The organism is Thioalkalivibrio versutus (genome assembly GCF_001999325.1).
Classification (GTDB): Bacteria; Pseudomonadota; Gammaproteobacteria; order Ectothiorhodospirales; family Ectothiorhodospiraceae; genus Thioalkalivibrio; species Thioalkalivibrio versutus.
This window is the reverse complement of record NZ_MVAR01000015.1, coordinates 77,466-134,201: the sequence shown is the minus strand read 5'-3', so window position 1 is coordinate 134,201 and position 56,736 is coordinate 77,466. Positions and strand designations below refer to the sequence as shown.

Annotated in this window: 56 protein-coding genes and 1 riboswitch (1 of these 57 cut by a window edge); of the genes, 20 read left to right on the top strand and 36 right to left on the bottom strand. The window is 66.9% G+C overall.

Annotated features, from left to right (window positions below; genetic code table 11):
* The 12 genes from B0684_RS05910 to B0684_RS05855 all read right to left on the bottom strand — a co-directional run.
* A protein-coding gene (locus B0684_RS05910) for an ABC transporter ATP-binding protein (protein ID WP_018169476.1) crosses the window boundary here: on the bottom strand, positions 1-327 show its start. It extends 618 nt beyond the left edge of the window; the window shows 327 of its 945 coding nt (coding positions 1-327); it begins with the start codon at positions 325-327; its stop codon lies beyond the left edge, outside the window.
* On the bottom strand, positions 324-1,433 hold the full coding sequence (locus B0684_RS05905) for a cobalt-precorrin-5B (C(1))-methyltransferase (RefSeq protein ID WP_018169475.1): 1,110 nt from the start codon (positions 1,431-1,433) through the stop codon (positions 324-326). The genes B0684_RS05910 and B0684_RS05905 overlap by 4 nt, the downstream gene beginning before the upstream one ends.
* A gap of 22 nt (positions 1,434-1,455) precedes the next feature.
* Complete coding sequence (cobA, locus tag B0684_RS05900) at positions 1,456-2,310, bottom strand: uroporphyrinogen-III C-methyltransferase (RefSeq protein ID WP_018169474.1); 855 nt, start codon at positions 2,308-2,310, stop codon at positions 1,456-1,458.
* A complete protein-coding gene (locus B0684_RS05895; RefSeq protein WP_018169473.1) occupies positions 2,307-3,599 on the bottom strand; it encodes a cobyrinate a,c-diamide synthase in 1,293 nt (430 codons plus the stop codon). The genes cobA and B0684_RS05895 overlap by 4 nt, the downstream gene beginning before the upstream one ends.
* Positions 3,596-4,210, bottom strand: coding sequence for a cob(I)yrinic acid a,c-diamide adenosyltransferase (gene cobO, locus B0684_RS05890; protein ID WP_018169472.1), 615 nt, complete (start codon positions 4,208-4,210; stop codon positions 3,596-3,598). The genes B0684_RS05895 and cobO overlap by 4 nt, the downstream gene beginning before the upstream one ends.
* 59 nt (positions 4,211-4,269) lie before the next feature.
* A complete protein-coding gene (locus B0684_RS05885; protein WP_018169471.1) occupies positions 4,270-4,560 on the bottom strand; it encodes a DUF2149 domain-containing protein in 291 nt (96 codons plus the stop codon).
* The gene (locus B0684_RS05880) at positions 4,557-5,000 is read right to left on the bottom strand and encodes a MotA/TolQ/ExbB proton channel family protein (RefSeq protein ID WP_018169470.1); all 444 of its coding nucleotides are present in this window, start codon (positions 4,998-5,000) and stop codon (positions 4,557-4,559) included. Before B0684_RS05880 ends, B0684_RS05885 begins: the two co-directional genes overlap by 4 nt.
* A gap of 150 nt (positions 5,001-5,150) precedes the next feature.
* Positions 5,151-9,704 (bottom strand): cobaltochelatase subunit CobN, encoded by a 4,554-nt coding sequence (locus B0684_RS05875; RefSeq protein ID WP_026305949.1) that lies wholly within the window; start codon positions 9,702-9,704, stop codon positions 5,151-5,153.
* Between the two features lie 113 nt (positions 9,705-9,817).
* Positions 9,818-10,372 carry a cob(I)yrinic acid a,c-diamide adenosyltransferase gene (locus tag B0684_RS05870; protein WP_026287978.1) on the bottom strand — a complete coding sequence of 185 codons (555 nt, stop codon included), beginning with the start codon at positions 10,370-10,372 and terminating at the stop codon, positions 9,818-9,820.
* Positions 10,373-10,375: 3 nt separating this feature from the next.
* Positions 10,376-12,166, bottom strand: a complete 1,791-nt coding sequence (locus tag B0684_RS05865) for a TonB-dependent receptor domain-containing protein (RefSeq protein WP_018169467.1) — start codon at positions 12,164-12,166, stop codon at positions 10,376-10,378.
* A 141-nt stretch (positions 12,167-12,307) separates the two neighbouring features.
* A riboswitch (cobalamin riboswitch) is annotated at positions 12,308-12,554 on the bottom strand.
* An 88-nt stretch (positions 12,555-12,642) separates the two neighbouring features.
* The gene (locus B0684_RS05860) at positions 12,643-14,541 is read right to left on the bottom strand and encodes a hypothetical protein (protein ID WP_018169466.1); all 1,899 of its coding nucleotides are present in this window, start codon (positions 14,539-14,541) and stop codon (positions 12,643-12,645) included.
* 137 nt (positions 14,542-14,678) lie between these two features.
* Positions 14,679-15,917 carry an SAM-dependent methyltransferase gene (locus B0684_RS05855; RefSeq protein WP_018169465.1) on the bottom strand — a complete coding sequence of 413 codons (1,239 nt, stop codon included), beginning with the start codon at positions 15,915-15,917 and terminating at the stop codon, positions 14,679-14,681.
* A gap of 291 nt (positions 15,918-16,208) precedes the next feature.
* Here B0684_RS05855 and fnr point away from each other — a divergent pair, with 291 nt between their 5' ends.
* The 3 genes from fnr (at position 16,209) to B0684_RS05840 (ending at position 18,072) form a co-directional block, all read left to right on the top strand.
* Complete coding sequence (gene fnr, locus B0684_RS05850; protein WP_026313073.1) at positions 16,209-16,940, top strand: fumarate/nitrate reduction transcriptional regulator Fnr; 732 nt, start codon at positions 16,209-16,211, stop codon at positions 16,938-16,940.
* Positions 16,933-17,430 carry a DUF2390 domain-containing protein gene (locus tag B0684_RS05845; RefSeq protein WP_018169463.1) on the top strand — a complete coding sequence of 166 codons (498 nt, stop codon included), beginning with the start codon at positions 16,933-16,935 and terminating at the stop codon, positions 17,428-17,430. Before fnr ends, B0684_RS05845 begins: the two co-directional genes overlap by 8 nt.
* A 72-nt stretch (positions 17,431-17,502) precedes the next feature.
* The gene (locus tag B0684_RS05840; protein ID WP_018169462.1) at positions 17,503-18,072 is read left to right on the top strand and encodes a DUF2058 domain-containing protein; all 570 of its coding nucleotides are present in this window, start codon (positions 17,503-17,505) and stop codon (positions 18,070-18,072) included.
* Between the two features lie 32 nt (positions 18,073-18,104).
* Here B0684_RS05840 and B0684_RS05835 read toward each other — a convergent pair whose 3' ends face one another.
* From B0684_RS05835 to apbC, 4 genes are all read right to left on the bottom strand, one after another.
* Positions 18,105-18,323, bottom strand: coding sequence for a hypothetical protein (locus tag B0684_RS05835; protein WP_026287977.1), 219 nt, complete (start codon positions 18,321-18,323; stop codon positions 18,105-18,107).
* 95 nt (positions 18,324-18,418) lie between these two features.
* Positions 18,419-19,324 carry a carbamate kinase gene (locus tag B0684_RS05830; RefSeq protein WP_018176352.1) on the bottom strand — a complete coding sequence of 302 codons (906 nt, stop codon included), beginning with the start codon at positions 19,322-19,324 and terminating at the stop codon, positions 18,419-18,421.
* A 31-nt stretch (positions 19,325-19,355) separates the two neighbouring features.
* A complete protein-coding gene (gene dcd / locus B0684_RS05825) occupies positions 19,356-19,922 on the bottom strand; it encodes a dCTP deaminase (RefSeq protein ID WP_018169459.1) in 567 nt (188 codons plus the stop codon).
* A 27-nt stretch (positions 19,923-19,949) separates the two neighbouring features.
* Positions 19,950-21,041, bottom strand: coding sequence for an iron-sulfur cluster carrier protein ApbC (gene apbC / locus B0684_RS05820; RefSeq protein WP_018146032.1), 1,092 nt, complete (start codon positions 21,039-21,041; stop codon positions 19,950-19,952).
* A 454-nt stretch (positions 21,042-21,495) separates the two neighbouring features.
* Here apbC and metG point away from each other — a divergent pair, with 454 nt between their 5' ends.
* The 12 genes from metG to B0684_RS05760 all read left to right on the top strand — a co-directional run bounded on the left by metG (position 21,496) and on the right by B0684_RS05760 (position 32,154).
* Complete coding sequence (gene metG, locus B0684_RS05815) at positions 21,496-23,535, top strand: methionine--tRNA ligase (protein WP_018169458.1); 2,040 nt, start codon at positions 21,496-21,498, stop codon at positions 23,533-23,535.
* 101 nt (positions 23,536-23,636) lie between these two features.
* Positions 23,637-24,257: a methylthioribulose 1-phosphate dehydratase gene (mtnB, locus tag B0684_RS05810; RefSeq protein WP_018169457.1), complete on the top strand. Its 621-nt coding sequence runs from the start codon at positions 23,637-23,639 to the stop codon at positions 24,255-24,257.
* A complete protein-coding gene (locus tag B0684_RS05805; protein ID WP_018169456.1) occupies positions 24,257-24,964 on the top strand; it encodes an HAD family hydrolase in 708 nt (235 codons plus the stop codon). Before mtnB ends, B0684_RS05805 begins: the two co-directional genes overlap by 1 nt.
* A gap of 165 nt (positions 24,965-25,129) precedes the next feature.
* A complete protein-coding gene (gene rsxA, locus B0684_RS05800; protein ID WP_018146036.1) occupies positions 25,130-25,708 on the top strand; it encodes an electron transport complex subunit RsxA in 579 nt (192 codons plus the stop codon).
* A complete protein-coding gene (gene rsxB / locus B0684_RS05795) occupies positions 25,705-26,289 on the top strand; it encodes an electron transport complex subunit RsxB (protein WP_018169455.1) in 585 nt (194 codons plus the stop codon). Before rsxA ends, rsxB begins: the two co-directional genes overlap by 4 nt.
* A 32-nt stretch (positions 26,290-26,321) precedes the next feature.
* Positions 26,322-27,992 (top strand): electron transport complex subunit RsxC, encoded by a 1,671-nt coding sequence (rsxC, locus tag B0684_RS05790; RefSeq protein WP_018650334.1) that lies wholly within the window; start codon positions 26,322-26,324, stop codon positions 27,990-27,992.
* The gene (gene rsxD, locus B0684_RS05785; RefSeq protein WP_018169453.1) at positions 27,992-29,053 is read left to right on the top strand and encodes an electron transport complex subunit RsxD; all 1,062 of its coding nucleotides are present in this window, start codon (positions 27,992-27,994) and stop codon (positions 29,051-29,053) included. Before rsxC ends, rsxD begins: the two co-directional genes overlap by 1 nt.
* On the top strand, positions 29,046-29,741 hold the full coding sequence (gene rsxG / locus B0684_RS05780; protein ID WP_018169452.1) for an electron transport complex subunit RsxG: 696 nt from the start codon (positions 29,046-29,048) through the stop codon (positions 29,739-29,741). The genes rsxD and rsxG overlap by 8 nt, the downstream gene beginning before the upstream one ends.
* Entirely contained in the window at positions 29,738-30,439 is a 702-nt protein-coding gene (locus B0684_RS05775) for an electron transport complex subunit E (protein ID WP_018146041.1), read from the top strand. The genes rsxG and B0684_RS05775 overlap by 4 nt, the downstream gene beginning before the upstream one ends.
* 107 nt (positions 30,440-30,546) lie before the next feature.
* Entirely contained in the window at positions 30,547-30,984 is a 438-nt protein-coding gene (locus B0684_RS05770) for a hypothetical protein (RefSeq protein ID WP_018169451.1), read from the top strand.
* Positions 30,985-31,050: 66 nt separating this feature from the next.
* Positions 31,051-31,701: an endonuclease III gene (gene nth / locus B0684_RS05765; protein ID WP_018169450.1), complete on the top strand. Its 651-nt coding sequence runs from the start codon at positions 31,051-31,053 to the stop codon at positions 31,699-31,701.
* A gap of 27 nt (positions 31,702-31,728) precedes the next feature.
* Positions 31,729-32,154, top strand: a complete 426-nt coding sequence (locus tag B0684_RS05760) for a DUF1841 family protein (protein ID WP_018169449.1) — start codon at positions 31,729-31,731, stop codon at positions 32,152-32,154.
* Here B0684_RS05760 and B0684_RS05755 read toward each other — a convergent pair.
* Genes B0684_RS05755 through B0684_RS05745 form a run of 3 tightly spaced genes read right to left on the bottom strand, consistent with a single transcriptional unit; the run spans position 32,132 to position 36,936 of the window.
* Entirely contained in the window at positions 32,132-35,299 is a 3,168-nt protein-coding gene (locus B0684_RS05755) for an efflux RND transporter permease subunit (protein WP_018169448.1), read from the bottom strand. The two genes, B0684_RS05760 and B0684_RS05755, sit on opposite strands and share 23 nt — an antisense overlap.
* Positions 35,296-36,423, bottom strand: a complete 1,128-nt coding sequence (locus B0684_RS05750) for an efflux RND transporter periplasmic adaptor subunit (RefSeq protein WP_018169447.1) — start codon at positions 36,421-36,423, stop codon at positions 35,296-35,298. Before B0684_RS05750 ends, B0684_RS05755 begins: the two co-directional genes overlap by 4 nt.
* Positions 36,424-36,477: 54 nt before the next feature.
* Positions 36,478-36,936, bottom strand: coding sequence for a hypothetical protein (locus B0684_RS05745; protein WP_018146047.1), 459 nt, complete (start codon positions 36,934-36,936; stop codon positions 36,478-36,480).
* A 157-nt stretch (positions 36,937-37,093) separates the two neighbouring features.
* Between B0684_RS05745 and B0684_RS05740 the strand changes: the two genes are divergently transcribed.
* On the top strand, positions 37,094-37,525 hold the full coding sequence (locus tag B0684_RS05740; protein ID WP_018169445.1) for an SRPBCC family protein: 432 nt from the start codon (positions 37,094-37,096) through the stop codon (positions 37,523-37,525).
* Between the two features lie 19 nt (positions 37,526-37,544).
* On the opposite strand, the gene B0684_RS05735 is transcribed toward B0684_RS05740, so the two are convergent.
* The 5 genes from B0684_RS05735 to B0684_RS05715 form a co-directional block, all read right to left on the bottom strand.
* Positions 37,545-38,912 (bottom strand): YihY/virulence factor BrkB family protein, encoded by a 1,368-nt coding sequence (locus B0684_RS05735; RefSeq protein ID WP_018650335.1) that lies wholly within the window; start codon positions 38,910-38,912, stop codon positions 37,545-37,547.
* A gap of 38 nt (positions 38,913-38,950) precedes the next feature.
* On the bottom strand, positions 38,951-39,580 hold the full coding sequence (locus tag B0684_RS05730; protein ID WP_026313074.1) for a YdbL family probable chaperone protein: 630 nt from the start codon (positions 39,578-39,580) through the stop codon (positions 38,951-38,953).
* A gap of 88 nt (positions 39,581-39,668) precedes the next feature.
* Entirely contained in the window at positions 39,669-41,747 is a 2,079-nt protein-coding gene (locus tag B0684_RS05725) for a hypothetical protein (protein WP_018650337.1), read from the bottom strand.
* On the bottom strand, positions 41,747-42,538 hold the full coding sequence (locus B0684_RS05720; protein WP_018650338.1) for a YdcF family protein: 792 nt from the start codon (positions 42,536-42,538) through the stop codon (positions 41,747-41,749). The genes B0684_RS05725 and B0684_RS05720 overlap by 1 nt, the downstream gene beginning before the upstream one ends.
* Before the next feature lie 24 nt (positions 42,539-42,562).
* Positions 42,563-43,045, bottom strand: coding sequence for a Crp/Fnr family transcriptional regulator (locus B0684_RS05715; RefSeq protein WP_018146053.1), 483 nt, complete (start codon positions 43,043-43,045; stop codon positions 42,563-42,565).
* Between the two features lie 105 nt (positions 43,046-43,150).
* On the opposite strand from B0684_RS05715, the gene B0684_RS05710 reads away from it, so the two are divergent.
* The gene (locus B0684_RS05710) at positions 43,151-43,609 is read left to right on the top strand and encodes a DUF6231 family protein (RefSeq protein ID WP_018650339.1); all 459 of its coding nucleotides are present in this window, start codon (positions 43,151-43,153) and stop codon (positions 43,607-43,609) included.
* 29 nt (positions 43,610-43,638) lie between these two features.
* Here the strand turns inward: B0684_RS05710 and B0684_RS05705 are convergent, their stop codons facing one another.
* From B0684_RS05705 to B0684_RS05695, 3 genes are read right to left on the bottom strand one after another with little or no spacing between them, the layout of a single operon-like run.
* A complete protein-coding gene (locus B0684_RS05705; protein WP_018169439.1) occupies positions 43,639-44,958 on the bottom strand; it encodes an MFS transporter in 1,320 nt (439 codons plus the stop codon).
* A 22-nt stretch (positions 44,959-44,980) separates the two neighbouring features.
* On the bottom strand, positions 44,981-45,715 hold the full coding sequence (locus B0684_RS05700; protein ID WP_018650340.1) for an MBL fold metallo-hydrolase: 735 nt from the start codon (positions 45,713-45,715) through the stop codon (positions 44,981-44,983).
* A 38-nt stretch (positions 45,716-45,753) separates the two neighbouring features.
* A complete protein-coding gene (locus tag B0684_RS05695) occupies positions 45,754-46,437 on the bottom strand; it encodes an ArsR/SmtB family transcription factor (RefSeq protein WP_018650341.1) in 684 nt (227 codons plus the stop codon).
* 252 nt (positions 46,438-46,689) lie between these two features.
* Between B0684_RS05695 and B0684_RS05690 the strand changes: the two genes are divergently transcribed.
* Positions 46,690-47,139 (top strand): hypothetical protein, encoded by a 450-nt coding sequence (locus B0684_RS05690; RefSeq protein WP_018146058.1) that lies wholly within the window; start codon positions 46,690-46,692, stop codon positions 47,137-47,139.
* A 139-nt stretch (positions 47,140-47,278) separates the two neighbouring features.
* On the opposite strand, the gene mnhG is transcribed toward B0684_RS05690, so the two are convergent.
* The 9 genes from mnhG to B0684_RS05645 form a co-directional block, all read right to left on the bottom strand.
* A complete protein-coding gene (gene mnhG, locus B0684_RS05685; protein WP_018146059.1) occupies positions 47,279-47,677 on the bottom strand; it encodes a monovalent cation/H(+) antiporter subunit G in 399 nt (132 codons plus the stop codon).
* Complete coding sequence (locus B0684_RS05680) at positions 47,670-47,945, bottom strand: cation:proton antiporter (protein ID WP_018146060.1); 276 nt, start codon at positions 47,943-47,945, stop codon at positions 47,670-47,672. The genes mnhG and B0684_RS05680 overlap by 8 nt, the downstream gene beginning before the upstream one ends.
* 15 nt (positions 47,946-47,960) lie before the next feature.
* On the bottom strand, positions 47,961-48,434 hold the full coding sequence (locus B0684_RS05675) for a Na+/H+ antiporter subunit E (RefSeq protein WP_018650342.1): 474 nt from the start codon (positions 48,432-48,434) through the stop codon (positions 47,961-47,963).
* Complete coding sequence (locus tag B0684_RS05670; protein WP_018146062.1) at positions 48,431-49,936, bottom strand: Na+/H+ antiporter subunit D; 1,506 nt, start codon at positions 49,934-49,936, stop codon at positions 48,431-48,433. The genes B0684_RS05675 and B0684_RS05670 overlap by 4 nt, the downstream gene beginning before the upstream one ends.
* A complete protein-coding gene (locus tag B0684_RS05665; protein WP_018146063.1) occupies positions 49,933-50,280 on the bottom strand; it encodes a Na+/H+ antiporter subunit C in 348 nt (115 codons plus the stop codon). The genes B0684_RS05670 and B0684_RS05665 overlap by 4 nt, the downstream gene beginning before the upstream one ends.
* Positions 50,280-50,705, bottom strand: coding sequence for a Na+/H+ antiporter subunit B (locus B0684_RS05660; protein ID WP_018146064.1), 426 nt, complete (start codon positions 50,703-50,705; stop codon positions 50,280-50,282). Before B0684_RS05660 ends, B0684_RS05665 begins: the two co-directional genes overlap by 1 nt.
* The gene (locus B0684_RS05655; protein WP_018650343.1) at positions 50,702-53,002 is read right to left on the bottom strand and encodes a putative monovalent cation/H+ antiporter subunit A; all 2,301 of its coding nucleotides are present in this window, start codon (positions 53,000-53,002) and stop codon (positions 50,702-50,704) included. The genes B0684_RS05660 and B0684_RS05655 overlap by 4 nt, the downstream gene beginning before the upstream one ends.
* Positions 53,003-53,257: 255 nt before the next feature.
* Positions 53,258-53,959 carry a TIGR04211 family SH3 domain-containing protein gene (locus B0684_RS05650; protein ID WP_018650344.1) on the bottom strand — a complete coding sequence of 234 codons (702 nt, stop codon included), beginning with the start codon at positions 53,957-53,959 and terminating at the stop codon, positions 53,258-53,260.
* Positions 53,960-54,069: 110 nt separating this feature from the next.
* On the bottom strand, positions 54,070-55,404 hold the full coding sequence (locus tag B0684_RS05645) for a hypothetical protein (protein WP_018169433.1): 1,335 nt from the start codon (positions 55,402-55,404) through the stop codon (positions 54,070-54,072).
* Between the two features lie 200 nt (positions 55,405-55,604).
* Between B0684_RS05645 and B0684_RS05640 the strand changes: the two genes are divergently transcribed.
* Positions 55,605-55,919 (top strand): hypothetical protein, encoded by a 315-nt coding sequence (locus B0684_RS05640; protein ID WP_018650345.1) that lies wholly within the window; start codon positions 55,605-55,607, stop codon positions 55,917-55,919.
* 92 nt (positions 55,920-56,011) lie between these two features.
* Positions 56,012-56,524 carry a 3-hydroxyacyl-[acyl-carrier-protein] dehydratase FabA gene (gene fabA, locus B0684_RS05635; RefSeq protein WP_018146069.1) on the top strand — a complete coding sequence of 171 codons (513 nt, stop codon included), beginning with the start codon at positions 56,012-56,014 and terminating at the stop codon, positions 56,522-56,524.
* Positions 56,525-56,736: the final 212 nt, after the last annotated feature.

Sequence of the window (56,736 nt, the reverse complement as noted above, 5' to 3'; positions counted from 1 at the left end):
CAGCCCGTAGTAGGCCGCCTGGGCCTCGACGATCTCGCCCACCGGCTCGAAGCTGTTGAAATTCACCTCCTGCGGCACCACGCCCATGCACGCCTTCGCCGCCACCGCCTGCGTGGCCACATCGTGCCCGCAGACCCGGATCGAACCGCGATCCGCCCGCACCAGCGTGGTCAACAGCCCCACCAGGGTGGTCTTGCCGGCCCCGTTCGGACCCAGCAGGCCGAAAAAGCTGCCCGCCGGCACCTCCAGATCCACGTTCGCCAGCCCGACCCGGCCACCGGCGTAGCGCTTGGCTACCGACTGCAGGGCGATCGCCGCGGCCGTCATGGCGCAAGGCCCCTGGCGCCATCGGCAAACCCGACGATGCGCCCCGCCCGATCCACCGCGCAGACCTCCAGCGCCGTGGTCTCCGGCAACATCCCGCGGGCTCGCTGCCAGGCGCGTGCACTAATCCGGTCGGCCAGGGCCACGCCCTGTTCCAGGCAATCCGCAAGGGCCTGGGCACTGGTGTTGGCCGCGCGGATGCGCGCCACCAGGTCCGGGCTGGCGCCCAGATCCGCGGCTTCCTCCGCCAGGGCGTCGAGATCGATGCGCGACTTGCGGCTATGCGCATCCAGGTGCCCGGCCGCGAACTTGCTGAGCTTGCCGAAGCCCGCGGCCAGCACCACCGCGGGCAGGGGGTGGCGCCGCAGGTACTTCAGCGCCGCCCCGAACAGATCCCCCATCTCGATCAGCGCCAGGTCGTCCAGACCGTAGCGTTCACGCACCGCCGCCTCGCTGGTGCCGCCGGTACAGCAGGCCACACGCGGACAATCGTTGGCGCGGGCCACGTCGATGGCCTGATGGATGGATGCGATATAGGCGGCGCAGGAAAACGGGCGCACGATCCCCGTGGTGCCCAGGATCGAGAGGCCGCCGAGGATGCCCAGGCGGGCATTCATGGTCCGCTCGGCAATCCGTTCGCCCCCGTCCACCCCGACCGTGACCCGGAAGCCCCCGCTGTAACCGGTCGCCTCGGCAAGCGCCTCCAGATGCCCCTGCATCATGCGTCGCGGGACCGGGTTGATCGCCGGCTCGCCCGGCGCCAACACCAGGCCCGGACGCGTGACCGTCCCGACCCCGGCACCCGCCATGAACACAACGCCAGGTGCACCACACAGGGTCACCTCGACCCAGACCCGAGCCCCGTGGGTGGCATCCGGGTCATCGCCGGCATCCTTGATGACCCCGGCGACCGCGCCACCCGGGGTGGGCTCCAGATCGTTCAACGCCAGGCGCACGACCTGCCCCCTCGGCAGGGTGACCTCGACCGTCTCGAGCCGCCGCCCCTCCAGCAGCCAGCGTGCGCCGGCCACGGCGGCCACGGTCGCGCAGACGCCGGTGGTCAGGCCGGTGCGCAGGCGCCCGGTTGTCTCGCACGTCTCCGGGCGCATGCCGCCCTCCGCACTGTAGCGATCAGCCGACTTCATGCGTCCCCGGCCCGGGCTCGAAGCCCGGCGTGGCAATCGTCTCGCGCAGGCGCACCACCTCGCCCACGATCAGCAACGCGGGCGACTGGATGGCCAGATCCGCAACCCGCGCGGGAAGGTCCGCCAGCGTGCCCTCAATGACGCGCTGCGTCGGGCGCGTGCCCTGCTCCACCAACGCGGCCGGCATCGCGCCATCCGCGCCCGCCGCCATCATCTCGCCGCAGACCTCGGCCAGGGTGTGCAGCCCCATGTAGACGACCAGGGTCTGCTGCGGATGGACCAGCGAGGCCCAGTCCAGATCGGTCTCGCCGGCGCGGCGATGGGCGGTCACGAACTGGCAGCGATAGGCATGATCGCGATGGGTCAACGGGATCCCGGCATACGCCGCGCAGCCACCCGCCGCGGTGATCCCCGGCACGATGCGGACCGGGATCCCGGCCGCGGCGATCGCCGCCGCCTCCTCGCCGCCGCGACCATAGACGAACGGGTCCCCACCCTTCAGGCGCACCACGTAGTGCCCCTCCCGCGCCAACGCGATCATGCGCTCGTTCAGGTCCCCCTGATCGCAGCTGTGCCGTGAGCGTGCCTTGCCCACGTACAGCCGCTGCGCCTCCGGGTTCGCCAGTTCCAGGATCGCATCCGGGATCAGGCGGTCGTGCAGCAGGATGTCGGCGTGCTGCATCGCGGCTACCGCGTCCAGTGTCAGCAGCCCCGGATCGCCCGGACCCGCGCCGACCAGATCCACGCAGCCGGCCCGCCGCTCGCCGCCCAGCCGGATGCTGGCCCCGGCGCGTGCCCCCGGTCCGATCCGCGTCACATTATCCCGCTGCGCATCACTCATGGCCGAAACAGCTGCGCCGTGGCCTCGGGGTTGGACGGGAACCAGGCGTGCAGATAGGTCGCGCTCAGGCGACCATCGCGATAGATCGCCTCCCCCTGCGACCCCGTCCCGCGGGCCCGCCAGCAATGGTCGTAAGGTTCCAGGCCGACCTCGGAGCGGGTGTGGTGGAAGGTGTGTCCACGCAACTCGCCCTCCGGCAGCGGGGCCGCCTGGAGACCCAGGCCCTGCAAGCGGTCCGCCAGCTGGGCCTTGCCCGGCACCAGTCCGGCCATGGCCGCGGTGTGGCCCTCGCGGTCGGCCAGTTCATCCAGCAGATAGAGGAAGCCCCCGCACTCCGCCAGGATAGGGCGACCGGCCGCATGGTGGGCCTCCAGGTCCGACTTCAGAGCGGTATTGGCGGCCAGTTGATCCAGATACAACTCGGGGTAGCCGCCCGGGAGCCAGACGGCATCGGCCTCCGGCAGCCCATCCCCGGCAAGCGGGGAAAAGAACCGCAGTTCGGCGCCCATCTTCTCCAGCAGACGCAGATTGGCCGGATACATGAACGCGAAGGCCGCATCCCGTGCAATCGCGACGCGTACGCCGGACAGGGTCGCCGTGATCGGCGCGATCGCTTCCGGATGAAAGGTCACGGGCTCCGGGAGGCCCGTCACGCCGGCCTCTTCGATCGCAGCCGCCGCGGCCTCCAGCCGCGCATCCAGGTCGGCGATCTCGCCCGCCTGAACCAGGCCCAGGTGACGATCCGGGACACTCAGCGTCTCGTTGCGCTGCACGGCCCCGAAGAAGCGGATCGCGTCCGGGGTGCAGTCCTCCAGCATCCGGGCATGCCCCGGGCTGCCCACCCGATTGGCGATCACGCCGGCGAATGACAAGCCCGGGCGATAGGTCGACAAGCCGTGCACCAGCGCCCCGAAGGTCTGGCCCATACCGCTGGCATCCAGGATCGCCAGGATCGGCAACCCGAAGGCCTGGGCCAGATCCGCGCCGGAGGGATCCCCGTCGAACAGCCCCATCGATCCCTCCACCAGGATCAGGTCGGACGTCTGTGCCGCCTCGTACAACATCGCCCGGCAGGCGGCCTCGCCCACCATCCACAGATGCAGCGCATCCACCGGGTGGCCGGAGGCCTGCTCCAGGATCATCGGGTCGAGGAAGTCGGGGCCGGTCTTGAACACGCGCACGCGTCGGCCCTGGTTGCGGTGGTAGCGAGCGATGGCGGCGGTGATCGTGGTCTTGCCCTGGCCCGAGGCCGGGGCCGCCACGAACGCGGCCGGGCAGCTCACGCTCACAGCTCGATCCCCTTTTGCGCCTTGATGCCGGCCTGGAAGGCGTGCTTGACCACACCGATCTCGCTGACGGTATCGGCCGCCTCGATCATCGCCTTGGGCGCGGCGCGGCCGGTGGTGATCACGTGCTGCATCGGCGGGCGGTTGGCCAGTTCTTCGAGGACCTCGGCCACGTCGAGGTACTGGTATTTCAGCGCGATGTGCAGCTCGTCGAGCAGCACCAGATCGACGTTCGGGTCGCGCAGCATGTCGCGGGCATGCGCCCAGGCATCGCGGGCGGCCTCGACATCCTTCTCGCGGTCCTGGGTCTCCCAAGTGTAGCCCTCGCCCATCACGTGGTACTGCACGTTGTCCTGACCGCGGAAGAAGGCCTCCTCGCCGGTGGCGAACTGCCCCTTGATGAACTGGACGATGCCCACCTGCATGCCGTGCCCCAGGGCACGGGCGACCATGCCGAAGCCGGAGGAGCTCTTGCCCTTGCCGTTGCCGGTCAGGATCAGGAACACCCCCTTCTCCTCCTGGGCTTCGGCGATCTTGCGGTCCACGACCTCCTTCTTGCGCGCCATGCGCTGGGCGTGGCGTTCGGCGCGAGCCGCTTCGGTGTCTTCGCTCATCGTTTTGTTACTCCTTGATTCGTTGCGTCATACGGGCATTCGGACGGCGCCTAGAGTGGCTATTCGCCGATCAGGATCATCCGTCCGGTCTCCGGATCGCGGTAGACCTGCCCCATGGATTCGAAACCCGAGCCGGCCTCGCCGGCCCCTTCGGGCGGGTCCGGGATCTCGCGCCCGGGCTCGATCTCGGCGCCGCCACTGGCCGGCTCCAACCCGCCGCCCGATGCGGCCATCACCACCATCAGGCCGACGGCAAACACCAGCATGATGTCGGCCAGATTGGCCAGCGGGCCCATCGGCTCCTCGTCGGGCGCGTCGAAGCGCGAGGCTCGGTAGTGCGGGACCCTCATGCCACCGCCTCCATACGCTCCATCGCCGCGTCGTACCAGCGCCGGCGCAGCCGCCCGAGCAGGAAGCCGAGAATACCGATCAGCAGCCCCAGCACCGTGGTGTTGAACGCCACCGTAACGGCCTGGGCGAGGATTTCCAGTTCGCCCCGGCCCATCGCGGCCAGCCCCGGACCCAGCGGGATCAACGTCCCCATCAGCCCGAGCATCGGGCCGATGCGCGCCAGCAGATCGGCGCGGTCGATGCGCCGCCGGGCACGGTAAGCGAGGCGTTCGGCATCGCCGCTCAATTCCAGACGGCGTACCCCACCGGAGCGTTCACCCAGTGCCAGCCCGAGCTCCCAGACGGCGACCGCGACCAGCACCAGCAGGCCAACGATCACTGGCTCCAGCAGCCAGCGCACCACGGTGTCCATCAGTTCCATCGTGATCGAGAACGACATTCGCGTTACCTCATTAACCTTTGTTCAGCCATTCGTACGGCCTTCTGTAGGAGGCCAGCCTCTGGCCGATGGGGCGTAACCAACGCCGCAATCGCCGAGAGGGCTCGGCTCCTACACGTACAGGGCCCGGGGATTTCCCGCCCCCAGCCGTTAACGCCGCCGGCCCGTGGCGATGCCGCCGAGCAGCAGCAGGAACAGCGCAGCGGCAACCAGCCAGGGGAGCCAGGGCATGCCCGCCGCCTCGTCGCCGGTCTCCTGGCCGCCGTCGGCCTCGGCCGGCTCGGGGATCTCCTGCGCCTCCTGCGCGGTAGGGTCTTCCAGCGGCTGGATCTCGGTGACGCGACTGGGGTCGGCCTCGGGCTCCGCCCGGTCGATCTGCGCGGCCGCCCGCACCGCCTCGAAGGCCGCGCGCAGCTCGGCGTCGTCCAGGCGCTCGGCCACCTCGTCCAGCATGGGGTGATCCGGGCGCGTGTGACCGCTGCCGGGCAGGCCGTGCTCGGCGACCAGTTCCGCGAAGCGCTCGGACAATGCATCCAGCACCTCGGGATCGGCGTCCCAGAATCCGTGGCTGGCCGCGACCAGGTGAACGGCCTGCAGGTGAGTTTTCACGTGCACGTTGTGGCCGTCGGCCAGGAACTCCTGCATCCCCAACCCGTGGCGGTCCTGGAGGTACACGTCGTGCACCTCGTCCCAGACCCAGGAGCGGATGATCTCCGGGTTGGTCACCTGCCAGCCCCACAGGTTGTCGACGAAGTCCCGGGCCATGGTGCGGGCCCCGGCATAGCCGTGATCCATCAGCGGCTCGATCCACTGCGGGTTCAGGTTCTGCCCCTGCAATTCGCGCATCAGCGCGCGGCCCAGGGTCTCCACCCGCGGGTCGTCCGGATCGGCGTGCTGCAGCACGCGGTTGTCCGGCACCTCGCCGCGGATGCTCTCGACCGCGGTGGACAGACCGCCCTGGAAGTCGAACCCATCGTCGTTGTCCAGCAGGCCGTAGAGATGCGAGGCCCGCCCGAGGTAGGTCCGTCCGACCTGGCCCAGACGGGCCTCGAAGGCCTCGTGCGCAGAGCCACCGGACTCATCCGCCCCGTAGGCATGGCCCATGCGCCGCAGGTAGGCCGCACCCAGTTCGGCACGGTCCTCCCAGGCGCCGGAGCGATCCGCCAGCCGGTTGACCCCCGCGCCGTAGGCCCCGGGCGCGGAGCCAAACACGCGCAGGGCCGCCTGCTGCCCGGCCCCGGCGCCATCGAGCCCGGCCGCACGCAGGGCCTGGGTGTCCTCCACCCACTGCGCGGCCACATCGTTACGCGCCAGCGGCTCGTCGCCCGGATCGCGCAGGTCCTGCCCCAGCGGGGCCAGGGCCGCCTCCAGTGCCTCTTCCAGTTCGGGGTATTCCGCAAGAATGATCTCGGACGAGCCATCCAGCGCGAGGCGGGCGGCACGATCCAGCCACACCAGCTGGTCCTCGTACAGGTCGCGGAACAAACCGGAGGTGGTGAACAGGGCATCGCGACGGCGGTCACGCTCCGCCTCGTCGAGGTCCATGCGCTCCAGTCCCTGGACAATCCCGCGACTGTTCCAGGCCGGGCGAATGCCCAGCATATCCATGCCGAAGGCGATCATCACGCCCTCGTCGCGCACGGTATCCGACGCCCAGAGGATGATCGCCTCGCTGCCGTCGGCCTCGGGATCGCCGTGCTCACGGGCATCCGCGGCCAGTTCCTGGCCAATGCCCCAGGCAATGCGCGTGGGCACCAGATCCGCCGCCAGGGCATGGAAGTTGCGCCCGGTCGGCAACACCTCCGGCGTCCGGATCGGATCGTTGCCCTGCCCCGGCGGCACGAAACGCCCCTCCAGGGCCGCCAGCAGATGCGCACGCTCGCTGGCCGGCGATCCGCGCAGCTTCGCGTCCCAGTCGTCGCCGATCGCGTCGTCACCGGCCATCGACTCAAGCATCGTGTCCACGGCCTCGTCGCTCCAGTCGCGCCCGAACACGTGCAGCCCCAGGGGCATCTGGTCTTCCTGCATGTCGGTCAGGTAGTGGCCGATCTCGTGGACCAGCAACTCCTCGTCCATCTCGGACAGCCGGGTCGTGGCGTGTTCGTCATGCCCCTCATCCGCATGCTCGTTCTCATGATCATGCTCATGGGCGTGCTCGTGCTCTTCATCCCCATGTTCCCGGTGATGGTCCGCGTCACGCTGCTCGTCGCCATGTTCGTCCGCATGACCTTCGCCATGCCCGGTGGTGTCGGGCTCTTCGTCATGACCCACGTGGTGATCGCCGTGGTCGTCATGGTGGTGCCCGTGGTCGTGATGATGCCCCCGGGCCATTTCCCGCTCGATGGTCTCGGTCAGGCCGAGATCCTCGATACGTTCGCGCAGGGTCTGTACCGCCCGCGAACGGGTGGCGGCATCCGGCTGAGCCGCGGCCTCGTAGGTCTCCACCAGCTGGCGCAGTTCCAGCAGGCTGTCGTACAGCTCGGTCGCCGCCAATGGCGGGGTCAGGTGGCTGATCATCACGCCCATGGCCCGGCGCTTGGCCTGGATGCCCTCGCCCACCCCATCGACGATGTAGGGGTAGATGATCGGCAGGGCGCCCCCGAGGATCTCGGGGTAGTCATCTGCCGCCAGACCCGCCCGCCGACGCGGCAGGAATTCGCGGGTCGAGTGGCGGCCGACATAGACCAGCGCATCCGCCTCGAAGTGATCGCGGATCCAGTGGTAGAAACCAACATACTGGTGGGTCGGCGGGAAGGTGGTATTCGCGTGCAGCAGGCGCTCGCTGACCTCCCAGCCGCGCGGCGGCTGCGGGCCGATGAACACGTTGCCGAACTCGATCCCCGGGAACAGCATCTCGCCGTCGCGGGTCATCGCCTCGCCCGGCGGCTCGCCCCAGCCGGTCAGGCCGGGGATGCCCGTGCGCACCAGCGCCTTGCGCAATTGCTCGGTCGTCGCATGCGCGTCCTCACCCGCCAGCGTGGCCTCCCAGGCCGCCTCGAACTGTGCCAGCAGGTCCAGCGCCCGATCCTGGGCCGCGTGCGGATAGCTCTCGAGCATGTGGCGCAGATCACCGACACCGCTTTCCAGCGCGGCTTGTGCCAAATCGATCTCGTCGGCGGCTTTGGCCGCCTCCAGCCTCGCCTGCAGGTAGCCGATCGGGCCATCCACCAACTCGGCCCGGATCGACTCCGGCAGGCCGTCGAAATAGGCCTGGTACTGCTCGCGATCGAGCGCGGCCACCCGGCCGGCGATCGCGTCCAGCGCATCTGCCTGCTCCGGGAGATTCACCGCCCGGTCCTGGATCATGTCCAGCAGGGCTTCGGCATCCTCCGGCACGTTGTCGCCCAGGTCATAGCCGGCCGCCTCCAGCCGCTGCAACATCTCCAGCAGGGACTCGGGCACATCCAGCTTGTCCGCGCCGATGTTCTGGCGACCCGGCGGATGGTTGTAGTAGACGACCGCGACCCGCTTGTGCGCGTTGTCGAGGGCACGCAGCCGCTGCCAACTTGCCACCCGGTCGGCCAAAGCCTCCACGCGCTCGCCCACCGGCTCGGTCAGTGTCAGGCGCACACCCGTGCGTTCATCCTGTTCCGGGGCGCCCGCGGCCGCCAGCACCATCGGCTGGCTCATACCCTGCAACTCCGGCATGGCCACGTGGTAGTGCACCTTGTCCCAGGGAATGCCTTCGTGCGACAGCCGCCACTGGGTCGCGCTCACGTCCGCCAGGCGGATGCCCTTGATCACCGGGACATCCAGCTCGCCGAAGGCCTCGGCCACCGCCTCGCGGTTGCCGCCCCCGCCGACCACGAAGTCCTGCAGACTCACGATCCCGACGAGATCCGCCGGCCCGATCGTATCGGCGAGTGTCTCGACCGCCTCGCGGCTCGCCCCGCCCCAGCGCGCGAGCACCACAAAACACTGGATCTCGCGGTTCTCCAGGACCTCGCAGGCCGCATCCAGCAGGGCGCGGTCGCCCGGCCGGTCACCGGTATCCAGATCCAGCAGCGCCACGGCCGGACCCGCCTCCAGATCGAGAGCGTCCGGATCGGGACTGGAGCTGCCATGACGGTAATAACGGATGGTCTCGCGCGGGTCCGGATCGGGCACGTCGATCGCGTGGCCGCCGTGCGCGGCCAGCCAGCGCATCAGGCCCTCCATGTTCTCCGGCGTGCGCCCCTGGTAGAACGCGCGCCCGGTCAGCCAGTCCGCCTGTTCGGGGAAGCGCTCCTGCTGTCGGGCCAGGTGCGCGCGCGGGTCCTCGCCCGGTTCGGGGTTGGCCGCCAGTTCGGTGCGCACCTCGTCATCGAGCCCCGCGAGTACGGCCTCACCGTCGATCCGCGACAACGCCGTCAGGTGGCGAACGCTGTTGATGGCCAGGATCGGGGCTCCCTCGGGCGGCGGGGCCTCCCGCAACAGGCGATCGAGGCGCGCGGCCTGATCCCCGAAGACGGCCGCCACGAGCACCGCGTCCGCCTCGCGCCACAGCGCCGCCACCGCCTCGTCCGACTTCTCCGTGAGCTGCTCCGGGGTGCGCAGAACGACCTCGGCCTCCGGATGGGCCTCGAGGAAGCGATGCGCCCCGGCGGCGACCTCCGCCGCCGAGCGATCGGAGACAACCCCCACCACGAGCGGCCCGGCCCCGGCCGTCCCGACCCCGAACAGAAAAAACGCCAAAGCAATCAGACTCGTGCAACGAACACGCATGGAGATTTCCCGAAAAACAGGCGCAAGGGGCCGCGAGGCGTGTACCCGACACGCCAGCGACCACTGCAATGGGATTGGGGCGCCGCCGCAGCGGCGCCCCTCAGAAGAGCGCTTCAGCCACGCCGGCTGGCCGGCTGCCAGAGGACCTCTTCGCCGTTCTCGTGGCGCGCGAGGACGCGACAGAGCACAAACAGGAGATCCGACAGCCGGTTGATGTAGGCCAGCGAACCCGGGCGCAACGCCTCGTGGTGATTGAGCGCAACGAGACGCCGTTCCGCCCGGCGGCAGACCGTACGGGCGATATGACAATCGGCCGCGGCCGGCCCGCCGCCCGGGAGGATGAACTCCTCCAGGGCCGGCAGATCATCGTTGAAGGACTCAAGCTCCACGTCCACACGCTCCACGGAGGCATCCGGCAACGCCTGATGGCCCGGCACGGCCAGTTCCGCCCCCAGGTCGAACAGCTCGTGCTGCACCAGCGCCAGCGAGCGCCGGACCTCTTCGGGCAGGTCATGGATCAGCAACCGGCCGATCACGCTGTTCAGCTCATCCACATCACCGAAGGCCTCGACGCGATGCGAGTCCTTGTCCACTCGCGAGCCGTCACCAAGGCCGGTTCGGCCTTCATCACCCGTGCGGGTCGCAATCTTCGACAGTCGATTACCCATGGATCACCTCTGCTGATAGCGCAGTTTCACGAACGCGGCACGCCCCGGCTGGTTGTAGCCGCCCGCCGTCTCGTAGTCCTTGTCGAACACGTTCTGGACCGAAGCCTGAAGCTGCCATTCCGGATGGATCTGATAGCTCGCGCGCAGGTTCAGAAGGCCATAGCCAGACAGCTGTTCATCGTTGTTGGCATCGTTGTACGAGCGACTCTTCGCGATCACAGACCCCCCGACCGAGAAACTTTGGAACTGCCGATCCAGATCGAAGCGGGCAGTTACCGGGGACCGGCGAGGAAGTTCATTGCCTGTTTCACGATCCTCTGCATTCAGAAGGGTCAACGAAGCGCGCGAAATCCAATCATAACGTTCGTATCCACCCTCCAACTCAAGCCCGGAAATCCTCGCTTCGTCGACGTTTTCAGGTGGCCAAACTGGAATCATTTTTTCCACTCTCGATTGGAAAATCGAGGCATCCAGATACCCTTGATCAAAGCTAGCGCGAAGGCCTATTTCAGCCGTTTCGGACTCTTCTGCTTGAAGTTCTGGATCACCCGCCCCCGGCCAATACAGTTGGTTAAACGTAGGCGCATTGAAGGCCGTTCCATAAGACGCGCGCAGCCGTAGGATGTTGGTAGCCTGCATACCCCAGGCTACCTGCCCTGTCACCTTGTCGCCAAACTGTTCATTGTCGTCGTAACGCAAACTTCCCTCGAAATCATGGCGGCCCAAGCCAACCTGAATCACCGAGTATGCTCCAACGTTGTACCGAGAATCTTCAGCATAATCGGTGGTGCTATCCACCCGGTCTTCATACGCATCGATGCCGGCAATCAAATAAACACGATCCGTTATCTCGAGATCGTTTCGCCAATCCACACCGTTGCGTTTGGTATCGAAGCGAGAAGAAAAAGCGCCTTCGTTGAAATTATCGTTCTCATCGCGACTGTGACTAACACTGAATTCGGTATCCCAAAAAGGGGTTACAGGCACTCGCAAGCCACCACGAAGGGCGGCATGCCGAAAATCAGTTTCATCTTCAGTGCCGTCTATTTCGGTTCTACCCTCTGAATACAGCACATTACCGAAAACCTCGACTCCATTATCGAGCCGGTGCGAGACCTTGGTGGCAAGCGAGGTGTTGTCATAGCCATCGCGGTCTTCATCGCCCACACCGTCTTGGACGTTGATGCCGTCGGTATCGAAGTGGCTGACCGAGAAGCTGTAGTTCGTGTTATCGGTACCACCCGCTACGCCAACGCCGACCTCCCACGTATTGAAACTACCGCCACCGAAAAATGCACTAACCTTCGGCGGCCCCTTGCGGCCTTCACGGGTGAAGACTTGCACAACCCCTCCGATCGCGTCGGAACCGTAGATACTGGTGCGCGGTCCGCGCACGATCTCCACGCGCTCGATCTCCTCCGGCGGCAGGAACTGCCAACTTGCCCCGCCACCCGTCGCAGAACCCATTCGAACTCCGTCGACCAGCAACAGGGTGTGCCCAGAGCTCGACCCCCGGGTGAAGACGGAAGTGGTCTTCCCGAAGGCGCTGTTTTGGGAGGTCTCGATGCCGGCTCGCCCTTCCAGAAGATCGGTGAACTGCTGGGGCTGCAGGCGCTCGATCTCTTCACGGTCGATGATGGTCACCGCCGCGAGAGTCTGGTCTACCGTCTGTGCGATGCGCGAAGCGGTGACCTGGACGGTCTCCAGGGTCTGCGCTTCGTTGGTATCCGGCGTGTCCGCCAGAACGGGAGTAGTGGCCAGAAGGATGGCCGCGGAAAGTGCTGTGCGTTTCATTTTTTGTTGTCTCCCGGCGAGCCGCCCGCACGCCGTTGATTCGTCGGGATCGCACAGACAGGGGGAGACAGACACGAGGGGGATCGGCCACGACCGGCGAACGGCCAGGCCCGATCATCCGCCTCGCATGCCCGCCGCATGCCGCGCGATCATTCCCTGGCCGGTCTCCGGACTGACGAGCGTTCCGGCGCGGCGCCTTCCCGAACCCAGGGTTCAGTGGCACTGGCCGCGACCATCAGAAACCGACGGACGGTCTCTCGCTCGATCACCGTTGCGGGGGCAGCGTCGGATTCATCCCAGGGCCTTGCGGCCCGTCGGAGACTCACCGATCTTCCCGTTTAACCCGCCAAGCCGTGCTTGGTCGGGCACCGAGGAACGTAGCGAACCCTACACAGTTGGGCGCAAAATTACCAGCCGCTAACCTACCCGCCGCGCGATGCCGAAAGGAGCTGCCCAGGTTCGCATGTCTGAACCAATCATCGGCGGCGCCGTTCCTCGGCATACAGATAGCGGGTACCGCGTTTGAGCAGCAGCCCCCAAGTCTTGTCCTGCAGCATGGCGTCGAACTCGGGCGAGCGCTCGGCGCGTAACGCCACCGGGTGCGACTCGTCCCCGGGATGGGTCGCCAGCATGTCCAGGCGCTCGCGGTTGGCCCCATAGTGGCTGACCAGGAAGTCCCGCATGGAATCGCTCAATGGCAGGTGATAAATGCGCGTGAGGCGCATCGCCAGCCACTCGGCCATGCGCCCGAGATCCTGGCGGACCTTGCGCACCATCGCCGAGCCCAGGCCTGCCTTGGCATCCGCGCTCATGCCCACGTAGAGCCCGCCCAGATAGGCCGCGGGGTTGGCATAGATCGCGCGCTGGATACTGGGATTCGTAAGATCCACCAGCGGCTCCATGATCAAGGCGAGCTGGATCCCGATCCGCTTGGCGGTCTCCGCATCCAGTGCCGAGCCGCCAAAGTAAAACAGGTCACCCTCGCGCTCGATCTTGAGTTCCTTGAGGAAAGAGCAGAAGTGGCTGGCCAGCTTCAGCTTCTGGTCGTCGGTCAGCTCGATCAGCTCCTCGCTCACCCGGATGCCGCGCACGCTGCGTTTGAACCAGCGCTTCTCGCCCCGCTTCTCCACCTGCGCCCGACGCAGGGCCTCCCAGCGTTCTACCGCGTTGGTGTACCGGCTTTGCGACTGCATCAGGTGGTCGCGCGCCTCGCGCAGGTCCTCGACTCGGCGCAGCGCAAGACCGATGAGCTGCCCATCCGCGGAATTTTCCGGAGGTTCGAGATCCTCCAGTCGCTGCAGCGCCTCCAGCACCTGACGACCCAGACTGACGATCGGCTCGCGCAGGGCCTGTGGATCCAGGCCCGACGCCTCGTGCTGGGATAGCAGGATGCCGAGCGAGCGCAGGCGGCTGACCACCCCGGCCTGAGCCACACGGAAGCGGTTGCCCTGGGATTCGAGGCGGTCCAAGGCAGCCCCGAGCTGCCAGCCCCCCGACCATTCGAAGCTCAGCCGCTTGATCTGGCGTCCGTTCACCAACTCGAAGGCGAGGACAAAGATCGCTTGTACGTCATCGAGGGTGCAGCGCGCCAGGTCATCGGCGTCCGCGGCGGAGAACAGTCGATCCAGGAACTGATCCACCCGGCGCACACCGTCCTCCTGGGTTGGCGCCACGCCCCGCAAGCGGTCGCGCAGGAGATCCGCAACCTCCGGCGCCTCGTGATGCAGCTTCTCCAGGGCCGCGAGCCGGGAGTCCTCGGTCGCATCCACCAGATCCGCGACGCGCGAGCGCAGACCCAGGCGACGATAAATCTCGATCTGCTCCGCGGCGGCCGCCAAGCTGGCATCGCCGGTCATCTCGCGCACCGCGACCGCCACGGCCTCGGGGGCGATATCCACTTCGTGCAGCAGGACTTGGGCTGCCTTGCGCCGGCGCATGTCCGGGGTCATCTCTCCCATCGCCAGGTCGCGGGTGACGAACAGCAGATCCGGCAGCAAGTCGATGGTGTTGCGCAGCTGATCGCGCGAGCGCTCCTGGCGCTTGCCCCGTGTGGCGTCCGCCACGAAGCGCGCGACCAGGCCGATGACCCCGAACAGCAGGGTGTAAACGGCAAAGAAGATGAAGTTCTGTGCCGGGGCGGCGTGGCCGAAACCGAGAAAGTAGCCGCCCTGCATTGCCAGGAACGTGACTGGCCCGGCGGCCCACAGCAACTGCAGGAAGTTCAGCGACCAGGGAACACGCCGCGCGGTGGCGGCCACCTCGGTAATGCGGCTGCGCCCGGCCGCCTCGATCAGGACGTGTTCCTGTGACGGTCCGCCGGCCTGCGGGCTTTCCTGGCCCTGTGCCTCCCTGCGTTTACGAAAGCGACCGAACACGCGCCCCTGCTCCGGAATGGGTGGTTACCGCCGGCATGGCCGCAACGTGACCACTAGTGTAGGGAATGCGCGTTCGGTTCGCCCGAGTTTTGCAGTACTTTCGGGATCGGCCCCGGATCGCTCCCCTCGCCTCGCCTTCAGGCGGCGTCGCTGGGCTGTGCCCGGGCCTTCCCGGGCGGTGTGGAGATCACTTCGGGGGCATCGTCACGATAGAGGTAATCGCGGGTCAACGGCACCGCATCCTGCTGCTTGGCCATCTGCACGTGGAAGACCACCTGATCCCACCAGCGGAAGGTGGCCTCACAGCTGGCCAGGTAGAACTCCCACATGCGGCAGAAACGCTCATCGAAGCGTTCGACGGCCTCGGGCCGCACCTTCTGGAAGCGGCGATACCACTCGGCCAGCGTCTCGGCGTAATGCAGGCGCCAGAACTCGATATCGGTGGTGTACAGCGGCGTGGGCTCCAGCGCGCCCATCACCTCGGACAGGGCCGGCGTATACCCGCCCGGAAAGATGTACTTGCTCAGCCAGGGGTTGGAGGTACTCGGTGGTTCCTGACGCCCGATGGTGTGCAGCACCGCAATGCCTTCCGGCTTCAGCAGATCATGCACGCGCTGGAAGAACGTCTCGTAGTTGGGCGTGCCCACATGCTCGAACATGCCGACGCTGACGATGCGGTCGTACTGATCGTCGTGTTCGCGGTAGTCCTGATAGAGGAACCGCACCCGATCCTCGAGCCCCCGACGCTTGGCCTCGTCACGGGCAACCCGCAACTGCTCCTTCGACAGCGTCACGCCATCGACATGGACACCGGCATGCTCGGCGAGATGGAAGGCCAGACCGCCCCAGCCGCAACCGATGTCGAGCACCCGCATGCCCGGCTCCAGCATCAACTTCTTCCGCAGCATCGCGCACTTGGCCTGCTGCGCCTCTTCCAGCGTCATATCCGGGCGCTCGAAATAGGCGCAGCTGTAGAACATGCCCTCGTCCAGGAACTGACGATAAAGCCACTCATCGACGTCGTAGTGATGGGCGATGTTCTGGTAACAGCGCGCCACCTTGTTGCCCTGCTCGATCAGGGCCCGCAGCATGCGCACTGCAGGGTTGACCCGCTGCTTGAACATCGGCGCGAAGTTGCGCATGGCCACGTCGAGGAACACCTGCAGGCCCTCGGGGCCGGGCGACCACAGGCCGTCCATGTAGGTCTCGCCCAGCTGGAAGCCCGGGTCGCGCCCAATCTTGCGTAACGCCGCCTTGTCATGCACCTGCATGGTGATTTCCGGCGCGCCGTTCCCGAAACGCTGCTCACGGCCATCCGGATGCCGCAGCACGAAGGCCCCGTAGCGTATGTACTGCTCCAGTAACCGCTCGATCATCTCTACCCCTGTCCTTGTTCTAGCGGTCGGGTCTCTCAGCCCCCACGCGTAACGCCGAACGTGACCGTGCCGCAGACTCTAGACTCAGTCTAATAACCGATGTCTCGCATTGTCCACGCAGCCGCCGGAGGGAGAAGACATCGAGCCATCTCGATGTGCGGCCCGGCTGACCGACAGCAAACCCTTCTGTAATCGCCTACAACTCATGGGGACAGTACCGCATTCCCATCCCCGATGGCATACCCCGAAGATCGCTTTCCCCAACGTCGAAAAAACGGCTACCCTGCACCCATGACGCTACGACCCACCCAAGCCTGCCAGCACTGCACCCTGCGCCAGCTCTGCCTGCCCATGGGCCTGCCCCAGGATGAACTCTGGCAACTCGACCAAATCGTCCAGCAACGCCGGCCGATCGCCAAGGGTGCGCCCCTGTTCACCATGGGGACCAAGTTCGAAGCGCTGTACGCGGTCCGCACCGGGGCACTGAAAACGGTGCTGATCTCCGATGACGGGACCGAACAGATCACCGGCTTCGCGCTGGCCGGCGACCTCCTGGGGCTGGACGCGATCCACTCCGGCAAGCACCCGGTCAGTGCCATTGCGCTGGAGTCCACCAGCGTCTGCGCCGTGCCCTACGGCCATGTCGACGACCTCGCCGGCCGCCTGCCGACCTTCCGCCAGCACATGATGAGCGTGATGAGTCAGGAACTGGCCCAGGACGAAAGCCTGCACGCCCTGCTCGGCCAACGTACCGCGGAGCAGCGTCTGGCGACCTTCCTGATCGTCCTGTCGGAACGCCATCGCGCCCGCGGCCTGTCCCCCGAGCGGTTCTACCTGCCCATGTCACGGGCAGACATCGCCAACCACCTGGGCCTGACCCAGGAGACCATCAGCCGCCTGTTTACTCAGCTGCGCAACCAGGGTGTGATCAACCTGCACACCCGGGATCTGGAGATCCTCCAGCCCGACGGCCTGCGCAACACGGCCGGGGTCACCTTCACCTCCGCCGCGAGCAGTGCCTGAACCCGGACCCAAGCCGGAGCCAGGGGAAGACCCACTGGCCACAGACTTCGCCCCGTTCTGGGCATTCGCCGCCAGCCTCTGGGCCGACCCCGTCGCGCGTGAGCGCCTGATGCGCTGGCAGGACGATTTTGGCGTGGACGTGATGCTGGCGTTGTTTGCCCTGTGGTACCCGCAGCCCCTGAGCACCCCGCAATGGCGGGCACTACGGGAAACGGCCCGGCGCTGGCAGGCATCCTCCACCGAACGCCTCCGCGTACTGCGTCGGCAACTCCACACCCCCGAACGCGACACGCTCTACCGCGCCGTACTGGCGCTGGAGCTGCAAAGCGAGCGCCTCGGCGGCCTGCAACTGCTCGCAGAGGCCCGACGCCAGGCCGAACAGAGCACCGGGGCCAACGCCATCGATCCCCAGCGCCGACTGCGCACCCTGTTCCCCGATCTGCCGGATGCCGAGATCCGCGACGGAGTGCGCGCGTTTGCCGCGGCCTGACCGGCGCCGTGCTGCACGCGAGGGCAGATTCCGGCTATGCTCCCCGCACATTGACCGAACACGGCAGGATTCATGTCGGAAGATCTGCGCAGTCAGCTCCTGAAGAAGGGGCTGGTGGACGAAAAACAGGTTCGCCAGGCCAAGTCGCAAAAGCACAAGGCCCAGAAAGGCAACGCGAAAAAGAAAAAGGACCGCAATACCGGTCCGGAGCCAGGCGTTGCCGAGGCGCGCAAGGCCGAGCAGGCCGAGCGTTCGCGACAGAAGAACCGCGAACAGCAGGAGCGTGCCGAACGCCGGGCGCGCCACGCGCAGATCCGCGAACTAGTGAGCACCCACCTGGCGCCAATCCCCACCGGCGATGCCGCGCTGGATTATCACTTCCAGCAGGGCGGGCAGATCCGCCACCTCCCGGTGACCGCCGACCTGCAAAAGCGCCTGGCCGATGGCCGCGCCGCGCTTGCCGGCCTGGATGTGCGCCCGGAAAAGGGGTTCCGGGTCATCCCGCGAGAGACCGCCGACCGCATCCGCGAGCGCGATCCGGAATGGCCACTGGTCATCCCCGCCGAGGACGAAACCGGATCGGAACCCGCCCCGGACGACCCGTACAAGGACTACGTCGTACCCGACGACCTCATGTGGTGACTGCAGGGGAATCCCCGCAGTCACCGATCCAATCAGTCGGTTGCGCGCTTCACGTCCGCGGCGGGCATGCCGCTTTGCTGCGGGCGCCGCGCCTCGTCACTGGACATGTCCTGCGGCGTGATGCCGCCCTGCTCCAGGCCCTGGGCGGGGCCGGCCGACTCCTCCGGCTCGCCGCTGCCGCAGCCTAGCGCCAGCAGACCCACGGCCGTCAGACCGATCACCAGGGGGGCGGCTCGCTGAATCTCTCGCATCATCTTCACTCTTGATCCATGTGTACTCGAAGCCTGCAAACTCTGCGGCGGGCGTGCAACATCGAGTGTAACAGGCGGGGGTTCCGGCAAGGGCTTCAGGCGGCGCCCACCGGCAGGATCCGGGTCCCCGCCTGCCCGGCCAGGATAGCCGCGGCGTCCTCCAGCGAACCGATCCCGACCCGAATGCCGCCCTGGGCAGCGCGCCGTGCAGCCTCCATCTTCGGCCCCATGGAACCGCCCGGGTACGCCGCCGGCTCCACGGCCGTAACCAGAAGCGCCTTCAGGCGCCGGGCGTCCGGTGTGCCCCAGTCCATGTAGACGCCGTCGACATCGGTCAGCATCAACAACCAGTCCGCCCCGACATGCGCGGCCAGGCGCGCGGCCGTCAGGTCCTTGTCCACCACGGCCTCGATTCCGTATAGACGCCCGTCGCCGTCACGCGCGACCGGTACGCCGCCGCCCCCGGCACAGATCGCCACCGACCCGCCATCCACGAGACTGCGGACGGCCTCCATACCCAGCAGGCGTTGCGGCTCCGGCGACGCCACCACCCGCCGCCAGCCCTCGCCGTCTGGTGCCACGTCCCAGCCGCGCTCGTCGGCCAGCGCGCGGGCGCGGGCCGCGTCCCAGGTCGGGCCAATGAACTTTTCCGGGTGGTCGAAGGCGGGGTCGTTCGGGTCGACCTCGGTCTGGGTGAGCAGACTCGCCACCCGGTCATGGCCCAGCGCGTTATGCAGCTCCCGCGCCAGGATGTAGCCGATCATGCCGTGGCTCTCGGCCCCGACCACATCCAGCGGCCAGGCGATGCGATCGCATTCCGCCTGATTGGCGAGCAACCCCACCTGCGGCCCGTTGCCGTGGGTGACGACCACCTCGTGCTCGCGCGCCACGGCCGCGATGGCTGCCGCCGCACGCTGGGCGTTGTGCTGCTGGGCCTCGGCCGAGGGGGTCTCGCCGCGTTGCAGCAGGGCGTTACCGCCCAGCGCGATCACGATACGCATGGCGGGCCTACTCCGTACTTGAAGGGTTGGGTCAGGTGCGCGGGAGCGTGACGCCGCGCTGGCCCTGGTATTTGCCACCGCGGTCCTTGTAGGAGGTCTCGCAGACCTCGTCGGACTGCAGGAACAGCATCTGCGCCACGCCCTCGTTGGCGTAGATCTTGGCGGGCAGCGGCGTGGTGTTGGAGAACTCCAGCGTCACGTGGCCCTCCCACTCGGGCTCCAGTGGGGTCACGTTCACGATGATGCCGCAGCGCGCGTAGGTCGACTTGCCCAGACAGATGGTCAGCACATCGCGCGGGATGCGGAAGTACTCGACCGTATGCGCCAGGGCAAAGGAGTTCGGCGGGATAATGCAGCAGTCCGACTGCACGTCCACGAAACTGCCCTCGTCGAAGCCCTTGGGGTCGACAACGCTGGAGTTGATGTTGGTGAAGATCTTGAAGTGATCGGAGCAGCGCACGTCATAGCCGTAGCTCGAGGTCCCGTAGGACACGATCCGCTGCTCGTCGCGGTAGCGGATCTGGCCGGGCTCGAAGGGCTCGATCATGCCCTTCGTCTCGGCCATCTCCCGAATCCAGCGGTCCGCCTTGATGCTCATTGGGCCTGTCCCTGGTGGCGCACCGGATCAGTTGTCCTGGATCACGATGTTGGGGAATTTGCTGCTGTAGTCCTTGGACTGCTCAGCCAGCTTGGCACCCGTGCGCCGTGCGATCTCGCGGTAGATCTCCGTGATGCGGCCCTCCGGGTCGGCGACCACGGTGGGTTCGCCACCGTCCGCCTGCTCGCGGATGCGGATGTCCAGCGGCAGTGCGCCCAGCAGATCCACGCCGTATTCCTCCGCCATGCCCTCGGCGCCGCCCTGGCCGAAGATGTATTCCTCGTGGCCGCACTTCGAGCAGATGTGGATGCTCATGTTCTCGATGATGCCGAGCACCGGCACCTCGACCTTCTCGAACATGCGCAGGCCCTTGCGCGCATCCAGCAACGCGATGTCCTGCGGCGTGGTCACGATCACCGAACCGGAGACCGGGATCTTCTGCGACAGGGTTAGCTGGATGTCACCGGTGCCCGGCGGCAGGTCGATGATCAGGTAGTCCAGCTCCTTCCAGTTGGTCTCGTTCAGGAGCTGCTCCAGCGCCTGGGTAACCATCGGGCCACGCCAGATCATTGGCGTGTCCTCGTCGATCAGGAAACCAATGGACATCGCCTGCACGCCGTGGCGCTCCAGCGGCTCCATGCTCTTGCCGTCCTTGGATTCCGGCTTGTCCTTGATCCCCAGCATGCGCGGCTGGCTGGGGCCATAGATGTCGGCATCCAGGATACCGACCTGCGCGCCCTCGGCGACCAGGGCCAGCGCCAGGTTGACCGCGGTCGTGGACTTGCCCACCCCGCCCTTGCCGGAAGCCACGGCGATGATGTTCTTGATCCCCGCCATTGGCTTCAGGCTCTTCTGCACCGCGTGGGTCGTGACCTTCGTGCTGATGGTGACCTCGGAGGACTCGAGCCCGGCCACACCCGCCAGGGCACCCTGGATGGCGGCGCGCAGCTCGTCGTGGTACCCAGCAGCGGAATACCCCATCTGGATATCGATCGCGGCACGGGCACCGTCCACGCGGATGTCCCGGACCTCGCCGGCGGCGACCAGGTCCTGCTCGAGGTACTTGTCCTGAACGGTCTTCAGGGCGTTTTCGATCTGCTCTCGCGCGAGTTCGGCCATGGGTACGTGGCATCCGATGTTGGGAGTGATCGCGCGATTCTACTGGCCTCGGTGCACGACGCCAATGGCACCACGAGCCACCCGTCCTTTCCGAAGCCCCCCAGGCGCGAATCAAGGCAGGTGTCAAGGCCCTTGCGACGGTTTTATGCACAAAGGACCTGAAGATAGGGAACATCGGCCAAGATAGGCGCACAAGCATCTAAGTCGCTGCACCATTGTTCTTCAAGATACTGTTTTACCTACATTCCTACGCGTTGGTCGTTTTTTAACCAATTTGTCATGCGGCCTTGTGTGGCAAGGCCTGGCGACCGATTCCACCGGGTTGCCCACAGAGTTATCCACAACTTCTGTGGACAACATGCCGGAGCCCTTGGCACGCCTCGACAACCCGCGAGCCAAACCCGACAATAGCGCCCCTGCACCCGCGCCCGGTGCCACCCAAACGAGCCAAGCAATGACCGATACCCCGCGCAAGATCCTCGTCACCAGCGCCCTGCCCTACGCCAACGGCCCGATCCACCTGGGCCACCTGGTGGAATACATCCAGACCGATATCTGGGTGCGCTTCCAGCGTTCGCGCGGCCACGAGGTCATCTATGTCTGCGCGGACGACGCCCACGGCACGCCGATCATGCTCAAGGCGCGCGCCGAGGGCATCGAGCCGGAAGAACTGATCGCCCGCGTGCGCCAGGAGCACGAGGCCGACTTCGCCGACTTCCGCATCGGGTTCGACCACTACCACTCCACCCATTCGGACGAGAACCGCGAGCTGGCCGGGCAGATCTACACCGCGCTGCGCGATGCCGGACATATCGAGACCCGCACCATCGACCAGGCCTATGACCCCGAGGCCGGGATGTTCCTGCCCGATCGCTTCATCAAGGGCACCTGCCCCAAATGCGGCGCCGCGGAACAGTACGGCGATTCCTGCGAGGCCTGCGGCGCGACCTACAGCCCGCTGGACCTGAAGGACCCGGTCTCCGCGATCAGCGGTGCGCGCCCGGAGTCGCGCGCCTCCGAACACTACTTCTTCAAGCTCGGCGACTTCGAGGCCTTCCTGCGCGAATGGACCCGCTCCGGACGCCTGCAGGACGCGATCCGCAACAAGCTGGACGAGTGGTTCGACACCGGTCTCAGCGACTGGGACATCTCCCGCGACAAACCCTACTTCGGCTTCGAGATCCCCGATGCGCCGGGCAAGTACTTCTACGTCTGGCTGGACGCACCGATCGGCTACATGGCGAGCTTTCGCGCCTACGCCGCGCAGCAGGGGCTGGACTTCGACGCCTGGTGGGGGGCGGACTCCGACGCCGAGCTGTATCACTTCATCGGCAAGGACATCGCCTACTTCCACACCCTGTTCTGGCCGGCCATGCTGCACGGTGCGGGCTATCGCACCCCCTCGGCGGTGTTCTGCCACGGCTTCCTGACCGTCAACGGGCAGAAGATGTCCAAGTCGCGCGGCACCTTCATCCGCGCCCGCGACTACCTGGAGCACCTGAACCCGGAATCCCTGCGCTACTACCTGGCCGCCAAGCTGGGCGACAGCGTCGACGACCTGGACCTGAATTTCGAAGACTTCGTGCAGCGCGTGAACTCGGACCTGGTCGGCAAGGTGGTCAACATCGCCAGCCGTTGCGCCGGCTTCATCAACAAGCGCTCCAACGGCGAACTGGCCGCGGAACTCCCGCGCCCGGACCTGCACGAGGCCTTCGTTGCCGAGGGCGAGGCGATTGCCGAGGCGTTCGAGAAGCGCGAATTCGCCCAGGCGATGCGCCGCATCATGGCCCTGGCCGACCAGGCCAACCAGTACATCGACGAGGCCCAACCCTGGGTCCTGGCGAAGCAGGAGGGCCGCGAGGCCGAGGTCCAGGCGATCAACACCCAGGGGCTGGACCTGTTCCGGATCCTGATCGTCTATCTCGCCCCGGTGCTGCCAAAGCTCGCCGCCGACGCCGCCGAGTTCCTGAACCTGGAAGACACCCGCTGGGCCAGCCGCGAGCCGCTGGTCGGACGCAGCATCCAGAAGTTCAAGCCGCTGATGACCCGCATCGAAGCGGAGACCATCGACAAGCTGCTGGAGGCGTCGAAGGCCACCCTGGCCGCGACCGAGGCATCCAGCGCCACCGACAACGCCGCCCCGGAGGCGACCGTGGATCCGATCGCCGCGACCATCGACTTCGACACCTTCGCCCAGGTGGATCTGCGCATCGCGCGCATCGCCAACGCCGAACACGTCGAGGGCGCGGACAAGCTGCTGAAGCTGACCCTGGACATCGGCGACGAGACGCGCCAGGTATTCGCCGGCATCAAGTCCGCCTACGCGCCGGAGGACTTGATCGGTCGGCATACCGTGATGGTCGCCAACCTGGCCCCGCGCAAGATGCGCTTCGGCGTCTCCGAGGGCATGGTGCTGGCCGCCGGCCCGGGCGGCTCGGAGCTGTACATCCTGAATCCGGATGACGGCGCCCGGCCCGGCATGCGCGTCAAGTAGTGCCCGCCCCCGGCGGCGCGATTTACGCAGAACACCCGCGGCCCATGGATTTGCGCCCGTTGCTCGCGTAAGCTGCCGCTCTTTTCTCGGTCCCCGGACGCATGGAACAAAGCCCCGAATTCAAAGCACAGATCCGCCTGCTGGCCGACGCCGGACGCGAGCTCGCGGAACGCGGCTGGCTCCCCGCGCGCACCGGGCACTTCTCCGCGCGCCTGGATGACCAGCACATTGTCATTACCGCTCCCGGGCGCGGCAAGGATCTGCTGGATGCGCACGACTTCATGGTCGTCGATCTGGAAGGCCACCTGATCTCCGGCAGCGGAGACCCCGGCCCCGAGACCTTCCTGCACATCATCATGTACCGCCACGACCCCAAGCTGGGGGCCGTGCTGCACACGCACAGCGTCCACGGCACGGTGCTTTCGCGCCAGGTCGCCGGGACGCTGCTGCTGCGCGACTACGAGGCCCTGCGCGAACTCCCGGGTTGCGAACACCCCTCGCGCGGCCTCCAGATCCCGGTGTTTGCCAATCACCCGGACATGCAGCAGCTGGCCGCCCAGGTCGACGCCGCCATGACGCGCAATCCGGAGCTCGCCGGGTATCTGATCAACGGGCACGGCCTCTACACCTGGGGTCAGACCGTAGAACTGGCGATGCAGCGAACCGAAGCCTTCGAGTTCATGTTCGAATGCGAGACGCTGGCCCGCCAGCTCGTCGTGTAATGGCCACCTCTGCCGCGCATTCGGCGCCTCAGGCCATCATCCTGGCCTTCGAAGGGATCCTTGCCCCATCCGGCGTGCTGCGCGAGACGCTGGAGCCACATGCCCAAGAGGCGCTGCCCGGCTTCCTCGAGCGTCACGCGGAGTCCACCGCGGTACAGCGCACCCTGGCGGATATCCTCGCCTACTCCGGGCGCGAGCTGGACGCGGATGGCCTGCTCGCCCAGATCCGCGCCTGGATTCGCGGCGGCCAGGACATTACCCCGGTGCGCCAACTGCAGGGCATGGTCTGGGCGGACGCGCTGGAGGCCGGCGCGCTGCAGCCGCAACTGGACGCGGCCACAGCCGAAGCCCTGGTGCACCTGCACGCGGCCGGCGTCGCCCTCTACAGTTTCGGCGCAACCCCGGCCCCGGTGCAGCGCGACTGGCTGCGCCACAGCCCGCACCCGGAAGTGGAAGAGTGCCTGGACGGGCTGTTCGATACCCGGATCGGGGGCCGGCGGGATGCCGGCAGTTACCGCCGTCTGGCGGAAGAGATCGGCCGCACGCCCGAGACGGTGCTGGTCCTGTCCGCGCGTGGCGACGAGCTCGATTGCGCGCACCAGGCCTGGCTAATGACCGCCCGGCCCGAGGCCGACCCGAATGCGCAGGACGCGCATCCGGTACGGTCCTTGACCTCGCTCATGCCCGCGGGCGCGCAGGGCAACTAGTCTCTTACTCAGGACCGCTGACAAGAAGGTTGTCCGCCGCACACCTGGAAGCCGCCCAAAGACGGGGTCACTCCGCAGAAAGCGGGTACCCACGAAGCCCTCGGGGTTGAGTACGCTGTACCACTCCCGGATACTGTATTGTTGACCTGACGACTCGGAATTAACGTGGAATACGTCCTGATACTCATCAGTACGATCCTCGTGAACAACTTCGTACTGGTGAAGTTTCTGGGCCTGTGCCCGTTCATGGGGGTCTCACGCAAGGTCGAGACGGCCACCGGCATGGGCCTGGCCACGACCTTCGTGCTGACGTTGTCCGCGGTCAGCTCCTACGTGATCAACGAGTACCTGCTGCTCCCGCTCGGGCTGGAGTACCTGCGCACCATCGCCTTCATCCTGGTGATCGCCGCCGTGGTGCAGTTCACCGAGCTGGTGGTGCGCAAGACCTCGCCCCTGCTGTACAACGTGCTGGGCATCTTCCTGCCTCTGATCACCACCAACTGCGCGGTGCTGGGCGTCGCCCTGCTGAACGTCCAGGAGGCGCACAACTTCGTCGAGTCGGCCCTGTACGGCTTCGGCGCCGCGGTCGGTTTCTCGCTGGTCCTGATCCTGTTCTCCGCCATCCGCGAGCGGATCGCGGTGGCCGACGTGCCGGTGATGTTCCGCGGCAGCGCGATCGCCATGATCACCGCCGGGCTGATGTCGCTGGGGTTCATGGGCTTCTCCGGGCTGGTTCGGCTGTGAGCGTGCTGTACGCCATCCTCGCGATCGGCGGCCTGGCCGCCGTATTCGGGGTGATTCTGGGCTTCGCCGCGCAGCGCTTTCGCGTGGAGGCGGACCCAGTCGTCGATCAGATCGATGCCCTGCTGCCGCAGACCCAGTGCGGCCAGTGCTCGTATCCCGGCTGCCGCCCGTACGCCGAGGCCATCGCCGCGGGCGAGGCGGACATCAACCGCTGTCCGCCCGGCGGCCAGGCGACCGTGCGTGCCCTGGCGGACCTGCTCGACCGCGAGCCCACACCGCTGGAGGAAGAAGAACAGGAAAAGGCCGTCGCCATCATCGACGAGAACATCTGCATCGGCTGCACCCTGTGCATCCAGGCCTGCCCGGTGGACGCAATTCTCGGGGCTGCCAAGCAGATGCACACCGTGATCGAGGAAGAATGCACCGGCTGCGAGCTGTGCATCGAGCCCTGCCCGGTGGACTGCATCACCATGGTCCCGGTCGGCACCGACATCACCGAATGGCGCTGGTCGGAGCCGGACCCTTCGCCGATCGAACGGCCCATCCACGTCATCGCGGACGGTTCGCGGCAGCCCGGCTGAGCCGGATGCCCGCGAACCGTTAGAATACGCTTATGAAGCTGCATCGCTTCCATGGGGGCCTGAAACTGGCCGAAGAGACCGACGCCAGCACCCGCGACCCGGTGCTGGTGATGGGCGTGCCGTCCCGGCTGATCGTCCCCCTGGGCCAGCATATCGGCGAGGCGGCGGAGCCCTGCGTGGCAGTCGGGGACCGTGTGACCAAGGGCCAGCGGATTGGCCAGTCCAAGGGCTATATCGCAGCCCACGTGCATGCCCCCACCTCCGGCGAGGTGGTGGAGATCGCCGACCACGCGGTACCCCACCCTTCGGGCCTCAGCGCCCCCTGCATGACCATCCAAAGCGATGGCCGCGACGACTGGGGCGAAACCCGCATGGAGCCCTGGCTGGACTGGGACACCCGCGACCCGCGCAAGCTGCGCCAACGCATTCGCGATGCCGGGATCGTCGGACTGGGCGGAGCCGCCTTTCCTACTGCGGTCAAGCTCAATCCGCGCGCCGGCCAGCGCATCCACACGCTGATCGTGAACGGGGCCGAGTGCGAACCCTACATCAGCGCCGACGACTCGCTGCTGCGCAGCGCCCCCGAGGCGGTATTCGAGGGCATCCGCATCGTCGCCCACCTGCTGGGTGTGGAGCGCGTACTGTTCGCGGTGGAAGACAACATGCCGGAGGCCATGCGGGCACTGACCGAGACCCTCCCCGGCGAACTGCGCGAACGGGTCCAGTTGGTCTCGGTGCCATCCATCTATCCCACCGGCGGCGAGCGCCAGCTGATCAAGGTCCTCACCGGCCAGGAGGTCCCCAGCGGCGGCCTGCCGGCGGATATCGGGATGATCTGCAACAACCCGGGTACCTTCAAGGCGGTCTGCGATGCGGTGATCCAGGGTCGCCCGCTATTGTCGCGCATCGTCACCGTCACCGGGCCGGGCGTGCAGCATCCGCGCAATGTCGAGGCCCTGCTGGGGACCCCGTTCGCCGATGTGATCGCCGCCGCCGGTGGCTATGCCGAGGGCGTGGACCGCCTGGTGATGGGCGGCCCGATGATGGGCTTCGCGGTCCATGACGACGCCATCCCGGTGATCAAGGGGACCAACTGCCTGCTGGCGACCCGCCCGCAGGACACGCCCGCACCCGGCCCGCTGATGCCCTGCATCCGCTGCGGCGAGTGCGCGGCCGTCTGCCCGGCGCAACTGCTGCCGCAGCAGCTGTACTGGCAGGCCAGGGCCAAGGACTTCGACGCGACCCAGGAGTACGGCCTGTTCGACTGCATCGAATGTGGCTGCTGCGCGCATGTCTGCCCCAGCAACATCCCGCTGGTGCAGTACTACCGCTATGCCAAGAACGAGATCTGGGCGCGCGAGAAGGAGCGCCAGAAGTCGGATATCGCGCGCGAACGCTACGAGTTCCGCCAGGAACGCATCGAGCGCGAGGAACGCGAAAAGGCCGAACGCATGGCCAAGAAGAAGGCCGCGCTCAAGAAGAAAGACAGCAGCGCCGACGGCGCCAGTAACGAAAACAGCGACAAACAGGCCGCCATCCAGGCCGCGCTCGAGCGCGCCCGAGCGCGCAAGGCCGCCAAGGCCGGGGACGCCGTCGAAGGCGCGGCGACCGAGCAAGCGGACAAGGCGGCCGCCACCCCCGAGACGCACACCGAACCCTCCCAATCCGGCGAACGCGATTCCACGGACACGGGCGACCGCTGATGCGCTTTCGCACCGAATCCTCGCCGCACATGATCCCGGCCCACTCGGTGGGCGGGGTCATGCAGCAGGTCCTGATGGCGCTGGTGCCCGGCACCCTCGCGATGGCCTGGTTCTTCGGCTGGGGCGTACTGGTCAATGTGGTCCTGGCGGTGCTGTTCGCGGTGGCCTTCGAGGCCGCGATCGTCGCCGCCCGCAAGCGCCCGGTGATGCCCACGCTGGGCGACAACTCGGCGATCGTCACCGGCTGGCTGTTCGCGCTGGCGATACCGCCGCTCACACCCGTCTGGGTCACCCTGATCGGCATCGCCTTCGCCATCATCGTCGCCAAGCACCTGTATGGCGGGCTGGGCTACAACCCGTTCAACCCGGCGATGGTCGGCTACGTGGTGGTACTGGTCTCGTTCCCGCGCGAAATGGCCCTGTGGCCGGCCCCGGACACCCTGTCCGAGATGTCGCTGGGCCTCGGGCAGACGCTGCAAACGGTCCTCACCGGCAGCCTCCCGGCCGCCATGGACTGGGATGCCATCACCCGCGCCACACCGCTGGATGCGATGCGCGAGGGCCTGGGCGCCGGGCGCACGGTCAACGAGCTCACCACCAGCCCGCTGTTCGGCACCTTCAGCGAAACCAGCTGGGAGTGGATCGGCAATTTCTTCCTGCTCGGCGGGCTGTACCTGTTGTTCCGGCGGATCATCCACTGGCACATCCCGGTGGCGGTGATCCTGGGCGTGGCGATCCCGGCCGGCTTCTTCTGGATGCTGGACCCGGACTCCTTCGCCTCGCCGGCCTTCCATGTATTCAGCGGCGCGGTGATCATCGGCGCCTTCTTCATCGCCACCGACCCGGTGTCCGCCTCCACCACCCCGCTGGGGCGCATCCTCTACGGGGCCGGCATCGGCCTGCTGATCTTCGTCATCCGCACCTGGGGCGGCTACCCGGATGCGGTCGCCTTCGCCGTACTGTTGATGAACATGGTCGCCCCGACCCTGGACCACCTGACGCGCCCGCGCATCTTCGGGCGCGAGCGCCGCGGACCGCCACCGGGGGACGGCCATGGGTAACCTGAAGCCACGGGACATCCTGCTGGCGACCGCCCTGCTCGCTGGGTTTGCCGCCGCCGGGGCCGGCATCGTCGCCCTGGTACAGGACTCCACCGAGGCGCGCATCGCGGAGAACCGCATGGCGGTCAATCGCAACCGCATCGCGGAGCTGACCGGGGAACTCGACTACCGCAACGACCCGGTCCACGACACCATCGATCTGCACCACGAGCTGCTGGGTGGAGGCCCCCTGCCGGTCTGGTTCGCCCGCGATGCCGAGGACGAGGTGGTTGGAATCGTCTTCTCCGCGATCGCCCCGGACGGCTACAGTGGCAATATCCACCTGCTGATCGGCGTCGACCGCGACGGCGAACTCCAGGGCGTGCGGGTCTCCGCGCACCGCGAGACCCCGGGCCTGGGCGATGCCATCGAGGCCGAGCGCTCCGACTGGATCCGCGGCTTCGACGGGCGCTCACTGGGCAACCCACCGGCCGAGGGCTGGCACGTGCGCAAGGACGGCGGGGTCTTCGACCAGTTCACCGGGGCCACCATTACCCCGCGTGCGGTGGTTCGCGCCGTCTATCGCACGCTGGAATACTTCGACCATCACCGTGACGAATTGCTGGCGACCCGGCCCGAGGAAACCGGCTCCGTCACGGAACCGCTCCCGACCAGCGAGATCAACGGGGACGACGAGGCAAGCCGATGAACCCGACCCTGACCGACATCATTCGCGACGGCCTGTGGCACAACAACCCCGGGCTGGTGCAGCTGCTGGGACTGTGCCCGCTGCTGGCGATCTCCGGCACCATGGTCAACGCGATTGGCCTCGGCATCGCGACCACCCTGACCCTGCTGCTGTCGAACGTGCTGGTCTCGCTGATCCGTGACCATGCGCGCCCGGAGATCCGCATCCCGGTGTACGTGCTGATCATCGCCTCCATCGTCACCGCCATCGAACTGGCGATGAACGCCTGGTTTCACGGGCTGTACCTGATCCTCGGCATCTTCATCCCGCTGATCGTGACCAACTGCGCCATCATCGGCCGCGCCGAGGCCTTCGCCTCGCGCAACTCGGTTCCGCGCGCCGCGCTGGACGGGCTGATGATGGGACTGGGCTTCACCGGCGTGCTGATTGCCCTGGGTGCCCTGCGCGAGGTGCTCGGCCAGGGCACCCTGATGGCCAACGCCCACCTGCTGTTCGGCGACTGGGGCCACGGCATGACCCTGCAGCTCTACCCGTCCGAGCACGGCTTCCTGCTGGCCCTGCTGCCCCCCGGCGCCTTCATGGCCATGGGCCTGCTGATCGCCGCCAAGAACTGGATCGACAGCCAGTTCGAAGCGGAACCGAGCCCCACCGGCGACGAGACCGCGACCGCAACCGAGGCGAGCCCCGACAACGCCTGATCGGCTCCGGCCTTGATTCCTGGCTGTCAGCCGGTAAACTTCCGGCGCCACGAATCCGTTCTACCGGGGCCACCGCCCCGGACATTCAAACGTCCCAGGAGATTGGCATGGCTGGACACTTCCCGTTTGCTGGCAAGCGCGGCACGCGCTACGGCCTCGCCCCGCGCGGCACGATCGCCGCCTTTTTCGAGAACCACGGGTTCAACGACGAGCTCCAGGAGAAGTACTACAAGTGGTGGTACGACTTCGCCAAGGACTTTGTCGAGAAGGACAGCGACCTGTCCTACACCATGATCCGCAAGTTCGACAGCTACCCGATGGGCACCCATGCCCACCATGCGTTCCACTTGAACGACAAGTACTGGCCGAGCTGCCTGGACGAGCTGGGTTCGTTCATCCGTGACGTCATCTTCCCGAAGATGGACGAAAAGGCGATGCACGACATCGAAGAGAAGCACGCCAAGCTGATCAAGGACCTGGAGAAGGAAGCCGAGTCCAACCCGCGCGACGCCGCGCCGGATATTGGCCATTTCCGCCACGTCTGAGCAACGCCACTACGCGAGTTGCCGGCCCCGCGAAGCGGGGCCGGTTTGTTTGGAGCCCCCGCATCCATGAACGCCGCGAAGCGAGAAGCCATCTTCGAACGCCTGAAGGCGGCGAACCCCGAGCCGACGACCGAGCTCGACTACGACACCCCCTTTGAACTCTTGATCGCGGTCATCCTGTCGGCCCAGGCCACGGATGTCGGCGTCAACAAGGCCACCCGCCGTCTCTACCCGGTGGCGAACACCCCCGAGGCCATCCTCGAGCTGGGCCTGGACGGTCTCAAGGAACACATCAAGACCATCGGCCTGTACAACGCCAAGGCCGAGAACGTGATGAAGACCTGCCGCCTGCTGGTGGAGCGCCACGGGGGCGAGGTCCCGCGTGATCGCGAATCGCTGGAAGCCCTACCGGGGGTTGGTCGCAAGACCGCGAACGTGATCCTCAACACCGCCTTCGGCGTCCCCACCATCGCGGTGGACACCCACATCTTCCGGGTCGCCAACCGCACCGGCCTGGCCCCGGGCAAGACCGTGCTGGAGGTGGAAAAGCGCCTGATGCGCCTGACCCCGAAGGCCTACTTGCAGGACGCCCACCACTGGCTGATCCTGCACGGGCGCTACGTCTGCAAGGCGCGCAAGCCGGAGTGCTGGCGCTGCCCGATCGAGGATCTGTGCGAATACAAGGCGAAGACGCCGCCCCCGACCCGTGGCGCCTGACCACCACCAATACCCCGAGGACACCCCATGTACGGCAACCGCGACCAGATCCGCACCCAGTTCGTCGACGCCTGGCAAAAGGCCCAGGCCGGCGAGGCCCTGTCTGATCTGGAACAGCAACTGGTGGACGTGATCTCGGACCACCCCGAGTACCACGACTACCTGAAGGACCGCGAGACCGCGCTGACCGGCGAGTTCCCGCCGGAGCTCGGCACCTCCAACCCGTTCCTGCACATGGCCATGCACCTGAGCCTGCGCGACCAGGCGCGCACCGACCGCCCGGCCGGGACCCGCCAGCTGCACCAGGGGCTTTGCGCCCGCTTTGGCGTCATGGATGCCGAGCACCGGATGATGGAGTGCCTGGGCCAGGTCCTGTGGGAAGCCCAGCGCAGCAACGCCGCGCCGGACGAGAATGCCTACCTCGAGTGCATCAAGCGCCTGGCGAGCCGCTGACCGCGGAACCCGACCCGCCCACCGATACCGGCCGTCGGTCCAGACCCCACCGGTCCAGCAATACCAGCATGGCGGGCGTGAACAGCAGGGTCAGCGGAGTCGCAAACAACAGCCCTCCGGCGATGGCCGTCGCCAGCTGGACCCAGAACCCTGTGACCGGCGCGCCGACGTAGAAGTCCCTGCCGGAAAAGTCCACCGTCCACGCCAGCACCATCGGCAACAGGCCGAGGATGGTCGTGATCGCCGTCAACAGCACCGGCCGCATCCGCTGCGCGGCCGCGCGCAGGGCCGCCTCCATCGCATCCAGCCCAAGCCTGCGCTGCTCGTTGTAGGTATCGATCAGCACGATGTTGTTGTTCACCACGATCCCCGCCAGCGCCAGCACACCGATCCCGCTCATCACGATGCCGAAGGGCTCCCCGCGCAGCAGCAACGCCAGCAGCACCCCGGCGGTGGAAAACACGATGGCCGAGAGCACCAGAAAGGCCTGGGAGAAGCGATTGAACTGGGTCACCATCATCGCGAGCATCAGGAACAGCGACAGTCCGAACGCCCCCAGCAGGAAGTTCGTGGCCTCGGCCTGCTCCTCGGCCTGACCGCGAAAGCGCAGCTGCACCTCGGCGTCCAGCTCCATGTCGGCCATCCGGCCTTCGAGCGCACGCTGGCGCTCGTCTACCAGATAGCCGGGGGCCGCATCCGCCTCCAGGGTGTACGCACGATGGCCATCGCGGCGCTTGATCAGGCCGGTCGCCGGCACCGGCACCAACTCGGCGAAATGGGCCAGCGGCACCAGCCCGGTGGCCCCCGGCAGGTTCAGGCCCGCCAGCTGCTGAAGATGGCGCTGCGCGGCCGGCAAGCGCAAGCGGATATCAACCTCCTCGTCGCTGTAGTCCGGACGGTAGGTTCCCAGCAAGATCCCGCTGGTGACCAGTTGCACGCCCTCGCCCAGCAGCGGGACATCAACCCCGAAGCGAGCCGCCTGTTCACGGTCAAAGCGCACCTCCAGCTCCACCCCGGGCAGGGGCAGGTCGTCGGTCACGTCCACGAACCCGCCGAGGGCGTCCACCTCGGCGCGCAGCTGCCGGATCACGGGTGGGATCCGGTCGGGATCGGCACTGGCGGCCTCGACCACGATCGGGCGACCCTCGCTCGGTCCACGTTCCTGGGCCCTGAACTGCAGGCGAATCCCCGGCAGGTCCGCGGTCCGACGGCGCAGGTCTTCGATGATGGCCGAAGCCGGTGGCCGCTGCCGCCAGCCAATCAGCTCCAGCTGAATGACCCCGATCACGTCCTCGGCATAGTCGCCCTGCAGACGACCTAGCTGGGTCCCGATGGTGCGCGCGTAGACGTGGCGGATCTCGGGTACGCCGTGCAGAGTGCCCTCCACCTGGCGGACCAGGGCATCCGCCTCCCATACCGAGAGATCGCCGCGTGCCTGCACCTGGACCTGCACGAAGTCAGGCTCGACCTGCGGGAAGAACTCCACGCCCCGGCCCTGCGTGGCATACAGCGCGTAGGCCACCACGACCACCGCGACCGTCCCCGCCAGCGTCCAGCCGGGATGCCGCACTAGGGATTGCAGCAGGTGGATATAGGCGCGCGTAATCCCCTGCAGTTCGTCGTAGCGTCCCTCCTCCGCCGCGCGCACGTAGCGCGTCTGCGCGGCGTTGATCGGCCGGCTCTGCCCGATCACGGCACCCAGCGCCGGGATAAAGACCAGTGCCATCGCCAGCGAGGCGATCAGGGTCACGATCACGGTGGCCGGCAGGTAGACGATGAACTCGCCGACCATGCCGGGCCACAGCAGCATGGGCGCGAACACCGCCAGCGTGGTCCCAATGGCCGTTGTGATGGGCCAGGCCATGCGCTGGGCGGCCGCGCGGAATGCATCCGCCCGCGCCATGCCCTCGGCCACATAGCGATCCGCCAGCTCCACGACCACCACGGCACCGTCCACCAGCATGCCCACGACCAGGATCAGGCCGAACAGCACCACCACGTTCAGTGTGAAACCCATCAGGTAGATCACCAGGATGCCGCCGAGGAAGGCCCCGGGAATCGCCATTCCCACCAGCAGCGCCGCCCGCGCCCCCATCATCGCCAGGATCACCAGCGCCACGATCAGCATCGCGGTTATCACGCTGTTCTCCAGGTCCCCCAGCAGGTCGCCTACATCCCGCGCCATGTCCTGCAGGTAGGTCACCTCCACCGCTTCCGGCCAGTCGGCCCGGGCGGCCTCAATGGTCGCCCGGGCAGCGGCCACGACCTCGAGGATATTAGCCTCCGAGGCCTTGCGGATCTCCAGCGAAACCGAAGGCTGACCATCGATGCGGGTGAAACCCTCGGGGTCGCGGTAGGTCTGACGCACCTCCGCGACATCGCGCACCCGCACCACCGCATCGCCCTCCACGCGGATCGCGGTGTCCAGCACGTCGTCGACATCATCAATGGTGCCCGGCACGCGCAGCGGAATACGTCCGGCCCCGGTGTCCAGCGCGCCGGCCGCCACCAGCCGGTTGTTGCGCTCGATCGCGCGGGTCAGTTCGCTGAAGGACAGTTCATAGGTCTCCAGCACCAGCGGATCGACCAGGACCTCCATCTGCTCCTCGCGATCCCCGCCGACATCCGCCTCCAGCACCCCGGGGATCGCCTCGACCCGGTCGCGCAGCTCGCGCGCCAGGCGCACCAGCGCCCGCTCGTCCAGCGGCCCGGAGAGATTCAGCGTCAGCACCGGAAACAGCGACAGATCGACCTCGGAGACGCTCGGCTCCTCCGCACCCGCCGGCAGCTCGGGGCGCACCTGGTCGACCTCCTCGCGCAGGTCCGACAACGCCTGGCGATTGTCCCAGCCCGGCTCGAAGTCCAGACGCACCAGGGCAAAGCCCTCGCCCGCCCAGGACTGCATCTCGTCCACCCCGGGCAGTGCCTGCAGCTCGCGCTCCAGCGGCCGCAGCATCAAGCGCTCGGCGTCTTCCGGGCTGACCCCGGGATACGGCACCGAGACAAAGAAGATCGGGACATCGATCTCCGGTGCCGCCTCCTTGGGCACGATGTGGTAGGCGGTCGCCCCCAGCACCAGGATCAACAGAAGAAAAAGCAGTACCGTCCGGGCATGTGCCACCGCCCAGGCGATCAGGGACCTCACGGCGCCGCCCCGTCCACCGATTCCGGCACCGACGCCCCGGGGTCCACCTGCGCCGCTTGCGGGCGCACCGGCTCGCCATCCGTTACGAAACCGTGGCCGATGGTGATCACCCGTGCCTGTTCGGGCAGGCCGGTCACCCAAACGCCATCGGCCGCGGCCCGGATCACCTCCACGGCGTGGAACACCACCCGATCCGCCGCGTCGACCGTCTTCACGCCCACACGCCCGGCGTCATCCAGCCCCATCCAGGCCGGGGACAGCTTGTGCGCCTGCACCACGGCGGTCGGGATCTCGACGCCGGCACTGATACCCGACGGCAGTGCCTCGTCCGGGTTCGGCACGGCAATCTCGACGCGAAAGGTCTGCGTGCCCGATTCGGCCACGCGCGAAACGAACCGCACCTCGCCCTCGGCACGCCGTCGATCAAGGAAACGGATCCGCGCCGGCTGGCCCGGCTCGACCCGCCCGATCTGGTGCTGGGGGACATGCACCACCGCCAGGAGCGGGTCGTTGTCGACCACCTCCGCCACCGGGTCGCCGCGACTGACGAAGTCGCCGCGATCCGCCAGGCGCTGATTCACGATGCCCGCGACGGGTGCGACGATCCGCGTGTTGCGGATGTCCAGCTCGATCGCCTCGAGCTCGGCCCGTGCGGCCTCGCGCTCCGCCTCGCGGGCCTCCAGTTGGGTACGCGAGACATGGCCCTGGTCGTGCAGGCGCTGGGCCGCCTCGTATTCGCTCTCCGCCCCGCGCAACCGGGCAATCGCCTGCCGCCGCCGCGCCTCGCGATCATCCATGCGCAGGTTCGCGAGTTCATCCCCCACATCCACCCGCGCCCCGCGGGCCACGGCCCATTCCGCGACCTGGCCTTCGGTCTCCGCCCGCACCATTACTCGCAGATCCGGTTCCACCCGCCCTTGCAGCACCAGCAAACGCTCTACCGGCTCGGCCGTGAGCTCCGTTACCGCCACCGCCATGGGCTGGGGATCGCTTGCCCGCGGCGCCTCCTCCGTCTCGCGCCCGAGCATCCCGGAGACGATCCAGACCACCACGAGCACCATAATGCCCAGGGCGATGAACAACCGGGACTGAGCGCGCAGGCCCTGCCAGACAGACCCGCTCACGCTACGCTTCCAGCCGCGCCCGGACGAACTGCACCAAGAACCCGGCCCCGGGTCTCACTGTGCACCACCGAACAGCCGCTGCCACCAGCGCCGGCGACTGCCGGTGGGGGGCACCGCGACCTCGAGATCCACCGGCGGCACCCGCGACACGACCCAGCCCGGCAGGACCCGGAGCCCGGAGGAGCCGCAGCTGGAGCCGAGGTTGTTGGGATCGAAGATCTTCACGAACTCCGGATGCTCGCGGTCATCGACGTACACGATCCCGCAGTAATCCTCGTCGTGATCACGCCGCAAGAGGGCGTCGACTTCGTCGACGAAACGCCGGAAGGTCTCCTCCGGCACCGGCTGATCCGGGACATCGTCGCCCACCGCATAGACGTACCATCCGGCGTCCGCGCGCTCGCGCAGACGCTCCCACAGTTGGTCCAGCTGCTCCCAGTATAGGATGCCGGTGGACCCGGCCTCGAATCGTTGCAGGAAGTCGAGTTCGGGACATTGTTGCGCGGTGGACATAAAGGGCATCCGGGGGTCGCCAGCATAAGCAAACATCGTAGGCCCCCACCCCGGATGCGACAAGCCGGTGGAAGCGGATCCGACCCACGCTTGCGTGGAACCCCGAACCCGCGCCAGGCTCTTAGTCCAAAGAGCCGCCATCGAAGACGAATCCGCCATGCGAACGATCAGCCACTCCACCTCCCTGCGCGCCGAGCCGGATCGGGTCTTCGAGCTCCTGAGCCACGTCCCCAATTTCGTGGACCTGTGCGACCACGTGGAACATATCGAGCGGCTGGGCGATGACTGCTACCGCTGGACCATTCGCGCCGCCGGCATGCGCATGGGCTTCGACGTCGAAGTCTGCAGCGCCATCGCCCCCGAACACTTCGCCTGGCGCTCCATCCGCGGGATTCACAATCGCGGCAGTTACCGGCTGACCCCTGATGGCGAGGGCCATACGCGGGTGGACTTCGAACTGGAGTACAAGCTGAATCCGATCCTGGATGCCGCCGTGCGACGCGTGGCCCAATCGCTGGTGGAGCGCGTATCGGAGCAGCTGATGGACCGCGCCCAGCAGCGCCTGGACGCCCAGGCGCCACGCGCCTGACGGCCCTACAGGCCAGCCGTCAGGCGGTTTCCACCGCCCCGGAATCGCCGGCAGCCTCGTTCAATAGATCGCGCAGGGTGCGTCCATCCAGACGCTCCCGCCGCGCCACATCGACGTCCTTCAGGGTCCGCTCCACCGCCGCACTGCCACGCAAGCGGCGGATCGCGCGGTCGTCGGTGTCCGCGCGCAGGGCCTCCAGGATCTCGTCCACACGGATGGCGTCGAGATCCCGCGCCGGGACCAGCTGCTGCCCGTCCTCGCCCGCCTTCAGCAACAGCCCGGCCTCCTCCAGCCGGCGCGCGGAGCCTCCCAGGGCATTGCCCGGGACGGCCAGCGCCGCGGCGACCTCGTCCAGCGTCGGCGCCGGATGCCCGTCATGGAAGCGCTGTCCGACCTGCTGCATCAGGTGCAGGCCCATGCGCTCGCGCCCCGCGCCGGACAAGCGCAGGCGGATACCCCGCACGTTCATGTATTCCGGGTGCTGCACGAAGAAGGCGACGTTCGCCCCGATCAGCAGGATCAGCCAGGCGAGATAGAGCCAGATCAGCAGCATGATCATGATCGCGAAGCTGGAGTAGATCGCCGCATAGCGGGTCGAACCCGCCACCATGTTGGCGAACACCCAGCCAACGCTCTGCCACAGCAACCCTGCCACCACGGCCCCGAGCAGCGCCGGGATCACCTTCACCCGGGTGTTCGGCACAAACACATAGATAAAGGCAAAGGCGGCGATGATCAGGAGATAGGGCACCAGCCGCGAGATCTCGGTGATCAGCATGCCGACGGGCCCGATCCCGGCGACCGTCTGCATCGCCGCCGACGACATCACGGTAGCGGTCACCCCCAGTGCGGAGACCACCAGAACCGGACCGATCAGAATCACCGACAGGTAGTTGGAGAAGCGCTGGGCCAGGCTGCGGTTGTTCTCCACCCGCCAGATGGCGTTGAAGGCCAGCTCGATCTTCTGCACCAGTGCGATGACCGTGTAGACCAGGAACAGCAGACCCACGAAGCCGAGCACGCCCACGCGCATATTGTCGACAAACTCGAGCACATTGTGGGCAATCTCCACCCCCTGCTCGCCCAGGGGCTCGAGCACGCCCAGCAAGAATGGCTCTACCGCGTTGTGGGCACCAAAGGCCTTGAGCACCGAGAATGACAGCGCCAGCAGCGGCACCATCGACAACAGGGTGGTGAACACCAGGCTCATCGCGCGCAGCGTCAGCTGCCCCTCGGAGACCTCGCGCACCAGCGCGAAGACACCGCGTACCATCCCGAGCGGAACGGCCTTCCAGCGCGGCAACGCCGACAGATCCGTGTCATTGACCAGCTCGGTCAACTGGCGGCGCCGGGCATCCAGGCGCTCGGCCCAGGCTACGCCGGCCACGCATCACTCCCGTGGATGGGGGGTTCCCTCACTGGCCGTTACTTCTGCTGCCACTGGCCGCTGCCGTCCTGGTACCAGTAACCCGAGGGGGCCTCTTCCACCCAGACGCGAGCAAAGGTCTCGCGGATCTGGCGTTCCCAGTCCGGACGGTCATTGGCCCGGGCAATCTCGCGGTAGAGCGAATCGCGATCCGAGTTCTCCTCGCTGATCAGTCGCTGCACGGTGCTGCGATCGCGCAGCGGAACCTCGGAGAGATCGCGGATCACCACATCGGCATTGTTACCGAAACCGATCGCACCGCTGCGGAAATGCGGTGCCAGCTGCGGCCCCCGCTCGCGCAGCGAGGCCCGGATGCGGTTAATGGCCGGGGTCTCGATCTGCAGGTCCGGGCTCTGCGCGGCGGCCGGGCTCACCAGGCGTTCCAGCACCCACACCAGCACCGGCGCGGCGCTCGCCGTGCCCGTGTGGCGCGGCTCCGACGGCGGCAGCTGCACACCGGACTCGGGCTCCGGTGCCGGCTCGGCCTCGGGCACCTGCAGCGCATCCCGCACGATGGCGCGCGCCGCCTCCTCCGCCGCTGCGGTGGGGAAGTAGATATTGATGGTCACGCAGCCCGCAAGCAGCGCGAACATCAGAGCCAGTCCCGGAACACTCCACAAAGCCTTCATGCCTGTCATCCCTTGTTCGGGCGGGTGAACCCCGCATGTGCCCAATCTACACCATCATCCTGAACCGTAACCAAACACCGCGGCTGACTCATTGCACGACCGGCCCCTCGCCGCCCTGAATCGTCGCCAGGCGGTCGATCAGTTCCGGCCAGTCCACCCGGCGGTTGTAGCCGATCACCTCGATCTGCGGCAGGCCACCGCCCTGTACCAGCACGAACCCGCCGTCCGGGCGGTCTGCCACCCCGGAGGCCGTGCACACGTCCCCGCGCAGTTCGCAGCGAAAGCCCAGGCGGCGATAGCTGAAGTTCTCGAAAACGCGCAGGAAGATCGACGAGGCCGCCGCCTGCAGGCCGCCACCCAGCTCGGTGATGTTCTCCACCGCCCGCTGGCTGATGCGCCGCCGTCCCGGATCGTCCATTGGTGTCATCAGCTCCAGGTCCATGTGCACCGGCGACCAGTCCACCATCACCAGGTCGTTCACGTGCCCCGACAGCCGTCCCTGGATCCGGCCGATATCGAAGGCCCGCGTGACCAGTTCCAGGTCCAGGCGCTGGATCTGCGTGGACAGCCCGAGTTCCGGTGCGTACCCGAACAGATCGTGAATATAGACATCGCGCAACACCACCTCGCCATCGAATACCTGCACCAGCAGCCGCCCATCCACGTTCAGATCACCGTCCTCCAGGCGCACCCGCGGGATCATCCCGGCGACCTGACCGGAGAAGCGAGGCCAGCCCAACACGTCGGTCAGCAACTCCAGACTGATCGCCCGAATCCCCCCCTGGAACTGCACGTCCGGCCCCGTCTCCGTCTGCTGCACGCTGAAGGCCCTGACCCGCAGGCCCCCATCGAGGATCGGGATCTCGGTCGCCTCCAGCAATTCCAGCCCCTGTGGCCGCGCACGCACCCGGGCGGAAAACCCGTCGAACGGCAGGCCGTACAGATGGGCCGCATCAAAGCCGATGCGGCCGGGGCCACCCGGCACGGTGGCGGACCAGTCCAGCTCGCCCTGCGCACCGCTCACACCAAAACGCCCACGCCGGTCCTGGGCCTCGACCCCGGACCATTCGAGCCGGGCGTAGTGCGGCTCGGAGGCCTGCATCTCGACCTCGCCGGTCATACGCCCTGCGGCATCCAGTTCGCCCAGGGCTGTCCCCACCAGCCACGGCGACAGCACGGTCTCGTAGATCACGCCAAGTGCCCCGACCTCACCCCGGAACTGGCCATCCAGACCACGTTCGGGCGCGAAGGCGAGGCCCTGTCCCTGCAGCGAGGCCGCCTCGCCATAATCCAGTGACAGCGACTCCGCTCGCACCGCTCGGCTCTCGCCGTCCACCACCACCCCGCGGGCGTCCAGGGTCAGCGGACCCTCGGCATCCAGATCGACAAACCAGGGATCGACGAACACCACACCCGCTGTCAGTGCCAGATCAACATCCCAGCCGTCGGCATCACCCGCGAGGCGCAGCCGACCGTCCAGTTCTTCCCCAGCCTGCAGGCCCAGATCGTCGCTGAATGCGAGATCATGCACCGTCAGGGTGACCTCGGAACGCCTGCGTTCACGCCAGTGCAGCGCGAGATCCGCCGTGCCCTGCCCCAGATGCACGGGCAACTCCATTGGCAGGCGCGCCGAACCGGCCAGGGCCGCCAGGTTGATCCCCGCGAAATCGGCCCGCACATCCCAGCCGCGGGCGGGATCCAGCCGCACGTGGAAATCGCCCTGCGCCCCGAACCAACCGGGCCACGCACCCGCCAGCGCAAGCGCGCCCGTCTCGCGCCCCCAATACAGGCCTACCGGGGCACCCCGCAGGTGCAGATCCCCGGCATCACCCCAGAGTCGCGCCGTATCGCAGCGGACCTCGGCACGACTTACCTGCAGATCACTGCATTCCACACGCAGGTCTTGCAGGGCCCCGATGGGCTCGGGGAGTTCGACGCGATCCGCGCGGATCGCCAGGGACAGGCCTTCGCGCGTCCATTGCACACGGGTGCTCAGGCCATGCGCGTCAAGATCGTCGCGCAACAGGGATTCGATCCGCAGATCCAGCTGGATGCCGCCATCGAACTCCGCCTCCGCATCCGCGGCCACGGCCACACCCGCCAGCAGAAAGAGCACCAGCCCGGCCGCCGCGCCATACAAGCCCGGTGCACGGCGCAGCGCGAGCATCAGGCCGGGTCGCCCCGCTCCGGCAGACGGTCGCGTAGCGGCCGCGCCAGGCGGGCCAGCCATTCGCGCATCGCGAAGCGCGACGTCTCCAAGGCCTCGAGGGTCGGCAGGAAGTCCTCGACCCGCCGGGGATCGCCCGTGGGGCCGCGAAAGCCGGTCGGTGCCGGGTCGGCCGCCAGGCCGGCACGTTCGAAGCAGGCCAGGGCACGCGGCATGTGCAGGGCCTGGGTTACCACCAGCACCCGTTGCACGTCGCTTTGCTGCAGGCGCTGGCGGGTGTGCGTGGCGTTCTCGCAGGTGTTGCGCGAGGTGCTCTCCAGCCAGCGCACCGGCACCCCCAGATCGGCTTGCAGGGTGGCCGCCATCAGCTCGGCCTCGGAGCGCCGCCCGGGCAACGCGCCCGGACGCCCGCCCGAGACCAGCAGCGGCAGCCCGGTGTCGCGGTGCAGCCGGGCGGCATGGCGCAGACGCTCGTGGGTCTGGGGGTTCAGGGCATCGCGGCCGCCGTCCTCGCCGCGTCCGGGCCAACGTCCGCCGCCCAGCACCACGATGGCATCGGCCCGCCCCACCGCCACCACGGCATCGCGCAGATCGCGCTCGATGGCGTGCGCCAGTGGCTGGGCAACAACATTCAGGCTTGGCAGCACCAGCGCCAGCAGACCGATCGCCAATAACGGCCGCCCCCCGCGCCAGTCGGCGCGCCAGAAGGCGCCCCCGACCAGGGTCAGCGCGATCCCAAGCCCCGGGGGCAGCAACAGGTATTCGGCAACCGTCTGCAGGGACGCGAGCACGGCGCTCTCCGCCTGCGATCCGCCCTACTTCTTGCCCGGGGAATAGAGGTAGTGGGCGTACGTCGCCACGTCCTCGGAGACCCGGCGGATCAGATGATCCAGGCTGATGATGGCGAATTCCAGCAGGTTCACCGCGATGTACGGCTGCTCGACGCGCAGGCGGTCATACATGGAGCGCGAAAGACGCAGCAGGCGGGTATTGTCGCTCAGGGCGCGCATGCGCACGCCGCGCGGCACGCGGTCAAAGAACGACATGGACCCGGCCAGCTCGCCGGTTTGCATGCGACCGACCTCGATCTCCTGGTTGCCGTCGTCATGGTAGAGCGCGGCGGTCCCGCTGACGACGAAGAACAACGACTCCCCGACCTCGCCGATATCGGCGATCACCTGCTTGTGGTGGGTTTCCAGCACCTCCAGGTATTCGAGAAGGATCTCGACCTCGGCCGGCGTCAGCGACGCCGAGATCGGGTGTTTGGAGAGGAATTCGGTCAGCAGTTCCTTGGACATGGAGAGGCTTCCTTCTGACGGGTCCGCAGTAGAAGTGGGAGTACATTAGAGTATAACGAACGCGGCCCCGGGACGGGGCGACCAAGACCACCGGGGAGGTACCGCTTGATCGACATCGATGCCCTGCGCCGCCACCTGCCGCGGCGCCTGCGCGACGGCCGGACCGTCCTGCTTGTGGCCGACACGGATAGCCAGGAAAGCCCTCCGGGCGTGGAGCAGGAGAGCGTCGCGGCATTTCTCGAGCACCCGCCCAGGCCGCGCGTGCCGCTGGTCCTGCTGCCGGATACGCTGAGCGCACTGGACGTCACGACGGGCCAGCAACTCCTGGGCGGGCTGCGCGACCGCTGGGCCGACGAGGTGCTGATCCTGCACCGCCGGGACGACGAACGCTGGGGCCTGAACGATTTCCTCGCCCTCGGTTTCCGCCACGACCCGGAGGCCGAGGCGGCCGCGCCGGATCACACGGTCTATCGCACCAGCCTGTACGACTACAAGCTCACCCCCGACTGGCTGAACGCCCGTTTCTGGGCCAACCCGGAGATGTGGGACAAGCGCCGCTGGTAGCGGCGCCCGGCGGACGAGCCGCCATACGCCTAATCGTCGTCGGGGTTCAGGCGCGGATGCGTCTCCTCGCCCCACCACCAGACCACGGCGCCGGAGGCAAACATCGCGATCACCACGAACCAGAAGCCCCAGACCACCGACCCGCCAATATGGGCCACGATGCCCAACCCGAAGGCCCCCACTCCGTAGCCAAGATCCCGCCAGAAACGGTAGGTCCCGATCGCCGAACCGCGCCAGTTCGGGTGCGCGATATCCGCCACTGCCGCGCTCAGGTTGGGATACAGCAGCGCCATGCCGAGACCGGTCACCGCCGCCGCGAACGACCACCACAGCACGCCCTCGCCCAGCAGCGTCAGGGCCACCCCGCCGCCGCAGATCCACATGCCCCAGATAATCGGCTGCCGGCGGCCAATATGGTCCGACAGGCGGCCGGTGAGGAACTGCGATCCGCCCCAGACAAACCCGTAGATCCCGACCACCCAGCCGATCGCCGCGAGGCTGAGTCCCTGCTGGTAGAGGAACACCGGATAGAACACCCACACCAGCGCATCCACGAACTTCTCGACCAGCCCCGCCTGACTGAACGCGGCCATGCGCCGGTCGCGCCAGGACATCAGCGTGAACACCTCCCAGGTGCTGGGCGTATCGGAGATATTCTTCGAATACCGCGGGATGGGCCCAGTGGACTGCCCCGCGGCATGCCGCGCACCCTCGGCCTTCGCCCAGTCCAAGGTCTCGCGCACAAACAGCACCGTCAGCACGATCGCCAGCGCGATCACTACCAGGCCAAAAATCAACAGCCCCATGCGCGGACCGAACGCTGCAGCCATGTAGCCCGTCACGATCCCCGCCACTGCGACCCCGACATAGCCGGAGAACTCGTTCATCCCCATGGTGAAACCGCGTTCATCGGCACGGGTGATGTCCATCTTGGCCGTCTGGGTCATCGACCAGGCCAGGCCCTGGTTCACGCCCAGCAGCACGGTCGCGGCCACGATCCAGCTCCAGGACGGCGCGTAGAGAATCATGAACGGGATCGGGATCGCCGCCACCCAGCCCAGCATCAGGACGGTCTTGCGGCCCAGCCGTTCGGACAGGCGACCGGCAACAAAATTGAGCGCCCCCTTCACCACGCCAAAGGCGACCACAAACGCGGTCAGCAGCATGAACGAGCCCTCGGCCACCCCGAATTCGCTCTCCGCCAGGGCCGGCACGACCGTGCGCATCATCCCGATCGTCAGGCCGACGAAGAAAACCTGGATCAGCTGCTGACCGAACTGCCCGAGGTTCTCCCGGATCCCGTGCGTCAGGTGGGCATAGGCCTCCGCGGCCTTGTGATGGTCCGTCATGGCGAGTCCCTCTTGTTTCCGATCAGGCCGCGATGTTCGCGGCAACGTAGGCATCCATCCCCGAAGGACGCGGCGGGATGTCCTGGGTCAGGAAATCGACGAACGCCTCGCGGTCGCGGATCCCAAGCCCCGGGTTGAAGCGCTTTTCGAAGCCCAGGGTGGACGAGGGCTTGCCGGACAGGCCTGCGCCACAGACGCTCCCGGCATAATGGCCCGGGTAGATCTCCAGCTCGTCCGGCAGACCCAACAGGCGTTGCTGCAGGCTGTCGAACATGCGCCCGGCCATCTCCCGCTCGCGCCCCGCCAGGTCAGGGCGCCCAATGCTTCCGATAAAAAGTGTATCGCCGGTCAACACGAACCAGGGCTGATCGCCGCGACGCTTGTCGGTAACCAGCAGGCACACGCTGTCCTCGGTATGGCCCGGAGTATGGATCACCTTGACCTCGACATTCCCGGCCGCGATCCGCTCGCCATCCTCCAGCGCGTGGAAGTCGAACTCGACCACCGAGCGATCCGACGCGTGCAGGCAGTACTCGGCTCCGGCACGCCTTGCCAGATCACGGCCGCCGGAATAGTGGTCGGCATGGATATGCGTATCGATCACGTGGGTGATCGCGACACCCACCTCGCGGGCCCGCTCCAGAAACCAGTCCTGATCGCCGTCCACCACATCCACGGCAATCGCCTTCCCTAGCGATCCACAGCCGAACAGATAGGACAACGACGATTCCCGCGTGGGCAGCTGATGGAAAAACATGACGTGCCTCCTGGACCGATTTCCGGTCTCTCCCTGGGTTAGTTGGATTCCGAGTCCTGGGTAATGGGCAGACCCTGATAGCGCCATTCGGCGACGCCATCCTCGAAGCGGGTCGCCTGGAACCCGTGCGCGGCCAGGATCTCTACAGCCTCGCTGGCCATCAGGCAGTAGGGACCGCGGCAATAAGCCACCACCGGTCGGTCGGTCGGCAGCTCGCCGAGCCGATTGCGCAGCTCGCTGATCGGGATGGATCGGGCATACGGCAGATGGGCGTTCGCGTATTCCATGCCGGGACGCACATCGAGAACGATGAGATCGCCCCGACGCGCCTGTTCCAGCAGTTCGGGGCCCGCCATCGGGGCCAGCTCGCCAGGGCCCTCGGCCATTTCGCGGGTCGCGGCCTGCAATTCGAGCAGGCGCTCCTCCGCCAGGGTGCGCAGCATTACCCAGAAATCCGCGACATGCTGATCCACCAGGCGATAGAACATATGGCGCCCTTCGCGCCGGGCCTCGACCAGCCGCGCCTGGCGCAGCTCCTTCAGGTGGGCACTGGTCAGCTTCACGCTGAGCTCTGCATCCGCAGCCAGCTGCTCGACGCTCTTTTCGCCCTGCACCAGCACCTCGATCAGTTCCAGGCGTTTCGGGCTGGCCGCGGCGCGCGCGATGCGGGCCACCTGTTCGTACAGCAGATCCTTGAGTTCACGTCCGGACACAGTGTTCATTCCAATATTCATTGGAATGAACGATAGATGACCCAGGGATCGCACGCAAGTCCGGTGATGACCCGGATCTGGCCGCGGAGGAATCCTCCCACCGCCAGGGGCGCGCTGGATCGGGCCCTCCGGTTTCTGGGTGATTTTGGGGTCTCGCCTATTCCTGAGTAGTTTACTCGGGAACTTCAATTAGAAGTTGCTTACTAACTTAACGAGCAACCCGTGCCTTCGGGCACACTTCCCCTGCAACAGGAGAACGTCATGAGCCAACTGATCAACAACTTCCCGGCCGACGGTGTCGTCACCATCAACCGCGTGATCCTCAAGCCGGAATACACCATCGACGATCTGCAGGAACGTGTGGCCGTCCTGTGCGAGAACGTAAAGACCTATCACTCGGATACCGGCTTCGTCGGCGGCTTTGTCGCGCTGAACTCCGGCTCCGTCTCCAATGAAGGCTCCACCATCGGCCAGGCGGTCGAGAGCCCCATGAAGGACAAGGAAGCCCTCATCATCACCTTCTGGAATAGCTTCGACGAACACGAAGCGTCGCACCAGAGCGAGACCTTCCAGCCCCTGTTCCAGCAGGTACTGGAACTGTGCGAGAACGGAAACGAGGAGATCGCCTACGAGATGCTCTGGTCCGGCGCAGCCTACGATCCGGAACAGGCGAGGGCCGCCCGCGAGGCGAAGGAAACCCACGCGGCCTGAGGGCCGCTATTCAGGCACGATCGTCTCTCCGACGACCGTACCCATGGCCGGGGCCTTGCGCCCCGGCTTTTTCGTGTCTGGCGCGCCGTCATGTCCCCTACCCGGATGATCGGCTATCCGCGCACGAGCGCCGGCGGGCTCACGCGCGCGGGACGTCGTCGTCCTGCTTCGCGTCCTGCATCTCCGGGGGCGAGGCCAGGGTGTGATTCTTCTCGTCGTAGCGGCCCTTCAGCTCGTCGGTCTTGCTGTGCTCCCACAGCGGCACCCCGACAAAGTAGCCGGCGCGCCCGATCGCGTGCGCGGCCACCGGTGCGGTGAGCAGCAGGAAGCCAATCACCGCCACCGCGCGGGTGGTGACCCCGCCGTCGCCAAAGTAAACCGCCACGCCGACCATCATCAGACCCGCCCCCAGCACACCGGCCTTGGTGGTGGCATGCAGGCGCATCGGCAGGTCGGGCATGCGCACCAGACCCAGCGCCGCGACCACCATGAACGCGGCCCCGACGACCAGAAACAACCCCGTCAAGAACTCAGTCATCGTCCCGGTGCCCCCCTTTCTCCAGGTAACGGGCAAAGCCCACTGCGGCCAGGAACGCGGTCAACGCCAGCACCATGGCCACGTCGATGAACGGGGTGCGGCCACTGGAGATCACGTAGACCGCGATGAAACCGATGGTCAGCGACGCAATCAACTCCAGTGCCACCACGCGATCCGGCAGCGTCGGCCCCAGGTACAGCCGCCAGAACCCCAGCACCAGGGCCAGGCTCAGCAACGCATTGGAAGCAATAATAGCGATATCGAACATCGGACCTCCCCGCGCCTAGCGCAGGACCTCCAGCGCGCGGTGTTCCAGGTACTTGATCGAGCGGATCACCGCATCCCGGTCCTCGAGGTACATCACGTGGATGTACAGCACCTTCTTGTCGGTGGAGACGTCCAGGCTCAGCGTCCCCGGTGTCAGCGAGATCAGGTTGGCGACGATGGTGATCTCGCCATCGGTCTTGGCATCCAGCGGGAAGGCAATCACGCCCGGCACCATGTGGTGAGTCGGCGTCATCACGTCGTAGGCAACCTTGAGGTTCGACAGGAACAATTCCCACAGGAAAAACCCGATAAACCCGATGAATTTCGGCACCCGCCGCGCGTAGCTGGCAAACCCCGGCTTGTCACGCAGGGCAAAGGCCAGCAGCACGTAGCCCAGGAAAAATCCAACCAGCAGATTGCCGGTGGTAAACGTCCCGGTCAGAAAGACCCAGATCAGGGCCAGCGCGATGTTCCAGGTCAGCGCGATCATTGGCGGGCCTCCCCGAGTACCGCCTCGATATACTGCGACGGATCCAGCAACTGCTCGGCCGACATCAAAGCCATCTGGTAGATCGGCTCGCCGTACAGGCCGATGGCCACGGTCATCAGCGCCAGCATGATCACCGGGACCCACATCCAGATCATCGGGCCGGACGTGACGTCAAGCGTCTCGCCCTCGACCCCTTCCGGCTGCGCCTTCCAGAACACCTCGGCCCAGATCTTGATCATCGAGTACAGCGTCAGCAGACCCACCACCAGCGCGACCGCCACCACCCAGTAGGCCTCGGCTTCGATGCCCGCGCGGATGATGATGAACTTGGCAAAGAAACCCGACAGCGGCGGCAGCCCCGCCAGCGACAAGGCCGGAATCAGAAACAGCACCCCCAGCATTGGATGCGTACGGTAGATCCCGCCCATCAGCTTCAGCTCGTGGGTGCCCTTCATCACGAACGTGATCCCGCTGATCAGGAACAGATTCGCCTTCACGATGATGTGATGCATGATGTAGAACACCCCGCCCACCAGGGCCAGCGGCGTGAACAGCGCCAGACCCATGATCATGTAGCCGATCTGGCTGATGATGTGAAACGACAGGATGCGCCGGAATTCGTAATGCGCGGCCGCCCCGAGCACGCCGGTCAGCATGGTCGCCGCTGCGACCCACAGCAGGATCTCGTGGGTGTAGTCGACTTCCTGATTGAAGATCAGCGTGAACACGCGGTACAGCGCGTAGACCCCGACCTTGGTCAGCAACGCCGCGAACAGCGCCGAGACCGCCACCTTCGGCGTGTGGTAGGACGCCGGCAGCCAGAAGAAGAACGGGAACGCCGCGGCCTTCACCCCGAACGCGACCAGGTACAGCATCGCGATTACGGTCACCAGACCGGTGTCCTCGACGGTGGACAGCTTGTCGGCGATATCCGCCATGTTCAGGGTGCCGGTCAGCCCGTAGGTCAGGCCGATCGCGGTCAGGAAGATCATCGACGACAGCAGGTTCAGGGTGACGTACTTGATCGCCCCCTCCATCTGCGCGCGCTCCCCACCTAGGATCAGCAGCGCGAAGGAGGCGACCAGCATCACCTCGAACCACACGTAAAGGTTGAAGATGTCGCCGGTCAGGAACGCGCCATTCACCCCCGCCAGCAGCAGATGCAGCAGCGGGTAATATCCGAACTTCTCCGACATCTTGCCAATGCCGGAGAGCGAATAGATCGCCGTGGCGAACCCGATGATGCCGGTCAGCACCACCATGATCGCCGCCAGCATGTCGGACACCAGCACGATACCGAATGGCGCGGGCCAGGAGCCCATCTCCATCACCACGTGCCCGTGCTCCCAGGTATCCGCCAGCAGCCACACGCTGACGGCCAGCATCAGCCCGGTGCCGAGCACACCGAGGGCCCGCTGCGCGAAGTGCGAACGCCACAACATCACCGACAACGCACCGACCAGCAGCGGCACGATGATCGGGAGGGCCACGGACATCATCATCGATCGGTGTCCTTCATCTGATCCATGTCATCGGCCTGCACCACTTCGTAGGCGCGGTGGATCAGTACCACGGCGAACGCCAGCACCCCGAAACCGATCACGATCGCCGTCAGCACCACGGCCTGCGCCAGGGGATCGGCCGCGACCCCCTCGGGCACCGTGTCCCCGGGGGAGATCAGTGGCGGCGCGCCCGATGTCATGCCGGCGACGGTAAAGATCAGCAGGTTGGCGGCATTCGACAGCAGCACCAGGCCGATCACCAGCTTCACGATCGAGCGGCGCAGCATCATGTAGATGGCCGCGGCATAGAGACCGCCGACCACGAAGGCCATGACGACTTCCATTAGTCCTCCGCCTCCGCGAGGTTGAGCATGATGGTCAGCACCGAGCCGATGACCACCAGGTACACCCCGATATCGAAGATCAGCACGGTCGAGAGCTTCATCTCGCCGAAGATCGGCGCAGTGAACTCCCACCACTGGGCAGTAAAGAAGGCCTGCCCGCGAAACACGCCGGGAATGGCACTGATCACCGCCAGCACCATGCCGGCACCCAGAAGATCCCGAGGGTCCACCCGCAGCACCTTGCGTGCCGACTCGGTATCCATCGAAAACAGGTACAGCAGGATCGCCGCCGCCGCGACCAGTCCACCAATGAAACCGCCGCCCGGCTCGTCGTGCCCGCGCAGCAGCAGGAACACGGAAAACAGCAGCAGCAGCGGCAGCAGGAAATGTCCCGCGGTGCGCAGGATCAGGGAATGCATGTTCATCGGCGGTCCTCCGCGCGGAAACGAAGCATCGCGTACACCCCGATCGCCGCCAGCGCCAGCACGAAGATTTCGCCCAGGGTATCCAGTGCACGGAAGTCGACCAGCACCACGTTAACGATGTTGCGGCCGTAACCGGACGGCACCGACTCGTCGATGAAGTACTGCGAGATGGAGTCGAACAGCCGCGCATCCACGGTGCTCAGGATCAGCAGCGTGATCATGCCGCCCATCACCAGCGCGATCCCGGCGTCACGCAGGCGCAGCGCGGTGGACGACAGGTTCAGGAAGCCCGGCAGCCGGAACAGCACCAGCACCAGCAGGATCACGGTCAGGGTCTCGACCAGCACCTGGGTGATGCCGACGTCCGCCGCGCTGTAGAGCACGTAGACCAGCGCCACGGTGAAGCCCAGCGAGCCCAGGGCCGCCACTGCGCCCAGTCGCGAGCGGGTCAGCACCGCGAACAGCGTGGAGGCCACCAGGACCGCCAGGATGGCGATCTCGTGGACCTTCAGGCGCTCGAGATTCAGCGACCCGACGCCGACCTCGAACAGCTGGGCGGTGACCCCGACCAGACCCGCGGTCACCACGACGATCACGATCACGTAATAGCGCAGATAGCCGTTCTGCAGCACTCGGGTCTGCCATTCGGACAGCCACACCAGGCCGTCCATCATCTTGAAATAGCCCTTCTCCGGGCCGTATTCGGCGGCGCGATCGACCCAGGCCAGCGCGCGGCGCGCCTGTTCCCAGCGCCAGTAGAGAATCCCACCGGCCAACAGGCTGAAGGCGGAGATCGCCAGCGGCCAGTTCAGGCCGTGCCACAGCGACAGATAGCCGTCGACCGGCGCGCCCTGCACGCTGGCCGCCGCCGCGTTGATCAGGCCCTCGTCGGCCAGCCCCGGCCCCAGGCCGAAGATCAGGCCCAGGCTCGCGAGCACCGCGGGGCCCGCCAGCATGGCCACCGGGGCGTCGTGCTGCGGGGTCTTGGGCGTGTCCGTCTTCGGCCCGAACCACGGCCGGATGCCGACAATCGCGGCGACCGCCACCCCGAGGATCGCGGTCAGCACCGCCAGCAGGGTCAGGATGCCGACCAGCCCCGGGGCCCCAAGCACCGCCTCCAGCATCAGCTCCTTGGCGACAAAGCCGAACAGCGGGATCACGCCCCCCAGCGACAGTGCCGCGAGGACCGTGAATGCCGCAGTCACCGGCAGCGTGCTGCGCAGTCCGCCGGTCTGCAGGAAGTCCTTGGCCCCGGCCTCGTGATCCAGGATGCCCGCGACCATGAAAAGCGCGCCCTTGTACAGGGAATGCGCCAGCAGGAAGGCCATCGCCGCCATCAGAGCGGTTTCGGTGCCAATACCGATCAACATGGTCAGGGTGCCCAGCGCCATCACCGTGGAATACGCCAGCACCTTTTTCACGCCCGTGGAGCGGTAGGCCAGGAACACACCGGTGAACATGGTCACCGAGCCGACCAACACCAGCGTGGTGAACCAGACATCCGTGCCACCCAGCGAGGGATTCAGGCGCGCCAGCAGGTAGATGCCGGCCTTTACCATGGTGGCCGAGTGCAGGTAGGCGGAGACCGGCGTGGGCGCCGCCATCGCGCGCGGCAGCCAGAAATGGAACGGGACCTGTGCCGACTTCGTGAAGGCCCCGAGCAGGATCAGGAACAACAGCGGCAGATACAGCGCATGCTCGCGCACCACATCGCCGTTGGAGAGGATCTCGGAGATCTCGTAGGAGCCACCGGCCATCGCCAGCATGATGACGCCGGCGAGCATTGCCAGACCGCCGCCGACGGTTACGAACAGACCCTGGAGCGCGTACTTGCGGGCGTCCGCGTTCTCGTGGTTGTAGCCGATCAGCAAGTAGGACGTGATACTGGTCAGCTCCCAGAACACGAACATCGCGATCAGGTTATCCGCCAGCACCAGCCCCAGCATGGACCCCATGAAAGCCAGCAGAATCACGTAGAAACGGCCGAGATCGCGATCCTTCTCGAGGTAGCGCCCGGCGTAGGTGACGATGAAGAAACCGATACCCGAGATCAGTAACGCAAACAGCAGTGACAGGCCGTCCACCAGGAACGAGAGCTGGATATCCAGCCCCGGCAGCCAGGGCCAGGCCAGCACGATGGATTCGCCGCTGGAAACCGCCGGCAGGAAACTCAGGAAATAGACGAACAGCCCGGCCGGCAACAGGCCCAGCACCCAGCCACTGGTGCGGCCGGTCAGGCGGTGGATCGTGGGCGCAAACGCCGCCACCAGGAACGTTGACAGAATTGCGTACAGCATCCGGTCAGCTCAGTCCTTTCAGTTCCGGGCCAAGGCACGCGGCCGCGACCGCGCATGTGAGGGTCCTTCCGATCCTGACGGGGCGAGCCGATCAAGGCGCACCAGGGTCAAATCGGTCGCGGAAGCCTACCGACTCGGCCGAGGCCGCGCAAGAAACGTGACGTTCCTCGCGCAAGCCCCGAAAGACACGCTGACAGCGGCCTTTTCAGACGAGAAGAACCGGTCTCAGGAAAGCGCCGATCAAGACCCCCGGTATCAGCTCCATTCACTGCGACGGCGTCGGGTGGGAATCCGCGTAAGCACGATCCCGAGAATCACCGAACCAACCGTGACCAGTGCTCCGGTCATGAACCACTTGCGCTGACTGTCCGCCTGCATCACCTCGACCTGACGGCGATACTCGTCGGCGGAGTCGCGGGCATCGATCAGGTTCTCTTCCAGGCGGCGATTCTCGCGCTGGATTTCCTGCGGCCGCGAGGCGATATCACGCAGCTCTTCCAGCTCGGTTTCCATCTCCGCGAGCTGCGCCTGCAGTTCGTCACGTTCCGCGGTCAACGCATTGCGCCGATCCAGCAGTTCCGCGATCCGGCCCTCCTGGTCATCCGCCCCGGAGCGGATCTCGGCCAGCTCGGCCTCGACTTCGGCCAGGCGCTCGCGCGAATGCGGCTCGTCCTGCAGGTAGCGGGTCAGGATCCAGGCCTCGTTGCCGCTGGGCAGGCGCACCCGGCTCCAGCCGTCACCGGACTGCTCCATCACCGTCAGCGGCTGCCCGGCGCGCACGGCACTCACGATCCGGTGCTGGTTCGACGGACCACCCCGTGCGCCAACCTCCAGTTCCTCGCTGACGTACCGGGTCTGCTGCGCAGCCGCGCCGCCCCAGGCCACCATCAGCAATCCGCCCAGAACCAGCACTACCACGCGCATCGGCCACCCATTCGTCGTCATGTCTTCTGCCATCTCTTGATTCGTCAGGGATCAACGGCGCTGCATTCTACAGCGGTATCCGCGCAGCGCGTGCCAGGCCACGCCAGGGGTTGATCGAGTTCACATAACGATTGCCGCGAGCCTTACAAGAACTGCTCGCGCACTACCCGCGACGGAAACGTGAGCAGATCAAACGCCATCGGCGCCAGTCGGCGGATCTGCGCCGCCGTCACCGCCAGCAGGTACAGGACCCCGGCCAGCACGGCGAGCAGCAAGCTCAGAAGCCCACCCAGCATCACTCGGGTCGCCTGCAGGACGCCCACCAGCCAGATCGGTGCCAGCGCCACGATCAGCGGGATCACCAGCCCCAGGATCGCCCCCACCGACTGTTCGAACAGATCCAGCGTCACCGGGGGTGCCTCGCCCCCTGCCAGCAGGGTATCGACCATTTCCTGGCGATAAGCCACCCACTCCAGGTGGAAACCGCCAAACCCGGAGACCAGCGCCAGTGCGGCCAATGCCACCGCAGCCACCACCACCAGGGCGCGGCGCACGCCCTCGCTGCCGTCCATCAGGGATTGTGGCAAGAGCCGCGAGACACCGCGCGCCTCGGCCAGCAGCCAGCCACAGACCGCGGCCGCCCCCAACAGGATCACGACCACCAGATCCGGGAAGGCGACGCCGCCGGCCTCCATGGACGCCGGAAATTGCGAGCCCAGGGCCGGGTCGAACAGGCGCTGGTACACGATCACTGCCACAGCCGTCAGCGCCAGTCCGGCTGCGCCCAGCAGCCACTGGCTACCCGCCTGGGCATACGCCGGCCACTGTCGGTGCGCCGGATGGTCACGGCTCTCGCAACGAGTCAAACCGTTGTCGAGACGTTCCCCCTGGCGCTGCAGGTCCGCCAGTCGCCGGTGAACTTGCTCCAGGCGCCCGGTCAGCTCGTGCAACGGGGCCTCCATGCGGCGGCGCGCCGACAACAGGCCACGGGCCATCTGGCGGTGCTCCTCCATACCCAGGCGAGCGATGCGCAGCACCGTCTCCTGCATGTCCTGCGCCAGACGTTGCCCCTGCGGGCTCTCGCCGACGGGCGTGCTCACCAGCGCCTCCAGCCGGCTGACCCAGCCCGGCTCGGCGGACAAGCGCCCCTCGTCGCGGGCGTAGGCGTCCTCCAGCTGGCGCAGCGTCTCGTGGACCTGCTGGCGCAGATCGGGGATCTCGGCCAGATCATGGCCCACCAGCCGAGCGTAGCGTCGCTCCAGGGCATGCACCGCGACATGGACGCGCTCCGCCTCCAGCCTCGCCAGATGCGCCTGGTGCCAGCGCTGAGCCGCATCGCGCAGATGCAGCACCTGGCGCCGCAGGGCACAGACCAGGCGCGTAATCCCACCCGTCAGGCCCACCAGCAATCGCCGCAGCGGCCGTCGCGCCAGATCGAGCACGATAATCGCGACAACAACCCCCACTACCCACAGCATTACAGTGACCGCCACGACGACCCCTTGCTTATTGTTTTACGGCATGGTCGGTGCCCGCACCCTCCAGCGCAACTCGGACCTCCGCCTTCGCGCTCCGATTATGTCGCAACGCCTCCACGCCTGCCGGCGCGCGGAGGGATCCGTACTCAAGTTTGCGGCGCCGGCGCCGATATCCGGATTAAATCCCCGGAGACTTCGCGATGCTCAGCCTCGACCTCCTGCCGACACCCGCACCGGCCCGCACCGAGAACCCCGCCTGGCTGGATGCCGGGTTCACCGCCGGCTGGCTCCCGGCCTTCCGCGACCGCCGCACCGGCGAGGTCCATGCGAGCCATCTGGATGACGGGCGCCTGGCCTGCACGCACATCCTGGATACCGTGCCCGCGCCCTGGGTCTCCGAACGCGACGGCAAGGGGCGCCCGACGGCCCTGACCGCCGACATCCAGGCCGGCTACCTGCGCGGCGATCGCTTCTTCACCCTCGCGGAACTGCTACGGTATCCATCCGACGCCTGACGACCGGCCCGTCAGCGCCACCACGCCCGCCGCAATTGCTTTTGCGCGCGGGTTTCGGTCCAATACCGGCCTTTTCCCCGAGCGGCGCTCCCATGCAGAAGAATCAGTACGATCGCGACGAACTCCTGGCCTGCGGCTACGGCGACATGTTCGGCCCCGGCAACGCCCAGTTGCCGGTCCCCAACATGCTGATGATGGACCGCGTCCTGGAGATCAACAGCGACGGCGGCCAGTACGGCAAGGGCGAGATGATCGCCGAACTGGATATCAACCCCGACCTCTGGTTCTTTGCCTGCCACTTCCCGGGTGACCCGGTCATGCCCGGCTGCCTCGGCCTCGACGCGATGTGGCAGCTGGTCGGCTTCTACCTGGCCTGGCTCGGCAACCCGGGCCGCGGTCGCGCCCTCGGCGTGGGCGAGGTCAAGTTCACCGGCCAGGTCCTGCCCACCGCGAAGAAGGTCACCTACCACATCGACATGAAACGGGTGATCTCGCGCAAGCTGGTCCTCGGCATCGGCGACGGCATCGTCAAGGTCGACGGCCGCCCGATCTACGAGGCCCACGACCTCCGCGTCGGCCTGTTCACCTCCACCGAAAACTTCTAACCCCACCGGCACCCGCCCGACCCCTACTTACTGCCATTAGGCCCGGGCTGGCCCCGGTTCGTCGCTGGTGTTTACGGTGGCTCGGGTCCGACGCCTGCCGGTTGCTGGCTGGCCATGGTTCAGCGCTCGGTGTTTACGGTGGCTTCGTCCGGCCGCCTGCCACGCGCTCTCTCGCGAGCGCACCGCGAGGTACTTTCTTGCTTGCCCAAGAA

Coding starts and splice junctions, on each gene's coding strand:
- B0684_RS05865 (WP_018169467.1), bottom strand. CDS start 12,166: ATGAAACGCACAGCACTTTCCGCGGCCATCCTTCTGGCCACTACTCCC.
- B0684_RS05840 (WP_018169462.1), top strand. CDS start 17,503: ATGTCGGAAGATCTGCGCAGTCAGCTCCTGAAGAAGGGGCTGGTGGAC.
- B0684_RS05880 (WP_018169470.1), bottom strand. CDS start 5,000: ATGTCGTTCTCGATCACGATGGAACTGATGGACACCGTGGTGCGCTGG.
- B0684_RS05885 (WP_018169471.1), bottom strand. CDS start 4,560: ATGAGGGTCCCGCACTACCGAGCCTCGCGCTTCGACGCGCCCGACGAG.
- B0684_RS05670 (WP_018146062.1), bottom strand. CDS start 49,936: ATGATGATGTCCGTGGCCCTCCCGATCATCGTGCCGCTGCTGGTCGGT.
- cobO (WP_018169472.1), bottom strand. CDS start 4,210: ATGAGCGAAGACACCGAAGCGGCTCGCGCCGAACGCCACGCCCAGCGC.
- B0684_RS05695 (WP_018650341.1), bottom strand. CDS start 46,437: ATGAACACTGTGTCCGGACGTGAACTCAAGGATCTGCTGTACGAACAG.
- B0684_RS05740 (WP_018169445.1), top strand. CDS start 37,094: ATGCGAACGATCAGCCACTCCACCTCCCTGCGCGCCGAGCCGGATCGG.
- nth (WP_018169450.1), top strand. CDS start 31,051: ATGAACGCCGCGAAGCGAGAAGCCATCTTCGAACGCCTGAAGGCGGCG.
- B0684_RS05760 (WP_018169449.1), top strand. CDS start 31,729: ATGTACGGCAACCGCGACCAGATCCGCACCCAGTTCGTCGACGCCTGG.
- B0684_RS05855 (WP_018169465.1), bottom strand. CDS start 15,917: ATGATCGAGCGGTTACTGGAGCAGTACATACGCTACGGGGCCTTCGTG.
- B0684_RS05640 (WP_018650345.1), top strand. CDS start 55,605: ATGCTCAGCCTCGACCTCCTGCCGACACCCGCACCGGCCCGCACCGAG.
- B0684_RS05730 (WP_026313074.1), bottom strand. CDS start 39,580: ATGAAGGCTTTGTGGAGTGTTCCGGGACTGGCTCTGATGTTCGCGCTG.
- B0684_RS05835 (WP_026287977.1), bottom strand. CDS start 18,323: ATGCGAGAGATTCAGCGAGCCGCCCCCCTGGTGATCGGTCTGACGGCC.
- dcd (WP_018169459.1), bottom strand. CDS start 19,922: ATGAGCATCAAGGCGGACCGCTGGATTCGGGAGATGGCCGAGACGAAG.
- B0684_RS05665 (WP_018146063.1), bottom strand. CDS start 50,280: ATGGAAGTCGTCATGGCCTTCGTGGTCGGCGGTCTCTATGCCGCGGCC.
- cobA (WP_018169474.1), bottom strand. CDS start 2,310: ATGAGTGATGCGCAGCGGGATAATGTGACGCGGATCGGACCGGGGGCA.
- B0684_RS05660 (WP_018146064.1), bottom strand. CDS start 50,705: ATGAACATGCATTCCCTGATCCTGCGCACCGCGGGACATTTCCTGCTG.
- B0684_RS05770 (WP_018169451.1), top strand. CDS start 30,547: ATGGCTGGACACTTCCCGTTTGCTGGCAAGCGCGGCACGCGCTACGGC.
- rsxC (WP_018650334.1), top strand. CDS start 26,322: ATGAAGCTGCATCGCTTCCATGGGGGCCTGAAACTGGCCGAAGAGACC.
- B0684_RS05675 (WP_018650342.1), bottom strand. CDS start 48,434: ATGATCGCGCTGACCTGGAACATCGCGCTGGCCCTGATCTGGGTCTTT.
- mtnB (WP_018169457.1), top strand. CDS start 23,637: ATGGAACAAAGCCCCGAATTCAAAGCACAGATCCGCCTGCTGGCCGAC.
- apbC (WP_018146032.1), bottom strand. CDS start 21,041: ATGGCCGAACTCGCGCGAGAGCAGATCGAAAACGCCCTGAAGACCGTT.
- B0684_RS05700 (WP_018650340.1), bottom strand. CDS start 45,715: ATGTTTTTCCATCAGCTGCCCACGCGGGAATCGTCGTTGTCCTATCTG.
- B0684_RS05680 (WP_018146060.1), bottom strand. CDS start 47,945: ATGTTCGATATCGCTATTATTGCTTCCAATGCGTTGCTGAGCCTGGCC.
- B0684_RS05725 (WP_018650337.1), bottom strand. CDS start 41,747: ATGCTCGCGCTGCGCCGTGCACCGGGCTTGTATGGCGCGGCGGCCGGG.
- B0684_RS05805 (WP_018169456.1), top strand. CDS start 24,257: ATGGCCACCTCTGCCGCGCATTCGGCGCCTCAGGCCATCATCCTGGCC.
- B0684_RS05705 (WP_018169439.1), bottom strand. CDS start 44,958: ATGACGGACCATCACAAGGCCGCGGAGGCCTATGCCCACCTGACGCAC.
- fnr (WP_026313073.1), top strand. CDS start 16,209: ATGACGCTACGACCCACCCAAGCCTGCCAGCACTGCACCCTGCGCCAG.
- B0684_RS05690 (WP_018146058.1), top strand. CDS start 46,690: ATGAGCCAACTGATCAACAACTTCCCGGCCGACGGTGTCGTCACCATC.
- B0684_RS05870 (WP_026287978.1), bottom strand. CDS start 10,372: ATGGGTAATCGACTGTCGAAGATTGCGACCCGCACGGGTGATGAAGGC.
- rsxG (WP_018169452.1), top strand. CDS start 29,046: ATGGGTAACCTGAAGCCACGGGACATCCTGCTGGCGACCGCCCTGCTC.
- rsxD (WP_018169453.1), top strand. CDS start 27,992: ATGCGCTTTCGCACCGAATCCTCGCCGCACATGATCCCGGCCCACTCG.
- fabA (WP_018146069.1), top strand. CDS start 56,012: ATGCAGAAGAATCAGTACGATCGCGACGAACTCCTGGCCTGCGGCTAC.
- mnhG (WP_018146059.1), bottom strand. CDS start 47,677: ATGACTGAGTTCTTGACGGGGTTGTTTCTGGTCGTCGGGGCCGCGTTC.
- B0684_RS05905 (WP_018169475.1), bottom strand. CDS start 1,433: ATGCGCCCGGAGACGTGCGAGACAACCGGGCGCCTGCGCACCGGCCTG.
- B0684_RS05650 (WP_018650344.1), bottom strand. CDS start 53,959: ATGGCAGAAGACATGACGACGAATGGGTGGCCGATGCGCGTGGTAGTG.
- B0684_RS05775 (WP_018146041.1), top strand. CDS start 29,738: ATGAACCCGACCCTGACCGACATCATTCGCGACGGCCTGTGGCACAAC.
- B0684_RS05830 (WP_018176352.1), bottom strand. CDS start 19,324: ATGCGTATCGTGATCGCGCTGGGCGGTAACGCCCTGCTGCAACGCGGC.
- B0684_RS05655 (WP_018650343.1), bottom strand. CDS start 53,002: ATGCTGTACGCAATTCTGTCAACGTTCCTGGTGGCGGCGTTTGCGCCC.
- B0684_RS05745 (WP_018146047.1), bottom strand. CDS start 36,936: ATGTCCACCGCGCAACAATGTCCCGAACTCGACTTCCTGCAACGATTC.
- B0684_RS05715 (WP_018146053.1), bottom strand. CDS start 43,045: ATGTCCAAGGAACTGCTGACCGAATTCCTCTCCAAACACCCGATCTCG.
- B0684_RS05645 (WP_018169433.1), bottom strand. CDS start 55,404: ATGCTGTGGGTAGTGGGGGTTGTTGTCGCGATTATCGTGCTCGATCTG.
- B0684_RS05875 (WP_026305949.1), bottom strand. CDS start 9,704: ATGCGTGTTCGTTGCACGAGTCTGATTGCTTTGGCGTTTTTTCTGTTC.
- metG (WP_018169458.1), top strand. CDS start 21,496: ATGACCGATACCCCGCGCAAGATCCTCGTCACCAGCGCCCTGCCCTAC.